The organism is Paenibacillus sp. J22R56 (assembly GCF_056269375.1).
This window is the reverse complement of the sequence record NZ_JBWDNV010000003.1, coordinates 576,714-630,895: the sequence shown is the minus strand read 5'-3', so window position 1 is coordinate 630,895 and position 54,182 is coordinate 576,714. Positions and strand designations below refer to the sequence as shown.

The 54,182-nt window shown below is 47.5% G+C and carries 44 protein-coding genes and 1 rRNA gene (1 of these 45 only partly in view); 2 read left to right on the top strand and 43 right to left on the bottom strand.

Going from position 1 to position 54,182, the window contains the following annotated elements:
* The 7 genes from AC0YNT_RS10725 to AC0YNT_RS10695 form a co-directional block, all read right to left on the bottom strand.
* A 16S ribosomal RNA gene (locus AC0YNT_RS10725) occupies positions 1 to 196 on the bottom strand; the annotation flags it as partial.
* Positions 197 to 534: 338 nt separating this feature from the next.
* Positions 535 to 2,568, bottom strand: a complete 2,034-nt coding sequence (gene ligA / locus AC0YNT_RS10720; protein ID WP_475804539.1) for an NAD-dependent DNA ligase LigA — start codon at positions 2,566 to 2,568, stop codon at positions 535 to 537.
* A gap of 24 nt (positions 2,569 to 2,592) precedes the next feature.
* Positions 2,593 to 4,953, bottom strand: coding sequence for a DNA helicase PcrA (gene pcrA / locus AC0YNT_RS10715; RefSeq protein WP_475804538.1), 2,361 nt, complete (start codon positions 4,951 to 4,953; stop codon positions 2,593 to 2,595).
* A 214-nt stretch (positions 4,954 to 5,167) separates the two neighbouring features.
* A complete protein-coding gene (gene pcrB, locus AC0YNT_RS10710) occupies positions 5,168 to 5,869 on the bottom strand; it encodes a heptaprenylglyceryl phosphate synthase (protein ID WP_475804537.1) in 702 nt (233 codons plus the stop codon).
* Between the two features lie 13 nt (positions 5,870 to 5,882).
* Positions 5,883 to 8,405 (bottom strand): U32 family peptidase, encoded by a 2,523-nt coding sequence (locus tag AC0YNT_RS10705; RefSeq protein ID WP_475804536.1) that lies wholly within the window; start codon positions 8,403 to 8,405, stop codon positions 5,883 to 5,885.
* A 147-nt stretch (positions 8,406 to 8,552) separates the two neighbouring features.
* Positions 8,553 to 10,466 (bottom strand): copper amine oxidase N-terminal domain-containing protein, encoded by a 1,914-nt coding sequence (locus AC0YNT_RS10700; RefSeq protein WP_475804535.1) that lies wholly within the window; start codon positions 10,464 to 10,466, stop codon positions 8,553 to 8,555.
* Positions 10,467 to 10,502: 36 nt separating this feature from the next.
* Positions 10,503 to 11,618, bottom strand: coding sequence for a S1C family serine protease (locus AC0YNT_RS10695; protein WP_475804534.1), 1,116 nt, complete (start codon positions 11,616 to 11,618; stop codon positions 10,503 to 10,505).
* 386 nt (positions 11,619 to 12,004) lie between these two features.
* Between AC0YNT_RS10695 and AC0YNT_RS10690 the strand changes: the two genes are divergently transcribed.
* A complete protein-coding gene (locus AC0YNT_RS10690; protein WP_475804533.1) occupies positions 12,005 to 12,973 on the top strand; it encodes a sugar phosphate isomerase/epimerase family protein in 969 nt (322 codons plus the stop codon).
* A gap of 242 nt (positions 12,974 to 13,215) precedes the next feature.
* Here the strand turns inward: AC0YNT_RS10690 and AC0YNT_RS10685 are convergent, their stop codons facing one another.
* From AC0YNT_RS10685 to ftsE, 9 genes are all read right to left on the bottom strand, one after another.
* Positions 13,216 to 13,821 carry a metalloregulator ArsR/SmtB family transcription factor gene (locus AC0YNT_RS10685; RefSeq protein WP_167280914.1) on the bottom strand — a complete coding sequence of 202 codons (606 nt, stop codon included), beginning with the start codon at positions 13,819 to 13,821 and terminating at the stop codon, positions 13,216 to 13,218.
* Between the two features lie 199 nt (positions 13,822 to 14,020).
* Entirely contained in the window at positions 14,021 to 14,239 is a 219-nt protein-coding gene (locus AC0YNT_RS10680) for a hypothetical protein (RefSeq protein ID WP_167280915.1), read from the bottom strand.
* Between the two features lie 268 nt (positions 14,240 to 14,507).
* Entirely contained in the window at positions 14,508 to 17,396 is a 2,889-nt protein-coding gene (gene uvrA, locus AC0YNT_RS10675) for an excinuclease ABC subunit UvrA (protein WP_475804532.1), read from the bottom strand.
* Between the two features lie 26 nt (positions 17,397 to 17,422).
* Complete coding sequence (gene uvrB / locus AC0YNT_RS10670) at positions 17,423 to 19,426, bottom strand: excinuclease ABC subunit UvrB (RefSeq protein WP_475804531.1); 2,004 nt, start codon at positions 19,424 to 19,426, stop codon at positions 17,423 to 17,425.
* Positions 19,427 to 19,598: 172 nt separating this feature from the next.
* On the bottom strand, positions 19,599 to 20,921 hold the full coding sequence (locus AC0YNT_RS10665) for a PDZ domain-containing protein (RefSeq protein WP_475804530.1): 1,323 nt from the start codon (positions 20,919 to 20,921) through the stop codon (positions 19,599 to 19,601).
* Positions 20,922 to 20,990: 69 nt separating this feature from the next.
* The gene (locus tag AC0YNT_RS10660; protein WP_475804529.1) at positions 20,991 to 22,451 is read right to left on the bottom strand and encodes a S41 family peptidase; all 1,461 of its coding nucleotides are present in this window, start codon (positions 22,449 to 22,451) and stop codon (positions 20,991 to 20,993) included.
* Between the two features lie 148 nt (positions 22,452 to 22,599).
* On the bottom strand, positions 22,600 to 23,772 hold the full coding sequence (locus AC0YNT_RS10655; RefSeq protein ID WP_475804528.1) for a murein hydrolase activator EnvC family protein: 1,173 nt from the start codon (positions 23,770 to 23,772) through the stop codon (positions 22,600 to 22,602).
* A 12-nt stretch (positions 23,773 to 23,784) separates the two neighbouring features.
* On the bottom strand, positions 23,785 to 24,702 hold the full coding sequence (gene ftsX, locus AC0YNT_RS10650; protein ID WP_475804527.1) for a permease-like cell division protein FtsX: 918 nt from the start codon (positions 24,700 to 24,702) through the stop codon (positions 23,785 to 23,787).
* Positions 24,692 to 25,378 (bottom strand): cell division ATP-binding protein FtsE, encoded by a 687-nt coding sequence (gene ftsE, locus AC0YNT_RS10645; RefSeq protein WP_167281184.1) that lies wholly within the window; start codon positions 25,376 to 25,378, stop codon positions 24,692 to 24,694. The genes ftsX and ftsE overlap by 11 nt, the downstream gene beginning before the upstream one ends.
* Positions 25,379 to 25,746: 368 nt before the next feature.
* On the opposite strand from ftsE, the gene AC0YNT_RS10640 reads away from it, so the two are divergent.
* Positions 25,747 to 27,177, top strand: coding sequence for a VanW family protein (locus AC0YNT_RS10640; protein WP_475804526.1), 1,431 nt, complete (start codon positions 25,747 to 25,749; stop codon positions 27,175 to 27,177).
* Between the two features lie 355 nt (positions 27,178 to 27,532).
* On the opposite strand, the gene argH is transcribed toward AC0YNT_RS10640, so the two are convergent.
* The 27 genes from argH to AC0YNT_RS10505 form a co-directional block, all read right to left on the bottom strand.
* Positions 27,533 to 28,948, bottom strand: a complete 1,416-nt coding sequence (gene argH, locus AC0YNT_RS10635; protein ID WP_167280923.1) for an argininosuccinate lyase — start codon at positions 28,946 to 28,948, stop codon at positions 27,533 to 27,535.
* An 83-nt stretch (positions 28,949 to 29,031) separates the two neighbouring features.
* Positions 29,032 to 30,267, bottom strand: coding sequence for an argininosuccinate synthase (locus AC0YNT_RS10630; RefSeq protein ID WP_167280924.1), 1,236 nt, complete (start codon positions 30,265 to 30,267; stop codon positions 29,032 to 29,034).
* 44 nt (positions 30,268 to 30,311) lie between these two features.
* Entirely contained in the window at positions 30,312 to 31,268 is a 957-nt protein-coding gene (gene argF, locus AC0YNT_RS10625; RefSeq protein WP_167280925.1) for an ornithine carbamoyltransferase, read from the bottom strand.
* 46 nt (positions 31,269 to 31,314) lie between these two features.
* Positions 31,315 to 32,514 carry an acetylornithine transaminase gene (locus AC0YNT_RS10620; protein WP_475804525.1) on the bottom strand — a complete coding sequence of 400 codons (1,200 nt, stop codon included), beginning with the start codon at positions 32,512 to 32,514 and terminating at the stop codon, positions 31,315 to 31,317.
* Positions 32,515 to 32,532: 18 nt separating this feature from the next.
* On the bottom strand, positions 32,533 to 33,321 hold the full coding sequence (argB, locus tag AC0YNT_RS10615) for an acetylglutamate kinase (protein ID WP_475804524.1): 789 nt from the start codon (positions 33,319 to 33,321) through the stop codon (positions 32,533 to 32,535).
* 27 nt (positions 33,322 to 33,348) lie between these two features.
* A complete protein-coding gene (gene argJ / locus AC0YNT_RS10610) occupies positions 33,349 to 34,590 on the bottom strand; it encodes a bifunctional ornithine acetyltransferase/N-acetylglutamate synthase (RefSeq protein ID WP_475804523.1) in 1,242 nt (413 codons plus the stop codon).
* 77 nt (positions 34,591 to 34,667) lie between these two features.
* Positions 34,668 to 35,717, bottom strand: a complete 1,050-nt coding sequence (argC, locus tag AC0YNT_RS10605; protein ID WP_475804522.1) for an N-acetyl-gamma-glutamyl-phosphate reductase — start codon at positions 35,715 to 35,717, stop codon at positions 34,668 to 34,670.
* 174 nt (positions 35,718 to 35,891) lie between these two features.
* Complete coding sequence (locus AC0YNT_RS10600) at positions 35,892 to 36,791, bottom strand: YitT family protein (RefSeq protein ID WP_475804521.1); 900 nt, start codon at positions 36,789 to 36,791, stop codon at positions 35,892 to 35,894.
* A gap of 156 nt (positions 36,792 to 36,947) precedes the next feature.
* A protein-coding gene (prfB, locus tag AC0YNT_RS10595; RefSeq protein ID WP_475804520.1) for a peptide chain release factor 2 occupies positions 36,948 to 38,055 on the bottom strand; the annotation gives its coding sequence in 2 pieces (ribosomal slippage) (positions 36,948 to 37,982 and positions 37,984 to 38,055; 1,107 coding nt in all).
* 145 nt (positions 38,056 to 38,200) lie between these two features.
* Positions 38,201 to 40,708: a preprotein translocase subunit SecA gene (secA, locus tag AC0YNT_RS10590; RefSeq protein ID WP_475804519.1), complete on the bottom strand. Its 2,508-nt coding sequence runs from the start codon at positions 40,706 to 40,708 to the stop codon at positions 38,201 to 38,203.
* A 193-nt stretch (positions 40,709 to 40,901) separates the two neighbouring features.
* A complete protein-coding gene (gene hpf, locus AC0YNT_RS10585) occupies positions 40,902 to 41,453 on the bottom strand; it encodes a ribosome hibernation-promoting factor, HPF/YfiA family (protein WP_475804518.1) in 552 nt (183 codons plus the stop codon).
* 271 nt (positions 41,454 to 41,724) lie between these two features.
* Positions 41,725 to 41,922: a cold-shock protein gene (locus tag AC0YNT_RS10580; RefSeq protein ID WP_015847290.1), complete on the bottom strand. Its 198-nt coding sequence runs from the start codon at positions 41,920 to 41,922 to the stop codon at positions 41,725 to 41,727.
* Between the two features lie 141 nt (positions 41,923 to 42,063).
* Positions 42,064 to 42,402 (bottom strand): hypothetical protein, encoded by a 339-nt coding sequence (locus tag AC0YNT_RS10575; protein WP_475804517.1) that lies wholly within the window; start codon positions 42,400 to 42,402, stop codon positions 42,064 to 42,066.
* Positions 42,362 to 42,787, bottom strand: coding sequence for a flagellar export chaperone FliS (fliS, locus tag AC0YNT_RS10570; RefSeq protein ID WP_475804516.1), 426 nt, complete (start codon positions 42,785 to 42,787; stop codon positions 42,362 to 42,364). The genes AC0YNT_RS10575 and fliS overlap by 41 nt, the downstream gene beginning before the upstream one ends.
* A 4-nt stretch (positions 42,788 to 42,791) precedes the next feature.
* Positions 42,792 to 44,588, bottom strand: a complete 1,797-nt coding sequence (gene fliD, locus AC0YNT_RS10565) for a flagellar filament capping protein FliD (RefSeq protein WP_475804515.1) — start codon at positions 44,586 to 44,588, stop codon at positions 42,792 to 42,794.
* A 21-nt stretch (positions 44,589 to 44,609) separates the two neighbouring features.
* Positions 44,610 to 45,035 (bottom strand): flagellar protein FlaG, encoded by a 426-nt coding sequence (locus AC0YNT_RS10560; protein WP_475804514.1) that lies wholly within the window; start codon positions 45,033 to 45,035, stop codon positions 44,610 to 44,612.
* A 137-nt stretch (positions 45,036 to 45,172) separates the two neighbouring features.
* Positions 45,173 to 46,417 carry a flagellin N-terminal helical domain-containing protein gene (locus AC0YNT_RS10555; RefSeq protein WP_475804513.1) on the bottom strand — a complete coding sequence of 415 codons (1,245 nt, stop codon included), beginning with the start codon at positions 46,415 to 46,417 and terminating at the stop codon, positions 45,173 to 45,175.
* A gap of 144 nt (positions 46,418 to 46,561) precedes the next feature.
* Positions 46,562 to 46,801 (bottom strand): carbon storage regulator CsrA, encoded by a 240-nt coding sequence (gene csrA, locus AC0YNT_RS10550; RefSeq protein WP_475804512.1) that lies wholly within the window; start codon positions 46,799 to 46,801, stop codon positions 46,562 to 46,564.
* A gap of 11 nt (positions 46,802 to 46,812) precedes the next feature.
* Entirely contained in the window at positions 46,813 to 47,193 is a 381-nt protein-coding gene (gene fliW, locus AC0YNT_RS10545; protein ID WP_475804511.1) for a flagellar assembly protein FliW, read from the bottom strand.
* Positions 47,194 to 47,309: 116 nt separating this feature from the next.
* A complete protein-coding gene (locus tag AC0YNT_RS10540) occupies positions 47,310 to 47,879 on the bottom strand; it encodes a DUF6470 family protein (protein ID WP_475804510.1) in 570 nt (189 codons plus the stop codon).
* A 10-nt stretch (positions 47,880 to 47,889) separates the two neighbouring features.
* Complete coding sequence (gene flgL / locus AC0YNT_RS10535) at positions 47,890 to 48,849, bottom strand: flagellar hook-associated protein FlgL (protein ID WP_475804509.1); 960 nt, start codon at positions 48,847 to 48,849, stop codon at positions 47,890 to 47,892.
* A 30-nt stretch (positions 48,850 to 48,879) separates the two neighbouring features.
* The gene (gene flgK / locus AC0YNT_RS10530) at positions 48,880 to 50,442 is read right to left on the bottom strand and encodes a flagellar hook-associated protein FlgK (RefSeq protein ID WP_475804508.1); all 1,563 of its coding nucleotides are present in this window, start codon (positions 50,440 to 50,442) and stop codon (positions 48,880 to 48,882) included.
* Positions 50,443 to 50,463: 21 nt separating this feature from the next.
* Entirely contained in the window at positions 50,464 to 50,967 is a 504-nt protein-coding gene (locus AC0YNT_RS10525) for a flagellar protein FlgN (protein ID WP_475804507.1), read from the bottom strand.
* Positions 50,968 to 50,974: 7 nt separating this feature from the next.
* Positions 50,975 to 51,241 (bottom strand): flagellar biosynthesis anti-sigma factor FlgM, encoded by a 267-nt coding sequence (gene flgM, locus AC0YNT_RS10520; protein ID WP_475804506.1) that lies wholly within the window; start codon positions 51,239 to 51,241, stop codon positions 50,975 to 50,977.
* Between the two features lie 113 nt (positions 51,242 to 51,354).
* Entirely contained in the window at positions 51,355 to 51,765 is a 411-nt protein-coding gene (locus AC0YNT_RS10515; protein ID WP_475804562.1) for a TIGR03826 family flagellar region protein, read from the bottom strand.
* Between the two features lie 95 nt (positions 51,766 to 51,860).
* A complete protein-coding gene (locus tag AC0YNT_RS10510) occupies positions 51,861 to 52,775 on the bottom strand; it encodes a ComF family protein (protein WP_475804505.1) in 915 nt (304 codons plus the stop codon).
* A 155-nt stretch (positions 52,776 to 52,930) separates the two neighbouring features.
* Positions 52,931 to 54,182: the 3' portion of an ATP-dependent helicase ComFA gene (locus AC0YNT_RS10505; RefSeq protein WP_475804504.1), read on the bottom strand. 752 nt of this gene lie beyond the right edge of the window; the window shows 1,252 of its 2,004 coding nt (coding positions 753-2,004); its start codon lies off the right edge, out of view — the gene reads right to left on this strand; the stop codon is at positions 52,931 to 52,933.

Below are 54,182 nucleotides of genomic sequence, written 5' to 3'. Positions count from 1 at the left end.
TCGGCCATGCGACCAATTCGCGTATCCGGTATTAGCATTCGTTTCCGAATGTTATCCCAGTCTTATGGGCAGGTTACCCACGTGTTACTCACCCGTCCGCCGCTAATCTTTTCCCGAAGGAAAAGATCCGCTCGACTTGCATGTATTAGGCACGCCGCCAGCGTTCGTCCTGAGCCAGGATCAAACTCTCCATGAAATGGTTCTGTTTGACTTGCTCAAACTTGACTAGCTATTTTAAAACTTGTTTGAATCGACGTGATTCATTTGTTCAGTTTTCAAAGAACTTGTTTGTTTGTCACATTTTGTCGGTGACAAGATGTTATATTATCAGCTTCTCAACTCGTTGTCAACAGCTTGTTTCACATTTGTTTTTCAACTCGTGTGTTTCAGTTGTTTGCGCCGTGTCTTCCGAAGCGACAAGAAATAATATACCATGTCCGATTTTGAATTACAACTTGTAATAAATTACATTTATATTTAGTTGCATTAAAAAAGCGCAGCATGCCCTTGCAAGGCATACAGCGCTTATCCATTCTAGTCTTCGCCTAACAGACGAATCAGTTCATCCTCGTCTTCGATAACGGTAATCCCAAGATCCCGTGCTTTAGTCAGCTTACTGCCTGCACTCTCACCAGCAATGACGAAGTCCGTCTTTTTGGAGACGCTGCCGCTTACTTTCGCACCACATGCCTCGAGTTTCTTAGCCGCTTCATCTCTCGACATCTTCGACAATGTACCTGTCAGAACAACGGTCTTTCCGCTGAAGATGCTGTCTTGGCGTACAACGGCAGGCTGATCGGCTTCCGCTTTTACACCAAGCTCTCGCATGCGAGCTATACTTGCCGCAATAATCGGATCGGCAAAATAGTTGACTATGCTGTCTGCTACGATCGCGCCTACATCTTGAAGGCCAACAAGCTCATCTGCTGTTGCTGACATCACACCATCCAGGCTTCCATAATGATCGGCCAGCATTTTAGTCGTAGCCTTACCGGTATTCGGAATGCCAAGTGCGAACAAGAAAGCGGCCAAATCGCGATCTTTGGACTTTTCAAGCGCATCTAGCAGCTTACGTGCTTTTTTATCACCGAAACGATCCAGCTTAATCAAATCATCATATCCAAGGGCATAAAGATCTGCCGGATCATGAACATTACAGTCCGCATACAGCTGTTCCGCTGTCATGATGCTGAAAGCCTCGATATCCATTGCGTCGCGGGATGCAAAATGAGTAATACGTCCAATAATCTGCGGACGGCAGCCGAGTTTATTGTTACAGAATAGATGGGCGCCGCGCTGCTCGAGCTCAGTTCCGCATGAAGGACATTCGGTTGGGAACGCGATCTCTTGCCCTGGCTCGTCATCTACTTTGCCTAGTATTTCTGGAATAACATCATTGGACCTGCGGATAGATACAAGCGTGCCCAAAGCATACTTCAAGTTCTTCCGCTCAATGTCTCCAATATTATTAAGCGTACAGTTCTGAACGGTTACGCCTGCAAGTTCCACGGCTTCAACTCGTGCTACCGGTGTGATCTTACCTGTACGGCCAACCTCCCAAGATACAGACTCGAGCACCGTTGCCGCTTCTTCCGCCTCAAACTTAAAGGCGACAGCCCACCGCGGGAATTTGTCCGTATAGCCAAGCGCTTCCCTCGTACGCATATCTACGAGCTTCACGACGGCACCATCGATTAAAAAGTCGAGACTGGTACGCATTTCAGTGATATGCACTAACTCCGCCTGTACTTCTTCAATCGTATCGAAATAGGAAGCATACGGATTTACTTTAAATAAGTTATCTTTCAGGAATTGCTGCATTTCACGATGATTCGTAAACGAGATTCCTTCCGCGTGTCCAACATTATAGAAGAAAGCATTCAGCTTTCTCTCTGCCGTTACTTTCGGATTCAAGTTGCGGAGTGCACCTGCTGCGGCATTACGTGCATTCTTAAGCGGATCCACTGCCGCCCTATTATAGCTCTCCAAGACTGACAGGTTCATAATGCCCTCACCCTGAACCTCAATGATCCCATCTCGGAAAGGAATAGTTAACGGAACAGAACGGATCGTGCGCACCTGCGCCAATATCCCCTCACCTACGGTGCCATTCCCCCGTGTGGAAGCTTGGATGAGCTGTCCGTTCTCATAAGTCAGGTTAAGGGTAAGACCGTCGAACTTCAGCTCAATAACATAACTCGGCTGTGGAAGTGGCTCTTCCTCCGGATACTTTGCATTATAATCATTAATGCCCTTCAGCACGCGTTGATTCCAAGCGAGCAGATCCTCTGTGTCCTGCGCCTTATCAAGGCTCCATAAACGGGCCCGATGGCGGTGAGGCTCAAAGCCTTTTAGCAGCTCTCCGCCTACCCGCTGTGTCGGAGAGTCCGGCAGCACAACACCAGTTGTTGTCTCAAGTGCTACCAGCTCATCGTACAGTTTATCGTAGTCAGCATCATTAATAGAAGGCCGATCAAGTGTGTAGTATTGATAGTTATGAGCGGAAATTTCCGCTGCAAGCTCTTGCATACGGGTCACTTGCTCAGGCGTAGCCGTCTGATTATCCATGGGAGGGTCCCATCCTTCCATTCATTAAACTTTCGTTATTGGTGCAAAACCAGCCAATAGCCGTTTGACACCTACTGGCGCTGGGAAAGCAATTTGAAGTTCCATGTCATTGCCCGTCCCTTTGACGGAAACAATTACGCCTTCGCCCCATTTGCCATGTGCGACTCTGTCACCAGCTGTAAACTGTCGTTCAGCGCTGCCGCCAACGGCCGCGCCGCCTTGTACCGCTTTCGCTGCTGCATCAAGTGGTGTGCTCACGCGTACTCCCGCTCCCGATGGACCAGAGGCGCGGGTTCCCGCGTTAGATGCACCGCCAAAGGATGGTGTGCGTCCTGCTCCAAAGCCAGCGGTGCTGCTGCTTGAGCCAAAGCTTGGGCGACTGCCTCCGCCAAAGCTGCTTCCAGAACGGCCAATGGTACCGCCCGGTGAAGCCAGTGTCTTGACATGGTCCGGCAATTCCTGCAGGAAACGAGAAGGCATATTGGAACTGGTACGACCGAATAAGGTCCGCATGCGCGCACTGGTCATATAAAGCTGCTTCTCTGCACGAGTAATCCCTACATAAGCAAGGCGTCGCTCTTCCTCCAGCTCCTCGTTATCATTAAGCGCACGACTGTGTGGGAAGATACTTTCCTCCATCCCAATAATGAATACAACCGGGAACTCAAGACCTTTGGCGCTATGCATCGTCATTAGAACGACTGCGTTATTGTCCACAGCTTGGCCTTCCTCGTCTTTATCCATAGAGTCAATATCAGCAATAAGCGCCAGATCAGTCAAGAACGCTACTAACGTTTTGTCATCGTTCCGTTTCTCGAAATCCTGCGTAACGGAGAGGAACTCATCAATGTTCTCGAGACGAGCCGTCGATTCAAGTGTCTTCTCACGCTGCAGCTCAATGCGGTACTGCGACATTTCCAGCACCTTTTCGGTCAACTCGGTCACTGACAAGTAATCAACCATTTGCGTCAAGTTATCGATCATATCTCGGAACTCATGAAGCAGCCCTTGCGCACGTGCATTCAGATCGATCCCCTGCAAATTGCCGAGCACGTTATAGATGGATGTACCTTGGCGTACAGCTTCTTCAGCAAGCTTCGCAACTGTTGTATCGCCAATCCCCCGCTTCGGAACATTGATGATCCGCTGCAAGCTGATATCATCGTCTGGATTCGAGATTAGTCTAAGGTAAGCAAGCAAGTCCTTAATCTCTTTCCGATCATAGAACTTGATACCGCCAACGATCTGATAAGGAATATCGGACTTGATGAGAATTTCCTCTATTACACGAGACTGGGCGTTCGTCCGGTACAAAATCGCATGATCCTCGTATTTACGTCCGTTTTTCACATTCTTACTGATTGTGCCGGTTACGAAATATCCTTCATCATGTTCGGAATCCGCCTGGTATAACGTGATCAGGTCGCCTTCCCCTTGGTCGGTCCACAGCTTCTTGGCCTTGCGTCCTGTGTTCAGCTTAATGACTGCATTCGCCGCATCAAGAATGTTCGAAGTTGAACGATAGTTCTGCTCGAGCATAATCGTCCGGGCTTCCGGATAATCATCTTCAAAGTTCAAAATGTTCGTAATATCCGCCCCACGCCAGCGATAGATCGACTGGTCGCTGTCACCAACAACGCAAATATTATGATGTTTGTCCGCCAGCATTCGGCAGAGCATATACTGTGCACGGTTCGTATCCTGATATTCATCGACGTGGATATAACGGAATTTGTTCTGATAGAATTCCAGCACTTCCGGCATTTCCTTAAATAGTTCAAGTGTCGTCATGATCAGATCATCGAAATCGAGTGAGTTATTGCTTTTCAGCCGTTTCTGGTACATCTTATATACCTTCGCCACAATATCGGTGAAATAGTCGCCTGTTTTCTGCTCGTAACGTTCTGGTGAGAGTAGTTCATTCTTAGCACCACTCATCGCAGCCTGCACCGATTTGGGCTCAATCTTTTTCACATCGATATTAAGTTCCTTCATACAATTGCGGATTACCGACAGTTGATCGGCCGAATCGAGAATCGAGAAATTAGAGGTAAAGCCAATTCGGCTAATGTCTTTCCTGAGGATACGTACGCACATGGAGTGGAAGGTAGACACCCAAATATCTTGGCCGGACGGCCCAATCAGCGCAGCAACCCTCGCCTGCATCTCTCTAGCTGCCTTATTCGTAAAGGTAATGGCTAATATGCTCCAAGGAGCAACCCGCTTCTTCTCAATTAAATAAGCGATACGATGGGTAAGCACACGCGTCTTGCCGCTGCCCGCTCCCGCCATAATAAGTAAAGGTCCATCCGTCGCCTGAACGGCATCTCGCTGCGGAGGGTTCAGCTTCTGTACGGCTTGATCGATATCAATCGGATTAAACATGAATGTACTCCTTAATCTTTGGTATGAATTCATAGAACTGTTCGTATTTGTTCGCTCTTTATTGTTAGTGTAGACAACGGCTTCTAAAGTGTCAATTTACAAATAAAAAGCTATTCCTAAAGCTTTCAAAAACGCTCTCGGAATAGCTCTGTGCTGCTTCATATTGCGTAGTATAACCTTAATCTCAAGCTTACTTCATCAAGCACCCATCTTGTTACCGGGTAAGTGTACGAACAGCCTCGACCGTCGACAATGCTGCCGTCAGATCGGTGTAAATGATATTTCCAACAACAATGGTATCTGCATGTTCGGCAGCAAGACGGGCCGTATCCGCATCATGAATGCCTCCGCCATAAAACAACTGCGTTTCATGAGCAGCTTCCTTCGCTGCACGAACAAATGCCATGTCGCCAAAACGCCCGCTGTACTCGATATAGATGACCGGCAGACGCATGAGTCTTGCTCCCATACGAACATGAGCAACCAGCGCAGCTTCATCCAGTTCTGTTCTAGCACCAGTGACTGCTGCTGCTGTCGCTTCGCTGTTAAGGATAATATACCCCTGTGAAGCCGTCTCTTCCCACGGAACAAAGGAACCATATTCCTTCAGCCCTTCGATTTGACGGCCGATGATCCATTCCGCCTTGTCTGTATTGAGGACAATTGGGACGAAATAGCCGTCAAAACCGGGTACCGCACCGTCAAGTGTCGATACCTCGAGGGCACAGTCTACCTCATAGCGGCGAATGCGCGCCATGAGATCAACCGTATTTTCAAACGTAACGCCGCTGGAGCCGCCCACAATAATAGCATCGGTTCCGGACATACAGATAGCATCCAGTGCATCATCTGAAATTTCCTTCTCCGGATCTAATTTGAACACATGTCTCCAGTTGCTGTACCATGCTCCATTCATGCGATGGTTCTCCTTATTTCACGAGCTGCCCGCGTGTTACACCGAGCTGGTTCGTTGCTTTTAACGTTTTCCATACTTTCGTACCACTAATACGGCCATCTAGTGCATCCCGGTATAATCCAAGCACTTCACGTACTTTGTCCGGCGTTTCTTCCAGGAATTCAACTCGGAAGGATGGTACGCCAAGCTCAAGGAAGTTGCGGATATATTCGGAGCCGGATTGCTCAATTGCATTGTACACCGTATTACGGCAGCCTTCGTCTACACGTACGGGATGCGACATACCAATACGGTCCTGAAGGGATGCGCGATGATCTTCACAAGGACGGCCACAGTTCGTATAGTCCGTTCCTTCGCTCATGAAGGTACAATAAACGCAATGCTCTGTATGGAACATCGGCATGTGCTGCTGGATAACAACTTCCAGACGGGAAGTATCCGATTGCTCCAGCATATCGACCATCTGCTGAATGTTCAGGTCATACGACGGCGTAATCAGATCAAGTCCCGCATCAGCAAATACTTCAACTGCTTTATGATTAGCCACGTTAAGCGAGAAGTCACCGATCAATCTCGGGAACGGCTTATCAGGATTCTCTGCACGCGCACGGAGGTAGTAATACAATGCACCTGTATTGCGGACAAGCACCGCATCCGGTTGAAGCTTCAAAATATTCGCATGGTAGCCATTCTCTCCAGGCATATGAATGCGAGGTGTAGCAAGTGCAATTGGTTTTCCAGCGCGTCTTGCTACTTCAATAGCAGCAGGGAACTGCTTAATGAATTCAAAGTCGGCATAGATCATCTCTACGTTCATTTGAACAGCCGCTTCGACCTGCTCCAAATTACGGCAAAGAGCCGTCAATTGGGGTTCCGCCACCTGTTGTTTGGCTTGTTGTGCTGCTGCCGTGTTAGGAGCATCATCCAAAGGATCAATCAAGTGCTTCACATAGATCGGCGGTTTCGGACGCTCCCCCGTCAGCTTCTCAACAGCTTCACGACGCATCCGGTTCAGCTCACGGACCGGTACGATTAGTTCACCTTCAAGTACAACTTCAATCTGGTCCAGCTGATATAAGGTACCACCAAGACGACCAAGCTGATCTTCAAGCAATGCTGCATCCATCGGACGCTTATTCGCTTGCTCCAGCATAAGCTCAGATTCAACCGCAACCGTAACACCCTTCTGAACATCCGTCCACCAAGTACGAAGCGGCTCGCCTGCTGCACCGGATACCTTCAAATGCAGCGGGAAAACACGGTACGGCTTCTCAGTCTCGAAAGTTGTACGTAGACGTCTATCCAGTGCAGGGTCATTGGTCTTCCAAATCTTATCCCCAACATGCACTTTTCGAAGGTCTACGTCATTACGGCCGGCTACAAGCTCAAGTAGAGTTCCTTCCTGTGCTTCGCCTTCAATCTTCTGACCATGACGGCGAAGATCATAGACACGTCCGCCTTCTTCCTTCTTCGTTGGATCCCCAGCATCAAATACGATACCGTCGCCGCGTTTGAGCGGAGCTTCAAGGCGGATCGTTACTGCATCACGAAGAATACGTTCAACACGGCCAAGATATACGCCGCGGCTTTTCGGGAAGGTACCATCTACCAGTTGTTTATTGTTCGTTCCTGTCAGGAAGCCATGTGTAAATCCGCGGGAGAAGCTTTGCTGAAGCTCACGGATTTCTTCCTTCGAAGGGCCAGTAAGGTCACCAGCAAAATAGCTGTCGATCGCTTTGCGATATTTACTTACTACGTTCGCCACATATTCCGGGCTTTTCAGGCGGCCTTCAATTTTGAAGGAGGTAACGCCTGCTTGAATTAATTCAGGAATCAGATCGATAGCCGCAAGATCCTTAGGAGATAATAAATAAGCGACATCGCCCATCGGCTTATGCTCGCCATCCACCATTAGATCGTACGGTAGTCGGCATGCCTGAGCACATTCACCGCGGTTCGCGGAACGTCCACCCCACATTTCTGATGTTAAACATTGGCCCGAGTAGGATACGCAAAGCGCACCGTGTACGAATACTTCCATTGGAAGCTTCGCTTGCTCACCAATCTTTTGAATTTGCTTCAAGTTATTCTCGCGGCCAAGCACGACACGCTCCATACCAAATGGCTTCGTGAACTCCACTGCTTCTGGCGAAGTAATCGTCATTTGAGTCGAGCCATGAATCGGGAAATCCGGAGATAATTCACGAATCATTTTCACAAGACCTAGATCCTGAACGATAACCGCATCGACACCGGCATTAATACACATCTCAATTAATTGCTTAGCGTCACGAAGTTCATCCTCGAATACGAGAATATTAAAGGTCAGAAAACCTTTTACCCCATACGTATGAAGAAAAGCCATAATCTCAGGCAGTTCCTCGCTTCGGAAATTGTTCGCACGAGCCCGGGCATTAAACTTCTCTACGCCAAAAAAAATGGCATCCGCGCCGTTAGCTACTGCTGCACGCATGCATTCCCAGTCGCCGGCCGGAGCCAGCAGCTCGATATCCTCTCGCTTTATATTAATCGTCATTCGACATTCATTCCTCCAATTGTAAACCTGCTATTGCTAGTTTAACAAACCACGGCACTAGATGCCACCACCCAATACTGGCAGGGCAGAGAAAAGAAGCCGATTCTCTTAGTCGAGAACCGGCTCCTCTGTGAAATGATGTTGCGATTATTGGAACTTGATCGATTTTACAATAGTATCAAAACCGTTAAGAGCCGTAGTTGTTGCATTGGCGTTATTAATAGTAAAGATAAACGCCAGTGTGTTACCGTTGTGTTCAACAAGGTAGAAGATTTCCGTAGTCGGAATTCCGTCTATATCCTCTTGAACTGAGAAACTGCTGACAGACTTATTCCCTACAGAGAAGACATTACCTCTAGTGACTGAAAGACCATCTTCTCGTAAGCCTTGTTGAACAGCATTAGATACACTTGCAACATCAGCATCTTCAATAGTTTGGATAATCAACTGACCGTAATCACTGATATAAGCTACAGCATCTTGTTCAAAATCAGTGTTCACACCCAGCCAATGGGCTGGAAGATCGATAGAGTAGCCATATTTGATACTTCTCTTCGTGTTGACTTTTGTACGGTCAATGTTATCAGTATCATCTTCGATCTGGCCATAATTCTTGTCAATATAAGCCGTATCGATATCTACTGTTGCCAATGTGGATTTAAACAACGTATCGCCTTGGGCACCAAGCTTCGAATCATAGTTGAATTCAAGCGCATAACGATAGTTACCTACGACCAGGAACACTTCATTAGCTGTGTACCATGTTTTTTGATCATAGGAAAACTCATAAGTAAGCACAAGAGCGTTGCCATCCTTCATAACAATAGAAGAGGTTTTTTCATTTTTAATATAATTAGACAGGAAATCCTCATGAAGCTGCTTTTGTACACGAGCGAGCCATTGCTCTGCCGTGTCCTGTGCTTGCAGAGATGAGATGCCGAAGGAGAAAAAGCCGTTCTCGCTTACATACATAGGGTTCGGGCTGTTCTTTACACCGTACCAGCCGGCAGGCAGTTTAAGAGAAAGACCAAACTCTTCATTATTGATCGACATGAGACCATCTTTTACTTTGGTAATGTCCTTAATTGTACTATCCGACTTATCGAAGGAAGGAACAAAGCTGTCTAACAAGGACTGGTAAGGATCAAGAGCTGTTTTTTCTTTCCCAACTACACCTACCATCACGAAATAGAGCGTTTCGCCTTTTTGAGTAGCGCGATATTCGAACAGCATTCCTTGTTCAGATGATCTTGTTACCATTTTCTCAAAGCTTTGGCCGTTAACCGTAATTGTACGTTTATCGATGACTACCTCATCACTTGGCAGCCAATCCACAGAAATCTTATCACGGATCTCAGTGCTGGTCAGAACATCTGTCGCATGTTCAGTCGATACGATTACACTCGATTCGCTGGTTGTGCTGCCCCACTCCGCATAGGTTCCATCATCACTTTGTGCAACCAATAATAGCCCTGGAGGGTAGTTCATCGTCCATCCCAGGTAGCTGTCGCCGAATTTGGTTTTGCCGTAGTCAGGATCCAGGTTCGTCGAGCCGCCGCCTGAGTTACTGCTGCCTGACTGTGCAAGTGCACCTGTAATAACGATTTCATTGGTTTTCTTATCTCTACCGATCTTAGCTCCAAAAGCCTCAACGATTACTCGAACAGGTACCATTGTTGTGCCCTTGATAATAACTGGCGCAACAGCAACGGTTTGATTTTTACCGTTTACCTTCACAGTCTTGCTGCCGATCGTTACAATGACAGTTTTGTCGTTGTAAGTAAGCGTAATAATCTTGTTGTCTTGCAGCTTCAACTTAGCGCCAAATGCTTTCGTAATTACACTAAGCGGTACCATCGTTGTTCCACTTTTCTCAAATGGAGCCGTCAATACAGACGATTGTTTTCCGTTAATCGCAACATTTGTACTGCCTGCCTTCAGGCGGACTTCGACCGCACCACTTGTTGAATCAGCTGCATAAGCCGCTGCTGGTACGATTGTTGCAACCAGAAAAACAGCTAATAGCATAAATACAAACCGCTTCATTCTAAATGCTTTCATTCTCTCTACTCTCCCTATTATAAATAAATAGAATTATTAAGCCGTAGTCAGCGTTAGTTTACGGGTAACCAAATCGCCATCAATCATCATCATAATTTCAATCTGCTGCCCAGGTAGATACGATTTCAAGAGCTCATTCAGCTCTACAATAGATGAAATCTGATGACCTGCAACGGAGTATAGAACATCCCCAATTTGAACTCCTAGTTTCTTGGCAGAATCCGATTTAACAGAAGTCACCGTCAGGCCATCATCAGTCGGCAGACCAACAATAGCTGCATAGCTTTCTTCCAATCCTACTCCCAAGGATGCACGTTTTACATAACCGTACTTGAAGAATTGTCCGGTTACATAGGAAACGGTATCAATCGGAATCGAAAAGCCCATGTTATCGATTCCTTCATCCACAAACTTCATGGAATTGATCCCGATCACTTCGCCCTTCATATTCACGAGTGGACCTCCGCTGTTACCAGGATTAATAGCCGCATCGGTCTGCAGCAGCCTGTAAAACGACGAGACCGAACGGTTCATACCGCTAAGAATACCTGTAGTAGCCGTGTTGCGAAGCGAGAAAGATACTGGTGTTCCGATTGCAATAACCGTCTCTCCAACTTTCGCTTGTAATGGTGAGGCAGCAAACTTAGCAACCGGCAGCTTGGTCGCATTAATTTTGACAAGTGCTAGATCGCTTACCTCATCAACATTGCTTGTCTTCCCGCTGTACTGCTTACCATCTGCTGTAACGACAGTAATATTGGTCATGTCTTTCACGACATGGGCGTTTGTCAAAATCCATCCATCTGATTTCATAATGACGCCTGTCCCATGTGCTAAAGCATAGCGCTGATCGCCTCCATTTACTGGCTTTCCGATGATTCCGACAACCGAAGGCGACACCTTGCTAATAATAGTTGGAATATCAGCAGGCGGTGTGTACGAATAGGTCTTGGATGATGCATCATAAGTCCCTGCACCTCCCAACGTACCCGTGAGAGATGAAGCTTTTACATACACTTCTCCATTAATTTTGGTCGCACTCATTTTCATTGTTCCGGGACTTGCTGCCGTTCCCGCTGCAAACGCAGAACCAGTCACCAATAGTCCTCCCGTTAGGACGATGGCTCCTGCCCGAATCATACTACGCTTCACTCTATCACTCTCCCAGATCCAATAAAAAAGAGAATCCCATATATAGGAAACACTTTCCTAAATGTATCACGCTAAGATAGTGCACAACAAGAAGAATTTGTAATAGATTTGGTAAAAATCGTGAATATAGCCTATTAAAATAATTCCCATTCCTTATTGCGAAAAATTCGACTAGATTCAATAACATCGTTTAAATATTTACTCATGTAGATCTTCCTTCTGACGTTTTTTGACCTTGAATTGATAAAACGTTGAAGCATGGAGACGGCGCTTTCATTTGAATTGCTTTGTTTATATGCGATTTTGGTTTTTCTTTTGTAATTATGAGGTATCCCGTGAAGTAGGATGTTATAATGAGGACAAGCAAACCATAGGAGGGTATTATAATGAAATTAGGCGTATTTGCTGTACTTTTCTCACAAAAACCTTTTGAAGAAGCACTCGATTATATCGCTTCTAAAGGTCTTGAAGCGGTTGAACTTGGAACTGGTGGTTACCCTGGCAATGCACACTGCGATCCAGATGTTCTGCTTGCTGATGCAGGCAAATTGAAAGCGTTTAAACAAGCGGTAGAATCACGTGGCCTGATCATCAGCGCACTTAGCTGCCATGCTAATCCACTTCATCCGCAAAAAGCAATCTCCAGCGCAGATGACGTTATTATCCGTAAAACAATTGAGCTTGCTAACCGTCTGGAAGTTCCAGTGGTAAATACATTCTCCGGCTGCCCTGGCGACCATGAGGATGCAAAATATCCGAACTGGCCGGTTGCTCCTTGGCCAAACGATTTCCAAGATATCTTGAAATGGCAATGGGAAGAAAAAGTTATTCCATATTGGTCTGAAGTTGGCGGAATCGCTGAACAAAGCGGTATCAAAATTGGTCTCGAGCTGCATGGCGGCTTCTCCGTTCATACACCTGCTACTCTACTTCGCCTTCGTGAAGCTGCAGGTAAAGCAATCGGTGCTAACCTTGACCCCTCCCATATGTGGTGGCAAGGAATTGACCCTGTGGAAGCAATCAAGATTCTGGGCCGCGAAAATGCGATCCATCACTTCCATGCTAAAGATACAACAATCGACGTTAACAATGTAAACAAACATGGTCTGACAGATATGCAATCGTACACAATGATGCTTGATCGTGCTTGGCAGTTCCGTTCCGTTGGCTTTGGTCATGATCTGAAAACTTGGGCAGATATTATCAGCACACTGCGCCTTGTTGGTTACGACTATGTTGTCAGCATCGAGCATGAAGACGGCCTGATGTCCGTTGAAGAAGGCTTCTCGAAAGCTGTTCAAAACTTGCAGCAAGTTTTGATTAAAGAGCCTGTTGGCGATATGTGGTGGGTTTAATTCTTTAGTGGTGGGATAGAGCATTCACTGCGCAAGAGCATGTTTCTTCCGATCGCCATTGTCCGTGGATTTCTTCAATTAACCGCCAAGCGGTTGAAATCCACAGACAAAAGCGAACGCTACGCTTCTCCAGAAACATGTTCTCGCTCCGCTCACTCAACCACCACAAGAATTAAAGATGAGAGTAGTAAAACAGCCTGCCTGGCTTTCCGCCGGGCAGGCTCTTTTTATTTTGGAGACACTTATGATAGTGTCTCCCACTTCGCCCACATCTCCTGTGGGTTGAGTTCGTAGATTTCGTTTTCGCGGAACATGAATTGATGCATGATAAATTCTCGGCGGAGTGTTGCGAAATCTTCGTGATAACCTTTTATAAATTCGTTAAGCTCTTTTTCGGTGTATTTACGATCCTTATCGAGCTGTGAGACGATATACTCCAGGACGATGAGCTTTTTCTTGAGCTGCGCAGGAATCGACTTCAGCTTGCCGGCAGCTGTAAAGAAGTTTTTGATCACGGACTGCTTCATACGATCTAAATCTTCGTTCATTTGCTCTGCCTCTCCTTTCCGATTTGTTTGTCTGTAGATCAAGTTTGCCGTTGCATTCGAACCGTTCTTAATGAAGTAATCATTCAGGGAGAAATATATCGTGTTCTTATCTCTGCGCTCATTAATTAAACTCGCTTCACGCAGCTTTGCTGCATGATGAGTTACGGTTGCTGGTGTTACTCCCAGCTTCTCCGCCAGCACTTGTCCGTTAAGCTCTCCTTCTGCAAGCAGAATCAATAGCCGAATTCGCGTTGGGTCAGCCAGCGCTTTATGATAATTGACGACTTTATCTAATTGCACAGGTTTTCACTCCTCGTTAATTAGTATATTTAGCATTCATCAAATTAGATACTTATTAAAACAGATGATAATGGATTACATCATAAAAGTCAATTCTCACAAAATAAAAACGCCAGCCCATTATGACCCTTTCGGATCATCAGACCAGCGCTCTCTATAAAATAATAAAGCCTGCCGTCAAATCGGCAGGCCTTCCTATTTAAGCCATCCAAACTTTAAAGATCATGATGTAATCAATGTAAGCAAACAAGGCAAGCGATACGAATGTAAATCCGATCGCGAATACATTTTTCTTAGAACCAGCTCTCAATAAACGTACAAAACCAATCAAGATCAAAATGGTAAATGCAAGCATGAACCAGTCGAATGTGTTGATATTGCTAGTCGATTGTGCTGCCTCTTCTGCTGCCAAAAACATCGAGTGGACCCCCTTTTATTCGCACGTAGCCTATATTACCTCTATGTTATCTTCAAGTGGCAAATGATGCAAGTCCGATTCAGCTTTCGTAACAAGTTTGTCACCTTTTCCCACATTTTGAACCATTATATCGGACCGAACTTCTCCATTCTGCCCTGCAAATATAAAATGTCCATCTCTTCCAACATTTATAACTACATTCTTGTTGAAAATAACGTAAAGGGGACTCTCCTTTATCGTGCATAAAGGAGAGTCCCCTAGTTCTGACTTATTCCACTACTCCAGCAGCTACACTTTCTTCTGCGGCACGGTACTTCTTAACGGTCCGTTCGCGGTCCCGCTCCATAATCGGCTTCAAGTACTTGCCTGTATAGGAACCTGTGACCTTCACAACATCCTCTGGTGCTCCTGTTGCAACAATTGTTCCGCCGCCGTTACCGCCTTCTGGCCCGAGATCAATCAAATAATCCGCTGTCTTAATGACATCCAGATTATGCTCAATAACGAGCACCGATTCACCTGAATCGACCAAGCGATGCAGAACCGTCAGCAGACGGTCAATATCATCAACATGAAGCCCTGTCGTTGGCTCATCTAGGATGTAGAGCGTCTTGCCCGTGCTGCGGCGATATAACTCAGAAGCCAGCTTCACACGCTGTGCTTCACCACCCGACAAAGTTGTAGCCGGCTGGCCTAAAGTCATGTACCCAAGACCAACATCCAGCAGCGTCTGCAGCTTCCGATGAATACGAGGTATGTTCTCGAAGAACTTTGTGCCATCTTCAATGGTCATTTCCAGCACTTCTGCGATATTTTTACCTTTGTATTTCACTTCAAGCGTCTCGCGGTTATAACGTTTCCCTTTGCATATCTCACAAGGTACATACACATCCGGCAGGAAGTGCATCTCGATCTTGATGATGCCGTCGCCTCTGCAGGCCTCGCATCGTCCACCCTTCACGTTAAAGCTGAAGCGGCCTTTCTTATAACCACGTACTTTCGCTTCATTCGTTGTCGAATAAAGGTCGCGCACATCATCAAATACGCCGGTATACGTAGCTGGGTTGGAACGAGGTGTACGGCCGATTGGCGATTGATCAATATCGATAACCTTCTCCAAGTGCTCGATACCACGTAATTCCTTGTAGTCGCCAGGACGAACCTTCGCTTTGTTCAAGTCGCGTGCCAGCGTCTTATATAAGATCTCATTCACGAGTGTAGACTTACCAGAACCAGATACGCCGGTTACCGCTGTAAAGATACCAAGTGGAATCTTCACGTTGACACCACGCAAGTTATTTTCCTTGGCCCCACGAATCTCCAGCCACTTGTCGCCGGTACTGCGGCGCTCCAGCGGAACATCGATAAATTTCTTCCCGCTCAAATATTGGCCAGTAAGTGAATTATCGTCATTCATAATTTCTTCCGGCGTCCCTTCAGCCATTACCATTCCGCCGTGAATTCCTGCGCCTGGACCAATATCGATGATATAGTCCGCTGCCAGCATTGTATCTTCGTCATGTTCAACAACGATAAGCGTATTGCCAAGGTTGCGCATATGTTCAAGCGTCTCAATTAAACGGTCATTATCACGCTGATGGAGACCTATGCTTGGCTCGTCCAAAATATATAAGACTCCCATTAGACTGGAGCCAATCTGCGTGGCCAGACGAATACGCTGCGCTTCGCCGCCAGACAAGGTTCCCGCTGCACGACTCATCGACAAGTATTCTAAACCAACGTTTACGAGGAAACCGAGACGGCTGTTGATTTCTTTCATAATCAGATGTCCAATCTTCTTCTCTTTCTCGCTCAGTTCAAGCGAATCGAAGAAACGCTGCGCTTCACCAATTGATAAGGAAGTGACAAACGAGATATTCTTCGCGTTAATCGTAACGGCCAAGCTTTCTTTCTTCAAACGATGACCTTTACAGGTACCGCATGGTTTCGCGCTCATATAAGCTTGGATATATTCCCGAATACCCTCTGACGCCGTCTCACGATAACGACGCTCCAGATTATTCACTATGCCTTCGAACGGAACGTAAGCTTCCTTCCGATGACCAAAGTCATTCTCATAAAGGAACTTTACCCGCTCCCCGCCTGTACCGTACATAAGCTTTTTCATTTGCTCCGCTGTCAGACTCGATACTGGAACATCCTGCGGAATATCGTAATGCTCGCAAACCGCGCTAAGGAATTGCGGGTAATAGTTGGACGTACTTCCCGCCCATGCTTCGAATGCCCCTTCATTAATCGCTTTGCTTGTATCCGGTACAAGCAGCTCAGGGTCAACGATCATCTTCACACCTAGTCCATCACATTCCGGACAAGCACCGTATGGGCTATTGAATGAGAACATACGTGGTGCAAGCTCCTCGACACTAAAGCCGCATTCTGGGCATGCCAGATTGGAGCTGAACAGCAGTTCTTCCTGATCTATAATATCAACAATAACGCGGCCATCAGCCAATTTGAGAGCCGTCTCGAGAGAATCCGCCAAGCGGCCTTGAATATCCGGCTTCACAACGATCCGGTCGATGACAACCTCAATGTTATGCTTCTTGTTCTTTTCCAGTTCAATCTTCTCACTAAGCTCACGAAGCTCGCCATTTACCCGAACCCGTACATAGCCTTGCTTCTGAGTATCAGCAAGCAGCTTCGTATGCTCGCCTTTACGTCCAGAAATAAGTGGAGCCAGAATTTGCAGTTTGGTCCGCTCCGGATACTCCATAATCCGATCGACCATTTGTTCTACCGTCTGCGATGTAATCTCAATGCCGTGTTCAGGACAATGAGGTTTGCCAATACGGGCATACAGCAAACGCAAATAATCGTAAATCTCCGTTACCGTACCAACCGTGGAACGTGGGTTGCGGCTTGTCGTCTTCTGGTCGATGGAGATAGCAGGAGAGAGTCCTTCAATGGAATCGACATCCGGCTTCTCCATTTGACCTAGAAACTGTCTTGCATAAGCTGATAAAGACTCGACATATCTACGCTGACCTTCCGCATAAATGGTATCGAAAGCAAGCGAGGATTTCCCCGATCCGCTTAGTCCTGTCAGTACGACAAATTTATCACGGGGAATCGTAACGTCGATATTTTTCAAGTTATGGGCTCTTGCCCCTTTGATTACAATCTTGTCACTAGCCACTTCTTCGTTCCTCCCATTCCTTATCTCTACCCAAGCTCCGCACGAAGCTCAAGCACCGCGTCACGCAGCTCTGCTGCTCTCTCGAACTGCAGGTTCTTCGCTGCATCCTTCATCTCTGCTTCCAGCCTTTGCAGCAAAGCTTGGCGATCCTTCTTCGACATCTTCGCTGAGCCTACGCCTGTCAAATATTCCGACTTCTCCTCAGCTACTTTCGTTGCCTTAATATCATCATGAACCTTCTTACGAATCGTCTGTGGCGTTATGCCATGCTTCTCGTTATATGCAATCTGGATCGTCCGGCGGCGCTCCGTCTCCTTAAGTGCCTTATCCATGGAATCCGTAATCTTATCTCCGTACATGATCACTCGGCCTTCACTGTTACGCGCAGCACGCCCAATCGTCTGAATCAGCGAGCGTTCAGAACGAAGGAAACCTTCTTTATCAGCATCCAGGATCGAGACAAGCGATACTTCTGGTAAATCCAGACCTTCCCTCAGCAAGTTAATACCCACAAGAACATGGAACGTACCAAGACGCAAATCACGCAGAATCGCAATCCGCTCTAAGGTCTTAATATCCGAGTGTAAATAACGCACTTTAATGCCGATCTCTTTAAAATAATCCGTCAGATCTTCCGCCATCTTCTTCGTCAGCGTTGTCACAAGGACACGCTCATCCTTAGCAATCCGGTCACGAATCTCAACTAACAGATCATCAATCTGTCCTTTCGTCGGACGCACCTCAATAATCGGATCAAGCAAACCTGTTGGACGTATAATCTGTTCAATCATCGTTGGGCATTGCTCCAGCTCGTAAGGCCCTGGTGTAGCCGATACATAAATTTGCTGACCAGCCTTCTCCTCGAATTCTTCGAAGCGCAGCGGCCGGTTATCAAGCGCCGATGGCAGACGGAAGCCGTGGTTCACAAGCATTTCCTTCCGCGCACGGTCACCGTTGTACATCGCCCTAATCTGTGGCAGGGTTACGTGGGATTCGTCAATAACGATCAGCATATCTTCTGGAAAATAATCCATCAGCGTATACGGCGTAGCTCCACGTTCCCGGAATGTCAGAGGTCCAGAATAGTTCTCGATGCCGGAACAGAAGCCCATCTCCGCCATCATCTCAAGATCATAACGTGTTCGCTGCTCCAAACGCTGCGCTTCGAGCAATTTCCCATTCTCCCGCAACTCGGCAAGACGTTCCTCCAGCTCACGCTCGATATTGCCAAGCGCAACCTTCATTGTCTCTTCATGGGTAACGAAGTGAGACGCCGGGAATATGGCTACATGATCGCGTTCGCTTACGATCTCGCCAGTTAGTACGTCGATCTCCGTAATCCGTTCAATCTCATCGCCAAACAGCTCGACCCGGATCGCCCGTTCATTATTGGCAACCGGGAAAATCTCTACTATATCACCACGTACGCGGAACGTACCGCGGATAAAGTTAATATCATTGCGTTGGTACTGAATATCAACCAGCTTATGAAGAATCGTATCCCTAGGCTTCTCCATGCCTACTCGCAGCGACAGAACTAAACTGCCGTATTCGGAAGGCGAACCGAGACCATAAATACAGGATACACTCGCTACAATAATGACGTCCCTGCGTTCGAACAAAGAGCTGGTTGCGGAGTGGCGCAGCTTATCGATCTCATCATTAATGCTGGAATCCTTCTCGATATAGGTATCTGTAGACGGGATATAAGCCTCAGGCTGAAAATAATCATAATAGCTGACAAAGTAACTTACTGCATTGTCCGGGAAAAACTGTTTAAACTCGCTGCACAGCTGTGCCGCGAGCGTCTTGTTGTGCGCAATGACCAGCGTCGGCCGGTTAAGCTCCGCAATCATATTCGCAATCGTGTAGGTCTTACCCGTACCTGTCGCACCAAGCAAGGTCTGCTTGACCTCACCGTTCTGTACACCTTCAACAAGTTTTCTGATCGCTCCCGGTTGATCACCCTGCGGCGTGTAGTCGGACTTTAATTGAAATAATTGCTCTGAAATCTCACTCACTTGCAACATCCACCCCGTTTCCCTTACTCATCAATCATTATAGTCAAAATTCTTATATATAAGAATATAGCGTATCCGAATGTGTGTTCCCCTCTATTATAGACATCTATAACAGCCGTTGCAAACATAAAATCGAAGGGCTTTCCCTAAGCACTCGCTTAGGAAAAGCCCTTATCTTCATTTAAACATCCAGAGTACCGGAATGATTCTCATCCTTCGCATAAGTTCTGCCTCGGCGGTTCGCCGTCCGTGCCCGGCGCAGCAGATCAAACAGTGTAGCAGGTTCCGCCGATGCATAATAGGTCGCTTTCTCATCAGGCGACAGAATAACGCCAAGCTGATGATGTTCGCCCTCATAACGTGCCCGCTGGGCGAATTTGATCTCGCCATCAGCATTTAACACTTCAAGCTTATACATCGCAGAGCTGTTCTGCAGCGATTCATGCAGATCCTCTTTCGAGTAGACGCGAGTACCATTCACCTTCGCAATAATCTCGCCCACATTCAGCTTCATCTCATCCGCTGGTGTTCCTGGCACGATGCCAAGAATACGCAAGCCGCGCTGATCATTTACAAATAACGGGCTTTGTGCAGCTTCTACGAATCGACTGCGCCAAATAATCGCTTCATGCATCAGTAGTGCGCATAAGGCGGCAATCGGCAGAAGCGCCGGCTGCCAGCATGCAAGCAGCGCAGCCCCCGTCAACAGCACGCTGTACCACATCAATCCTTTCGAGGCATGGCGTGCCTTGGCACGTGGCAGCATTGTACGTGTCATTTCGCTGAAGCCGATAATCATCGGAAGTGCCACCACACTCCAGCCCTGCGTCCAGTCTCCGCCAAATAAAGGCGTCCATGGCAGGTCAACGACCGATGTTCCACCTGTTGCCGGCACAAGCAGCAGCATTGGAACCGGCCAGAAGCCCTGTAGAATATAGCCGCCAACAAGCTTGCCGCGTTTCCCTTCGAGGAACAACGGAGTAGCAAGTTGATCGCCATGTCTGCGAACAAGGAACGCTTCGACCAAATGCAGAAGAGCTACAAGCACGAGGATACCGGGCATGTCCAAACTTCCCAAGGAACGCGCAATATCGCCAATCCACCCACCATTATCCTCCAATGGAGTAAAGCCGATAATCCACTGCAGAAGAGCCATTACACCAGCTGCATAAGCAAAGCATAAATAACGAATCCGGAACAGAAGCAGTACGACCGCTGTTCCCCACAGCCACAAAACAGCATCTCCAGTTAAGCTAACGCCGATAAAGGCTGCCGCAATCGAGGCAAGTACGCCGGCAACAAGCCCGGCCAGCATGGCTTTTGCTAATAAGCGGGGCCAGATATGTAAACGTACAGCGAACATCCGCCGTTCAAGACTCACTTGCCGAGTGTATTGTAGGATTATAAATAATACCGCGATATAGTAAAAAGGCTGTGCCAGCAAATGTACAAACGCTTGGCCAAACTGATCTAGTAATGCATTGGCTTCATCCAATCGCCACACTCCCATTCGACTAAAATAAAAGGCTGACTCTGTTTAGAGTCAACCTTATAATGATTCGACAGTTCCTCTTTATTTCCTGCTCACAGCTTGGATTGCTTCCAGAAGCTGTTTATCATTATTCTCGTCTTTGATCCACTTCACAACAGCTTGCTCCAAGCTGCTTGCTGTCTTGGTATCAATTTGTCCTGTAGTCGGCAAACCAGCACTTTGCTGGAAGTTCTTCACGGCAAGCTCCGTTGAAGCATTGAAGTAACCGTCCTCCCGCTGAGTGGAATAACCGAGGCCTGACAGCATGACCTGCGCATTGCGTATCTGCTCACCAATCATGTCCTTCTTCAGCGTTTCCGTCAATGTAATTCTAGCTACGGTATACAGCTTCGGCGGCAGTACCTCAATCGTTGGCTTAATGCCCTTCTGATGAATCCAATTACCATCTGGCGTGAGCCATTTTGCAATCGTCATTTTCACCAGACTGCCGTCACCCAGCGTCTTGTTATAGCTGACCTGCACCGTACCTTTACCATAAGAAGTCTCGCCGACCAGAATTGCTCCTGCCCTCTCCTTCAGCGCACCTGCCAAAATCTCGGACGCGCTCGCACTTCCTTTATTCATCAGAACCGCAATCGGATAATCCTTTCCTCCGCCTAGCGAAGCGGTCTTATCCCGATCACCTTCACGATCTTCGACTTGGACGATTGTCTCGCCCTTCTTGATAAACTGCTGCGCAATCTCGACAACGACCGGCAAAATGCCGCCCGGGTCATTACGCACGTCAATGACAAGCCCTTTCATCCCCTGTTTCTCGAGGCGAGCAAGCTCCTCCTTGAAGCGATCTGCCGTATTCAAAGAGAACTGACGAATCTCGATGACGCCAGTACCATCATTACGAAGATTGGCAAAAACAGTCTCGACATCAATATCGTCTCTCACGAGAATGAGGTCGATAGGCTGTGTATTACCCGAACGCTCGATTTGGAGCTTCGCTTTTGTACCTTTAGGACCACGAATTTTGCCAACTGCATCATTCAAGGTAAGACCATCTAATTTCTCGCCGTTTACCGACAACACGATGTCTTTAGCCAAAAGGCCGGCTTTTTCTGCTGGAGAACCTTTAATGGGCGCAACAACAACGACTTTACCTTTCTCAAGCGTTACCTCTGCACCAATGCCGGAGAAAGAGCCTTCAATGGATTGGGAGAACTGTTTGGCCACATCCTTTTCCATATAAACGGAGTAAGGATCGTCGAGTGATTCCATCATCCCTCTGACCGCACCGTCCACTAGCTCGTCCCGATCAATATCTTTGAAATACTTGGTTTCAATTAACCCTAGAACCGCATTGATTTTCGACTCTTCCTTCGCACTCAGCCCGTTGCGATCACTTGAGGCAGCCGCAGATACCGAAGCTTGCTTCCCATTTGCCGGCCAAAAAATCTGATCACCTATGGTCAACGTTACGAGCACTGAAGCAACCATCGTCATCAGCAGAAGGACAAATACGGTTCTTCCTTTAAAATACACGTTCGACACCACCTTGACCCATCCGATTTTGCGTTAACCTCACTAGTATATGATAAGTTGTCCATATTTATTTGCAACTTCTTCCTAATGCAGGAGAAGGCACACGCGTGAAATAACGGAAAAGATCCCGCATCCCTCGGTATGCCTTCAATTGAATTTATTTCAAATAGCTCGATGGATTAACCGCCGTTTGATTTTTCCGAACCTCGAAGTGAAGATGCGGCCCAGTAGAATCGCCGGTACTGCCTACTTCCGCGATCTTCTGGCCTTTCTTCACCGACTGGCCCTCTTTCACCTTAATACCGCCGTTTCGAATATGACCGTACAAGGTCCATAGTCCGTTACCATGATCAATGATGACCGTATTGCCATAGCCGCTCGTCACTCTTGCTACGAGAACAACACCAGACTCAGCTGCGAAAATATCCGTCCCCTGCTTCGCTGCAAAGTCGATGCCGGCATGAAGCTTCTTGACACCTGTTATCGGATGAATCCGATAGCCAAAGTTTGAGCTGATTCGATATGTACCGCGGATTGGCATGCCTAGCTTGCCGCCAGTGTACGGATTTCTGATCGAATTTTTCTTCTTGTTCAGATCCGCCACTTTCTTGGCGAGCGCTATCAGCTGCTTCTCCTGCTCATCGCTAATGTCCTCAAGTTCTTGCATCTCTTTGGTGTAGTTTGCAATTAATACTTCTTTCTCTTCTTCCTTCTGGTCGAGCTCCGACTTATACTGTTGAAGCTTCGTATACATCGTCTTCACTTCACCCAAGGCAGATGCGACATTCGCCTTTTTCTCGGCGACCAACACTTTATCTTTTTTATGCTGCTCTAGGATACTGCGATCCTGGGTTAAGATAGAATGCAGCGAATCAAACCTGTCAATGAAATCAGAGAAGCTTGTTGCACTGAACAGAACTTCCAGATAAGATACCGCGCCGTTCTCATACATCAGCTTCATACGGGATTGAAGCAGCTCGTCCCGTTCCTTTACCTGCTCTTCTGCCTTATCCAATTCTTTGCCGGCCTTCTGGAGTTCTGCTTCCTTCGTATCCACCTGGTCTTGTACATAGTTCAGGTTATCGACAACGTTATCAAGCTGAGCATTTAGTTTCAGAATCGCTTGCTGAGCATCTTCCTTTTTGACGGAAATGTCATTCTTTTTTGCTTCTGCATTTTTAGCGTTTTGCTGAGCCTGCTCGATTTGTTTCTTGGCCGAAGCAAGATCTTTATTAATTTTATCTAAGGATGATGCGGCATTTCCGCCAACAGGCTGCAACATAAATACAGTCAACATCGTTATGACGATAAATAGTTTTTTCACTTTCACCTGCGCGGTCACCTACACTTTCAAATATTTACGTACCGAGATAACACTTCCCCACACCCCAAGCAAGGTGCCAAGGCCAATAAGCAATGCTGCGATTTTCCAACCACAATCTGCAACAGGAATCAGCTTAATCATGAGCAGTCCTAGTTCTGCTTCATTCAGATGCACAACCTCCGAATACGCGAACAGTACCACTGCCGTTGTAATGCCTGAAGCTACGATACCGATTAAGGCACCTTCAACAAAAAACGGCCAGCGAATGAATGAGTTCGTAGCCCCTACCAGCTTCATAATGCCAATCTCGCGGCGTCTAGCCAGGATCGTCATCTTAATAGTCGTAGAGATCAGGAACATCGCCGTTACACCGAGGCCAATGACGACAATAAGGCCGATGTTGCGAATCGCATTCGTAATTTTAAACATTTTCTCGACTGTGCCTTGTCCGTATTTCACGCTCGTAATCGGCTTTGTCTCATCACCATTGTTCAATGCCTTAATCTGATTAGCGGTTACATCAATGTTCTGCGGATCAAATACTTCAACCGTGAAGGAATCCGGCAGCGGATTGCTTTCCTGGTCGTAACCATCTAGCAGCGCATCGCCGTCTTGGCCGAGATTTTTGCGGAGCAGCTCAAGCCCTTCTTCCTTCGACACAAACTCAACTTTGCTGACATCTGCCAGCTTACGGATTTTGTTCTCCATCTGATTTGCCTTCTGCTGATCAATATCCGTTTGGAGGTAGACGCGGATCTGGACCTGGCTTTCGATATTGGAAGCCATGCTGTTGATGTTCAGGGCCAGAAGCACGAATACACCAAGCAGGAACAGCGAGAAAAAGATCGAGCTGATCGAGGCGAAGGACATCCATCCATTCCGGATGATGTTCTTGAAGCCCTCGCGGAAATGACGGAGCAGCGTACTAAGCTTCATACCCGTACTCCCCTCTTGCTTCATCGCGGGCAATGTTGCCGTTCTCGATAGCAATAACGCGTTTGCGCATCGTGTTCACGATCTCTTTGTTGTGAGTAGCCATAACGATTGTTGCACCGCGGAAGTTGATCTCCTCGAGAAGATTCATAATGCCCCAGGAGGTCTCGGGATCAAGGTTGCCGGTTGGTTCATCCGCTACGATAACGGTAGGGTTATTTACAATCGCTCGCGCAATGGCGACACGCTGCTGTTCACCGCCGGACAGCTGGGCTGGCAGGCTGTTATGTTTATGTTTAAGACCAACAAGATCGAGCACTTCCATCGTTCTTTTTTTAATCAGGCGACGAGGCGCTTCGATTACTTCCATCGCGAAAGCTACATTTTCGTACACGGTAAGCTTCGGAAGCAGTCTGAAATCTTGGAAAATAACGCCGATATTACGTCTAACGTATGGGATCTTACGTGGCTTTAATTTACCTATATTGAAGCCGTTGACGGAGATTTGGCCTTTCGTTGGAACTTCCTCACGGTAGATCAGTTTCATGAAGGTAGATTTACCAGCGCCGGATGGGCCGACGAGGTATACAAATTCGTTGCGATCTATGCGGACGGAAACGCCACGCAGTGCGTGAGTACCATCGGTGTACGTCTTCCAAATGTCTTGCATCTCAATCAACATTATCACATCCTGTTTTTTATCAAACTCTAAGCATTTATAAGTTGTTGTCTTATAAATAGAGCTTAGAATTCTCCGAAATGAAATGCCATCCGCTACCAAAGGACTGTGGAAGCCATTTCACCTCAGCCTTACGTATTCGACAGGGATATACGAAATCCTTCACATTGGGTCTTATTTCCTCATTTTTCACAATTCTCATTATCGTTATAAAGGTTGATTTACCGCGATTTCCGGTCTTTTATTCGACAAATGGTGCTTGTCGTCTAATGACGAAAGACCTGTCTGCAAAGCAAATGACAAGTAGGTTTAATCCCTTGCATATACATGAAACACTGTCATTTTCAACGGAAAGGGTGGTCTTGAATATGTGGAAGAAACTGCACTTATGGATCATTATTATTTTTGCGCTGCTGTTGGTCGCATCTGTCGGCTATGGCGCCCTGTCCTATTACTCCGGGCAGGACACCGTTCCTGAGCAGGTTACAGCCAGTGGTGTAGATATTAGCGGGCTGCCGATTAATGACGCGCTGAAAAAGCTGGATCAATATGAACAAATGCTGGAGAGTCGAACGATTACCGTCGATGGCAACGCAGCAGCGGACGCGGAGGGCAGCAAGCAATGGACCGCTGCCGAGATCGGCTATAAGGCGGAATTTATCGGGGTTCGTGAGGAGCTCAAAAAGCTCCGGTCGGGGAACGTCTGGACGCGCTCGAAGTTCCGCTATCATTTTCCGAGCACCTTTGAGCTGAAGCAAAGCTATGATCCTGCCGTCTTCGATAAGCTTGTTCATGCGGAGTGGGACTGGATCGACTCAAATGAGCCTGTAAATGCGACTCGTACGATCGCTAGTAATGATAAAGTCGTCTACACCCCTCACACCGATGCTTATCGGATAGACGTTGAACCTTTGAAAGACAAGGTTGCCTCATGGATTGTTGTGCCTGATAGTCAGCTTGGTGGACAGCCAGAACAGACGCTTACGGCCAAGCTTGAAGTGAAGACCGTCCATCCTGAAATCACATTAGAGAAACTGAAGGATGAAGGCATTGATCGTAAAATCATCGAGTTCACAACAAGCTTCGCCACCAGCGCTGAAGGTCGTGCTTTTAACGTAACGTCAACGGCTAAAGTGTTAAATGATTGGGTGCTTGAACCCGGTGACGTGTTCTCCTATGGCGATGTAGTGGCCAAGACCGAAAAGGAATTCGGCTATAAAGAAGCGCCAGTTATTTCGAATGGAAAGCTGGTTCCCGGCATTGGGGGCGGGATCTGTCAGGTATCGAGCACCCTGTACAATGCCATTCTCCGTATCTCAGGAATTGATATCGTAGAACGGCGTAATCACTCCTTGCCGGTTGCTTATTTGCCTAAAGGGCAGGATGCCACCTTTGCTTCAGGCGCCATCGACTTCCGCTTCCGCAATTCAACCGGCAAAAAGCTGATCATCCGAACCGTTGTTGAAGACCGTAAGCTGACCGTGAAGCTGTTTGGCACGATGCCTGAAAATATCCGCTACGACATCGAGTCCAATATCGTGAAAACCGTACAGCCTGCCGTGCAAAAGGTCACCGACAAGTCGCTGTCCGCTGGCAAGCAGGTCGTTGTACAAAACGGCTCTATCGGCTATGTCGTAGACACGTTCCGCACCTTAGTGAAAGATGGCAAAACCGTCTCCCGCGAGAAAGTATCGCATGATACGTACCGTGCACAGCCAACGATCATTCATGTTGCACCAGGCTCCGGCGGCTCGTCAGGAACACAAAACTCGGGTGGTGTAGTTGAGGACGGGATTTAATGATCCGGAATTAAATCCTGATGACCCACCTGCCCTGCTTCCCATCGCAGACTGGATTTCGTACAACTTAATGACGATCCCTAACACGGTAACCTTTCCTATGTTGGATAACGTACAGTCAAATTAGCTCTTACCGTCAATTGTGACTCATAGTGCTGAAATAGATTGGAGAAACTCCAACGCAGCTATGGCAGACAGCTTTCTGGCCCAATTCTGTTGGAGGAAATCCAACTTGGCAGCTTAATAGTTGATAGCAAAGTACCTCATATGATATGAATTGACGAAAATAACAAAAGACCATCAACACCGCCAGTAATGTGGGGTTGATGGTCTTTTGTTTAGTCATATATACGAATTAACGGCTTTTCTCAGCGAATTCGGTTACCCAAGCGGCTGTTTGCTCGAGCACTTGCTCGGCACGGGCAATAGCTGCTTCTACTTGTACTTTTGCCGTACCGCCATACACGTTGCGGGCGTTTACGACTTGCTCCGGCTGGAGCACGTTGTAGATGCGGTCGTCGAACAGCTGCGAGAACTGCTTGAACTCTTCCAGTGTCAGATCAAGCAGATATTTGTTCTGCTCGATGCAGTACAATACCGTCTTACCGATGACTTCATGCGCTTGACGGAACGGCAGGCCTTTGCCAACGAGGAAGTCAGCGATGTCCGTTGCATTCGAGAAGTCTTGGTTAACAGCTTGACGCATCTGCTCTTTGTTCACCTTCATCGTTGCGATCATTGGTGCGAACAGTTGAAGCGCGCCTTGCATCGTTTTCACAGTATCAAACATACCTTCTTTGTCTTCCTGCATGTCCTTGTTGTAAGCAAGCGGCAGTGATTTCAGCACCGTCAAGAGGCCAACAAGGTTACCGTAGACACGACCTGTTTTACCACGTACAAGCTCCGGCACATCTGGGTTCTTCTTCTGCGGCATAATGCTGCTGCCTGTGCAGAAAGCATCATCCAGCTCAACAAAACGGAACTCCGTGCTCGACCACAAGATGAGCTCTTCACTGAGGCGCGACAAGTGCATCATGATGATCGACGCATGGGACAGGAACTCCAGAATAAAGTCGCGGTCACTTACCGCATCCAGACTGTTCTCATACACACGGTCAAACTTCAGCTGGCTAGCGACAAAATGACGATCGATCGGGAACGTTGTTCCTGCCAAAGCGCCTGCGCCAAGCGGCAGCATGTTGATACGCTTATAGCTGTCTTGCAGACGCTCCAAGTCACGGCCAAACATCGAAACGTAAGCCATCAGATGATGAGCGAAAAGGATCGGTTGTGCACGCTGCAAATGCGTATAGCCCGGCACGATCGTATCGATGTTCGCTTTCGCTTGCTCGATCAGAGACGACTGCAGCTTATGCAGCATGTCCACGAATTCAACAACACGTTTGCGTAGGTACAAGTGCATGTCCGTTGCGACTTGGTCATTACGGCTGCGGCCAGTATGAAGCTTACCGCCAACTGGACCAACATCGTCGATCAGTGTTTTTTCGATATTCATATGAATGTCTTCATCCGAAATGGAGAATTCGATATCATTGCGTTTGATGCGCTGCAGTACACGATGCAAACCGTCTTTGATTGCCTCTACATCATCTGCAGGCAGAATGCCTTGCTTGCCAAGCATCGTTACATGTGCCAAGCTGCCTTGGATATCCTCTTCGGCAAGCTCTTTATCGAACATAATCGATGCTGTATATTCCTCTACTAATTGGTCGGTTTTCTTCGTGAACCGGCCGCCCCACAATTTGCTCACTCGTTACACTCCCTCCCGAATGGTCATAAGGCCGCTAGATGTGATAGGAACATTTAACGGCCTAAATGATTATTCGGTTTATATTATTTCTTGCTTTGTTCTACGCCGGAAGATACTTTCAGACGAAGGGCGTTCAGGCGAATGAAGCCAGTTGCATCGCCTTGATCATATGCTTGCGAAGGATCTGCTTCCATCGTTGCAATATCCGGGTTGTACAAGCTCACTGGGCTCTTCACGCCAGCGCCAATCACATTACCTTTATATAGTTTCAGGCGGACAACACCTGTTACGTTCTTTTGCGACTCAGTCACAAGGGTTTGCAGTGCAAGACGCTCAGGTGCGAACCAGAAACCGTTGTATACGAGTTGTGCATATTTCGAAATCAGGGAATCACGAAGGTTCATGACTTCGCGGTCCATCGTGAGCGATTCCATTTTACGGTGTGCAGTGAACAGGATTGTACCACCTGGTGTCTCGTACACGCCGCGGCTCTTCATGCCAACAAAGCGGTTCTCTACCATGTCTACACGGCCGATACCATGCTTGCCGCCCAGCTCATTCAATTTATCCATAACGCCAAGCGGGCTCAGCTTATCGCCGTTAATTGCGATACAGTCGCCAGCTTCAAACGTCAGCTCAACGTATTCTGCTTGATCCGGAGCATTCTCCGGGGACACGCTCAGGACATACATTTCTTCGTTCGACTCTGCACTTGGATCAAACCAAGGATCCTCAAGCATGCCGGACTCGAAGCTGATGTGCAGCAGGTTACGGTCTGTCGAGTAAGGCTTGGAAGCCGAAGCCGTAACCGGAATACCATGCTTCTCAGCGAAAGCGATCATCTCAGCGCGGCCTGGGAACTCTTCCCGGAAGCGCTCTTCACGCCAAGGCGCGATCACTTTAATGTCTGGAGCCAGAGCAGCTACGCCAAGCTCGAAACGAACTTGGTCATTACCTTTGCCCGTTGCACCATGTGCAATCATCGTAGCGCCTTCAGCGCGAGCGATCTCAACCATACGTTTTGCAATCAGAGGACGTGCGATCGATGTGCCAAGCAGGTATTGGCCTTCATACAGCGCAGCCGCTTGGAACATTGGGAAGATGAAATCACTTGCGAACTCAGCGCGCAGGTCATCGATGTATACTTTTGATGCGCCAGTTGCCAGAGCTTTCGCCTCGAGGCCGTCAAGCTCTTCTTTTTGACCGATATCGGCTGTGAATGCGATGATTTCTGCGTCGTAAGTTTCTTTCAACCATTTCAAGATGATGGACGTATCCAGTCCGCCGGAATAGGCCAGTACAATTTTTTCCTTCGCCATAATTTCTCCTAGCACCCCTTTGATTTATTTAAGCATATTAAATGCTACATGATTGCTGCCATAATCGCTTTTTGCGCGTGCAGACGGTTTTCCGCCTGGTCGAAAATAATCGAGTTCGGGCCGTCGATAACCCCTTCGCTTACTTCCTCACCGCGGTGAGCAGGCAGGCAGTGCATGAACAGGTAATCCTTCTTCGCATATTTCGCCAAAGCTTCGTTCACTTGATAGCCTGCAAAAGCAAGCTCACGTTCCTTCTGCTCCGCTTCTTGCCCCATGCTCGCCCATACGTCGGAGTAAATAACATCAGCATTATCGACTGCTTCCTTCGGATCATGGCACAGATGAATACGTGCGCCAGTTTCCTTGGCATGATCGATGGATTGCTGAACCAGATCTGGATCCGGCTCATAGCCTTCCGGCGTCGCGATGGAGATATCTACACCAAGCTTCGCAGCGCCCATCATAAGCGAGTGCACCACGTTGTTGCCATCACCGATGTAAGCGAGCTTCAGCCCTTGCAGACGTCCTTTGTGCTCGAGGATCGTTTGGTAGTCCGCCAGCGCTTGGCATGGGTGGGACAGATCTGTAAGGCCGTTAATAACCGGAATCGTTGCTCCGCGTGCCAGCTCCACAACCGTACGGTGAGCGAAAGTACGGATCATGATTCCGTCGAGGTAACGGGACAAGACTTGTGCCGTATCAAGAATTGGTTCGCCGCGTCCGATTTGCAGATCGTTCCCGCTCAGGAACAGCCCTTGGCCGCCCAATTGGTAGATACCAACTTCGAACGATACGCGGGTACGTGTGGAAGACTTTTCGAAGATCATCCCCAGTGTCTTGCCTTTCAACGGCTGATAAACTTCACCGGCCTTTTGCTTCTTCTTCAAATCAATCGCAAGGTCGATCAAATACCGTATTTCTTCCGGTGTGTAATCAACCAGCATGAGAAAGTCCCGGCCTTTCAAGCTAGCCGCCAAATCTTCCTTAACTGTCTCTTGCATGTTTCTACCTCCTAAAAAGAATGATCACACAAACTATTTCAAGCCGTTAAGCTTTAACCGCATTAGCTAACAATGATCTCAAAATCGCTACTGCCTGGTCTATCTCTTCTTTTGTCACCAGAAGATTAGGCAAGAGGCGTACAACATTAGGTCCAGCCGAAATGACGAGCAGGCCTTGTTCCTGTGCTGCCGTCAGGACGGAACCAATCGGCTCCACGCACTCGATGCCAACGATAAGACCTTGGCCGCGTACTTCCTTCACGAACGAGTTACCAGCCAGACTCTCTCTCAACTGATCCATCAAGTAAGCGCCCATCTCAGCCGCACGCTCTGGCAACTTGTCGCCAACGATCGTCTCGACCGTTGCTTTCACAGCTGCAGTTGCAATTGGCGTACCACCAAAGGTTGAACCATGGCTGCCTGGTCCAAATGCTTCGCGAAGCTTATCCTTCGCAACCGCCGCGCCAACCGGGAACCCGCTTCCAAGACCTTTTGCCAGGGTGAAAATATCCGGTTCAATACCGTAATGCTCATAGGCGAACAGCTTGCCTGTACGGCCCATACCCGTCTGAATCTCATCAACGATAACCAGAATGCCGTTCTCTTCACAAAGCTTCACCATGGCATGCACAAACGCCGGGTCAGCTGGGAAAATGCCGCCTTCAGCTTGGATCATCTCGAGCATGACAGCTGCTGTTTTATCCGAGATCGCAGCCTTCAGCGCTTCGATATCGTTATAAGGAATATATTTAAATCCTTCCGGCAAAGGAGCAAAGCCTTCCTTCACCTTCTCTTGTCCTGTCGCTGTCAAGGTTGCCAGCGTTCGGCCGTGGAAGGATTGTTCAAACGTAATAATCTCATAACGTCCATTGTTCAGCACCTTCTGCTGGTAACTGCGCGCCATCTTGATTGCCGCTTCATTGGCCTCTGCACCAGAGTTACAGAAGAAGACGGCATCTCCGCTGCTGTTCGAGGTGATCAGGTGAGCTGCCTCTTCCTGATTCGGAATCCGGAACAAGTTCGAGACATGCCACAGCTCATCAAGCTGCTTGATGAGCGCTTCTTTCACTTGCTTCGGTGCATGACCGAGGTTCGTAACGGCAATGCCGCTCATGAAATCAAGATATTTATTGCCTTTGTCATCCCAAAGCCAGCTTCCTTCGCCCTTCACAAGTGCGATCGGATATCTTGCATACGTTGGCAGCAAGGATTGCTCAGGTGCTGCCGTTACTTTCGTGTCGCTCATCGTGCAAACCGCCCTTCTCTACTCTTGTACGATCCGTGTTCCGACGCCGCCTTCGCGCACCGCTTTACTCAGTACACCTGGCACTTCGCCGCTAACAATAACAACCTCGCGTACGCGTCCTTGAATGCATTGTACCGCTGCGCGTACTTTCGGAATCATGCCGCCGTAAATTTCACCGCTTGCAATCATCTCTTCAATCTCTGCTACAGTTACTGATGGAAGAACTCGTTTCTCGCCATCAACCGTACGCATAATGCCTGGTACATCGGTTACTACGATCATCTGCTCAACGCCAAGGTGGGAAGCAACTGCACCAGCAGCCGTATCGGCGTTAATGTTGTAACGCTGTCCGCTGGCGTCAATGCCGATAGGAGCGATAACCGGCATATAACCCATCGCCATAACGCCTTCGATCACTTCTGCATTCACGTCTGTTACATCACCAACAAAACCGATTTCCGCACTGTTTGCTACCGGCTTCGCTTGAATCAGCAAGCCGTCCACACCAGACAAGCCGAGTGCCTTCGCACCGTTTGTCTGGATTTTACGAACAATTTCTTTATTAATTCGGCCCGCAAGCACCATCTCAACCACGTCGAGTACATCTTCATTCGTCTTGCGCAAACCGTTTACGAATGCTGTCTCAATCCCAAGCTTCGTCAGCGTCTCAGAGATCGCCGGACCACCGCCATGGACGATAACCGGATGAACGCCTGACTGCTGAAGCTCGCGCAGCTCGCCGAAGAAAGAATCGGGAAGCGCCGCCAGCGTGCTGCCGCCGCATTTCATTACAAAACGTTGTGCCATGTGAATCTGCTCTCCTCTGCCCTAGCGTTACGTACGATATGCCGCGTTAATGCGGACATAATCATACGTGAGGTCACAGCCCCATGCCGTTGCCGTGCCGTTATCCATATGCAGGTCGACGCGGATCACAACCGTATCGCCCTTCAAATATTCAAGCGCTGCATCTTCATCGAACGCGACCGGACGGGACTCTTCAAGCGTCACGATATCACCGATTCGCACGTCTACTGTATCCGGGTTAACAGGCTGACCTGCACGGCCAACAGCTGCAATAATCCGGCCCCAGTTCGCATCTGCGCCAAATACCGCGGATTTCACAAGGGAAGAACCAATAACTGTCTTCGCAATGGCATTAGCTGCTTCATCATTGACTGCACCATGCACTTGTACTTCAACGAGCTTCGTTGCACCTTCGCCGTCGCGGGCAATTGCTTTCGCCAGTACTTCGCAAACATGACGAAGACCTGCTGAGAAAGCTGCCCAGCCTTCATGTGCCGGTGTCAGCTCATTGTTGCCTGCAAGCCCACTTGCCATAGCAACCAGCATATCATTTGTGCTTGTATCGCCATCAACTGTAATCATATTAAATGTATAGTTTGTCGCTTCACGGAGCAAAGTCTGCAGCGATACGCTGCCGATTGCCGCATCCGTCGTAACAAAACCAAGCATAGTCGCCATATTCGGATGAATCATACCGGAGCCTTTTGCCGCACCAGCAATATGTACCGTCTGGCCATCGATTTCAACCGCTACACATACCATCTTTTGTACAAGGTCAGTTGTGAGGATCGCTTGGCAGAAGCCGTCCGCTGCATGACGGTCAGCTTGCAGCTGCGCTGGCAGGGCATCAATACCGGCACGCACCTTATCCATCTTAAGGTTCTCACCGATAACTCCAGTCGAAGCTACCGCTACTTGGTCGGCAGACACACCAATAGACTCAGCAAAGCGTGAACGCATTTCAAAAGCATCCGCTTCCCCTTGCTTGCCGGTAACGGCATTCGCATTACCGCTGTTTACGATAACCGCACGCAGATAACCATCGGATTCAATGCTGTCGCGTGTTACTTTGATTGGTGCCGCTTGGAACACATTTGTTGTGTATACGCCTGCGGCTGCCGCAGGAACTTCACATACAATTGCGCCAAGGTCATGGCGTGTTGTCTTTTTCAGGCCGCAGTGGAGTCCACCGGCTTTAAATCCTTTAGGAGTTGTAATCGACCCGTCCGAGACGACCGAATACAGCGTAGCAGCTTGCACCTGTCCCATTTCTCCTCGTATCTCCTTCACCTGTACGAATAATTGCTCTTGTCAAAAATGAATAAGTATAATGACAAATTAAACTTTTATGGATATACCGGTACGAGCTGCAGTCCAAGCCCTTCATCCCAGCCCATCATCAGGTTGAGGTTCTGGATCGCTTGTCCCGACGCGCCTTTAACCAGGTTGTCGATAACCGAAACAATTGTAATACGACCTGTTCTAGCGTCATAGTTGAAGCCAAGATCGCAGTAGTTCGATCCCCAAACTTCCTTCGTCATCGGCAGAACGCCTTCCTTACGGACACGGACGAATTGGCGGCCTTCGTAGAATTGCTTATATAGTTCAATAAAATCAGCGGTGTTATGCTCGCCCTTCACCTTTGCATACATCGTCGACATAATGCCTCTTGTCATCGGTACCAGATGTGGTGTGAACGTCGTCACAACCTCATGGCCTGCTGCTTCCGAGAGCACCATCTCAATTTCAGGAACATGCTGGTGCTGGTTCACTTTATATGCTTTGAAGTTCTCATTCAGCTCGGAGTAGTGTGTGCCAAGGCTTGCACCACGTCCTGCGCCAGATACACCTGATTTCGAATCAATAATAATCGTCTCCGGATCAATCCAGCCCGCCTTCACGGCAGGAACAAGACCAAGCAGCGCGGAGGTTACAAAACAGCCCGGATTCGAGATAAACGAAGCGTCACGCGCTTTAACACCGTTAATCTCAGGGAGAGCGTATAGAGCTTGCTTCAGGTATTGCTCATCCGCAGGTGTTTTTTTATACCATTTCTCGTATAAAGCAGTATCCTGCAGACGGAAGTCACCAGACAAATCAATTACTTTCAGACCAGCGTCGATAAGCTGTGGAGCAAGCTTAGCCGCAACCCCAGCTGGAGTCGCCGTAAAGACGAGATCAGCCTTTGCTTTGATAGCTTCTGGGTTAACATCGTCGAGCAATGCCGTCTGAATGTTCGTCAAATGCGGGAACCATTCTGCAATCGGCATACCTGCGCTGGACGAGGAAATAACCGATGTAATCTCCACCAATGGGTGGGTAGCCAACAAACGAATAAGCTCAATACCGCCATAGCCGGTAGAGCCGATTATCGCAACCTTCAGTTTCTCACTCATATCCGTTCTCTCCCTTGGATAAGTTGAACCAATAAGTCAGTCAACTTATGTAGATCATCTAAATCTATATTTTACATGAATCAAGTTCACATGGAAATATTACGTCGTTTCGTATTATTATACAGTCGTATTCATATTAATACAACGCTAAAATCATGTCTTTTTCCGTACAAATTATTCCGATTTGAACCCCTGCCCAACAACCTCCGCCGTATTGCTGATGATGACAAAAGCTCCCGGATCCACTGCCCTTACCAGCTGCTTCAGCTTAGCCGCCTCCATCTGTCCAACCACAACCATCAGCACCTGACGCTTCTCATTCGTATATCCGCCATGCGCATCCAGTCTTGTAACCCCTCTATCCAGGTCATACAAAATAGCTTCCACGAGCAGGTCTGCATGATCACTTATGATAAAAGCAACCTTCGACAGCGGAATGCCGCTTTGAATAATATCAATCGTCTTGCTCGTAGCAAACAAACCAATAAGCGCATACAAAGCCGCTTCCGGTGAAATCAAAATGCCCGAGGCTGCTATCACGCAGCCGTCAAAGCACGCTACCGCTAGCCCTAGCGGAATACCCGTGTAACGATGCAAAATCTGCGCTGCCAGATCAAGCCCGCCCGTTGAGCCACGCCCCCGGAACACGATGCCAAGTCCGATACCAACACCAATGCCGCCATAGATCGCCGCAAGCAGCATGTTATCGGTTGGGGGCTTCCAATCTGCGGTTAGCAGTACGAACAAAGGAAGCACAACCGTGCCGAGTAATGTTTTCAACGCGAACCGTTTGCCAAGCAGGAACAACCCCGCGAAGAACAGCGGAATATTTAGTGCCCATTGGGTATAAGCAGGCGTAATGCCAAGTGATTTGTGTACAAGTATAGAAATACCGGATACTCCGCCGGAAGCGATTCCATTCGGAGCTAGAAATAGATTAAAGCTTAACGCTACAACAAACGAACCAATGATGATCTGCAAAAAGCTCCATACAACCGCAACTGGCGTTGCCTTTCTTCCTAACGGGCGCCTGTTGCGCTTTGTACTTTTCTTGTTGTTATTCATGCTGTTCATGGATCTCCATGCCGCCTCTCTTCCGTATGTCTGCCTAAAAGAATATATTCATGCCATGCATGACCTTCCATCTTATGTAACCCCTAAAACAAACAAAAGAAGAGCTCCAACCTTTATAAGTGTTGGAGCTCTTCCCCAAAGCTATGCATATGAACTTTAGTCGTGTCGAATCTGGTTACGCAGATAGCCATCGATAAAGGCATCCAGGTCGCCGTCCATCACTGCGCCAGTGTTCCCTGTCTCCACTGATGTCCGGTGATCCTTCACCATGCTGTACGGATGGAAAACATACGAACGGATCTGGCTGCCCCATGCAATATCCGACTGCTCGCCGCGAATTTCCGCCAGATGCTTTTGCTGCTCTTCAATCTTGCGCTCATAGAGCTTCGAACGAAGCATATTCATCGCACGCTCACGGTTCTGAATCTGTGAACGCTCCTGTTGGCACGCGACGACAATTCCTGACGGAATATGCGTAATCCGGATCGCCGATTCCGTCTTATTGACGTGCTGGCCGCCGGCGCCGCTTGCGCGGTACGTATCGACCTTCAGATCCTCACTACGGATCTCCACTTCAATATCTTCGGTAATCTCCGGCACAACATCACAGGATACGAACGACGTATGTCTGCGGCCGGACGAATCAAACGGCGAGATACGGACAAGACGGTGAACGCCTTTCTCCGCTTTCAGATAGCCGTAAGCATTATAGCCTTTAACCGCAATCGTTACGCTCTTAATACCCGCTTCATCGCCATCCAGATAGTCAAGCACTTCAACCTTGAAGCCCCGCTTCTCCGCCCACCGCGTATACATCCGGTACAGCATTTGTGCCCAGTCCTGCGACTCGGTGCCGCCTGCACCAGGATGCAGCTCGAGAATGGCGTTCAGCTTATCATATGGCTGGTTGAGCAGGAGCTGCAGCTCGAAGCCGTTAACCTTCTCCACTAGTGCAGCAATTCCTTGAATCAGCTCGGCTTCAAGCGATTCATCGCTTTCTTCCTCTGCCAGCTCCAACATCGTCTGCAGATCTTCCGAGTCCGCATACAGTCGATCATACTGCTCAACGACCGACTTAATCGCATTCAGCTCCGCGATCACGCCCTGCGCCTTCGTATTATCGTCCCAGAAATCAGGTGCAGTCATTTTCTCCTCAAAGTTCGCGATATGCTCCAGCTTCAGATCTAAGTCAAAGAGACCCCCTGAGTTCTTGGAGCCGCTTAGCTACTTCACGCAAATCTTGCTTCACATTTGGTTCTAACATAGCTTTAGCTTCACCTCAAAATTAAGTATGTGCGGCCATGCCGCAGTAAATCCGCTTAGACCGCATAAAACGCGCCGTCCTGCCGTATAGGGCAGTCCGGCGCGTTCAACCGTTATGTTACATTATGCGAATCGCAGGGCTGATGTCACTTACCCATGCCATGGCACATTTTATACTTTTTACCGCTGCCGCATGGGCACAGATCGTTACGTCCTGTACGTTCTTCACGCTTCGTAGGGCGTTTCTCTGCTTCAGCAGGACTGTTCGTCGTCGTTTGGCCCTGTGCGACCTCTTGACGCTCCAGGTTGCTCTCCACGCGTGCCTTCATGATGTATCTCGCTACTTCTTCTTGGATGCTGTAGATCATTTCCTTGAACATCTCGAAGCCCTCGAATTGATACTCACGAAGTGGATCCGTACCGCCGTATGCACGAAGGTGAATACCTTGGCGAAGCTGATCCATCGCATCGATGTGATCCATCCATTTGCTGTCTACCGCACGCAGTACAACAACCTTCTCGAATTCACGCATCGTTTCGGCGCCAAGCTCGGCTTCGCGCTCATCATAATAAGCGACAACCTTACCCTTAATGAGCTCGATAATGTCTTCCTTCTCTTTGCCCCACAGATCGTCTTTCGTGAAGGTATCTTCCTGCACGAGATTCGAGTTGGCATAGTCAGCGATTTCTTGCAGTTCCCATTCTTCCGGAATATCGCCTTCCGTATGCGCGGCAACCACATGCTCGATTACCGGAACAATCATCTCCATGACAATCTCACGGATATTTTCCGAGTACAATACATCACGGCGCTGCTTGTAAATAACTTCACGCTGCTGGTTCATTACATCGTCATATTGCAGGACGACTTTACGAGTATCAAAGTTGCTGCCCTCTACGCGTTTCTGAGCGGATTCTACCGCACGTGTAATAAGGCGGCTCTCGATCGGTTGATCCTCTTCCAGACCAAGACGATCCATCATGCCCATAATATTCTCCGCACCAAAGCGGCGCATCAGCTCATCCTCCAAGGAGAGGTAGAACTGCGAGGAGCCCGGGTCACCTTGACGACCGGCACGACCACGAAGCTGGTTGTCGATACGACGGCTCTCATGGCGCTCTGTACCGATAATGTGCAGACCACCCAGATCTGCTACACCTTCGCCGAGCAAGATATCCGTACCACGTCCCGCCATATTCGTAGCGATCGTAACTCCACCCGCTTGACCTGCGTGAGAGATGATTTCTGCTTCTTCCGCATGGAATTTCGCATTCAATACTTTATGCGCTACGCCGCGTTTTTTCAGCATATCGGCCAATCTCTCCGAATTCTCGATCGAGATCGTACCTACAAGCACCGGCTGATTGTTACGATGACGTTCTACAATTTCTTCGACAACAGCTTTGAACTTGCCGTTCTCCGATTTGTAGACAACGTCCTGCAAGTCTTTACGAATAAGCGAACGGTTCGTCGGGATTTGAATAACTTCAAGACCGTAGATCCGTTTGAACTCTTCTTCCTCTGTCTTCGCTGTACCAGTCATACCGGACAGCTTGCGGTACATACGGAAGTAGTTCTGGAATGTAATCGTTGCAAGCGTCATGCTCTCGTTCTGAACCTTCAGCTGCTCTTTCGCTTCAATCGCTTGGTGCAGACCGTCGCTGTAACGGCGGCCAGCCATAAGACGGCCTGTGAATTCGTCAACGATAACGACTTCTTCCTCATTAACAACGTAATCAACGTCACGTTTCATGATCACATGAGCTTTCAGCGCTTGTTGCACGTGGTGGTTAAGCGTTACGTTGGCATGATCAAATAAGTTCTCGATGCTGAACGCTTTCTCTGCTTTATCCACGCCTGCTTCCGTCAGTGTTACGTTACGAAGCTTAATGTCGACTGTATAGTCTTCTTCTTGCTTCAAGCGGCTAACGAAACGATCAGCTGCGAAATACAGCTCCGTCGACTTTTGTGCTTGTCCGGAAATAATAAGCGGTGTACGCGCTTCGTCGACCAAGATGGAGTCCACTTCGTCTATAATGGCATAATAAAGCGGACGTTGAACCATTTGCTCTTTGTAGAGCACCATGTTGTCACGCAAATAGTCAAAGCCAAACTCATTATTGGTACCGTAAGTAATGTCGCAGGCATACGCTTCCTGCTTCTCCTCATGCGTCAAGCCGTGCAGGTTACAACCGACTGTCAGCCCGAGGAAGCTGTACAGTTCAGCCATGATCTGGCTGTCACGTGAAGCAAGGTAATCATTGACCGTAATAACGTGTACGCCTTTGCCTTGCAAAGCGTTCAAGTAAGTTGGAAGGGTAGCAACGAGTGTTTTACCTTCACCCGTTCTCATTTCAGCAATCTTGCCTTCATGCAGAACCATACCGCCCATCAGCTGTACGTCAAAATGACGCATGCCAAGTGTACGCTTCGATGCTTCACGTACAACCGCGAAAGCCTCTGGCAAAATCTCATCAATGCTTTCGCCTTTTTCTAGACGTGCCTTGAATTCTTCCGTTTTGTTACGCAACTCTTCGTCCGACAGCGGAGTGATCGTGGACTCGAGTCCGTTAATTTCTTCTACCGTTCGCGTGAGACGCTTGACCTCGCGCTCGTTCGCATCACCAAATATTTTTTTCACTAGTCCGAGCATGGTCTTCCCCTTTCGTAAATACGCCTGTTTGCCTTAAATTGTAACAGTTTGTAGTGACCGCCGCAACGCATCACGTTCATTTCCAGCAATAAGCATGTATACATTCATATAAAAGGCCTCTTCCCCATTCGGAGAAAAGGCCGTGATTGGCATTATTGTAAGTATTAATGAAGGAATAATTGCTGGCTTCAGATTATTCTTGCTCGATTAGGCCATATTTTCCGTCGCTGCGTTTATAAACAACGTTCACTTCCTTGTTATCAACATTGGAAAATACGAAGAAAGTATGTCCAATCATATTCATTTGCAAGATCGCTTCCTCTACGTCCATTGGCTTCAGCATGAAGCTCTTCGTACGAACAAGCTCAAGATCATCTTCCTCATCCAATACGGACACGGCCGTTCCGCCTGCACCTTCCTTAAACAGCGACTTAACGCCGCCTTCATATCGGAACTTGCGATTGATCTTCGTCTTATGTTTGCGAATTTGACGTTCAAGTTTGTCCACCACGACATCAATGGAGGAATACATATCCTCACTCTTGTCTTCCGCCCTCAGCATAACGCCAACCAGCGGGATGGTTACCTCAACTGCATGTTTACCTTTGGTTACGGAAAGCGTAACCGTTGTTTCGGAGGCAGGTGCTTCTTCAAAATACTTTTCCAGTCGACTGATCTTCTTCTCAGCATACTCTCGTAAGGCTTCTGTCACTTGAAAACGATGACCTCGAATGATGTATTTCATGGGGCATTCCTCCTTTACGTACTCTTATTATAACATATGCAATCGCCTATTTCAAAATAGTTTTTAGTTTATTATGAATTTTCAGATAATATTTTCGAAGGAAGGCCATTAACAAGTTACTTCATTAATATGTGGATAAGCTGTATAACATGACTCAAAGATAACACAAATAATAGCCGTAAAAAAATGAAAAGCCCCGGTTTCCCGGAGCTTAAGAATAGGCACTTGTCAATCGAACCATATAATGTGGCTGATGAACCAGCCTGGATGATTACAGTTTGACTACGTTTGCAGCTTGTGGACCGCGAGCGCCTTCTACGATGTCGAATTCGACCGCTTGGCCTTCTTCGAGCGTTTTGAAGCCTTCAGCTTGGATTGCGGAGAAATGAACGAATACGTCGCCGCCTTGTTCAGTCTCGATAAATCCATAGCCCTTCTCTGCGTTAAACCATTTAACTTTACCTTGCATACATAAACAGTCCCTTCATCTTCAAATACTGTGAGGCGTCTAAGTTATGTTATGGCCCACAAGTCGAATATACCATCATTGACACACTATTGTCAATATTTCCATGTAAGCGAATTCATAATTTTTTGACGCCCTCAAAATCTATCTTTTTGCATCAAAAAAGAGGCTGTCTCCACCACCGTAAGCAGAGTCATATTTCGCCTGAGAACGGCGTCCCTGCTGGATTTTATCCCATTGTTGCCTTGCTTCATCACGCAGGGTTACCATTCTAGCAATGATGACGGACTCACTGGAAATAATCTTGTCCGCCTCCAGGCGGAGAACGGCCAATTTCTCCACAGGGGCTTCCATTTGTTCCAGTTCCTTGAACAGTTCTTCTCGCTGCCGCATGTATTCGTCGAACTGTTCAAGATCGGCATTGTCCAACCGCTCAACCAAATTAGACGACAGTTGAATGAGTCGCTGTAAAAGAGCTTCCATTAGCTTGTCCCACCATCTGATTGACTTGTTTGGCCGCCTGCATCCATGTTTCTTTTAAATCGATTAGGTGGCCAAGCACCTCCTCGGCTGGTTCAACAATCTTCTGCATATTCGCTTCGACTAACCGTTGTTTGAAATAATCGTAAAGCAGCAGCAGGCTTTCCGATACCGGGTTCGAGCGATCCAGCGTAATAATGAACTCATCAATAATATCCTGCGTCTTCATCAGACTCGTATGGGCATCCGCATTCCGCTGCTCTCTAATCGCCTCAATGCCTTGACGGCAGAAGCGAATCGCTCCGTCATAGAGCATAATAAGCAGCGAAGCAGGACTAGCCGTTTGAACCGATGTCTGCATGTATGGGTTGCGCGGTTGGTATTGCATAGATTTAGCCTCCTGTATTGAACATTGATGCTAAGCTGGAGCTTCGGGAATTCATTTGACTAATGTAGGTTTCCATTTGAGTGAACCGTGCATAATAGCGATCTTCCATGTCATCAAGGCGAGTTTGCAATCTCGAGATTTGATCATCTAAATCAAGAGACGCTTTACCTAATATGTAGGTACTCTTGACTGAAGTGCTGGCACCTGCCTTATCAACGATTTGGCTAAACGCCTTACTTGCCTGCGTGTACAAGCGAGTAGCGATACCATCACCAGCTGATGAATTAGCATCTTTATCGTCTGCAGTGAATAGAGCCATTACTTCATCAGGTTTTTCAGAAATCATCTGCTTCAATTTCGTTTCATCAATGTACAGTTTACCATTATCCAAATAACTGCCGCTCACAGTGGAACCACTGACGAGTGCACTTGAAATACCAATATCCGATAAAAATTTCATTTGTCCTGTCGCTAACCCTCCCACTGAGGATGACAAGGACTGTCTCATCGAATACAAGCTGCTCGACAGAAGAGAATCATTCGCTAGCAAGCCGCTCTTCGCTTTGCTTTCCCATTGTTCGATCTGAGTATCACTCATGTCCTTTTTTTGTGCATCAGTAAGCGGAGTATAATCACGGTAACGTTCTTCTGATAGTTCTGAGTTAATCGAGCCGATGAGATCATTATACTTATCAATAAAAGATTTGATTTTATTAAATACCGTATCAACGTCCTGCGTGATTGAGATTTTAGATACCGCGCTTCCCTCTTGCTTAGCCGTAATGCTTAGCCCGGCAATAGTGAACGAGTTGGAATCGTATTCTCCTTCAACACCGTTAAATAATACTTTGGCATTTTTACCAGCATTAAAAACAGTAGGCTTTGTATCCGTGTGTACAGCCCCCGATAAGCCCAAATCATTCACAACAGTACCCGTATTTCCGGTAAACGTTATGGCCTTCGATTTGTCCGTGTTATTAAAAGAAAAATCCCCTGCTGTATCCAATGAAGCTGTAATACCGGAACCCTGTAGATCCTTATTTATGTTAGTAATCAGATCTCCAACTGTCATAGATGAAGTGATACTATAAGTGTGATCGACACCGCCAACATTAAGTTTAAATGATGTGTCACTAGTCAAAGTACTTACTTTCATATCTGAGGTAAGTGCCTTATTCCCCGTTACCGTCTCTGATGTTTTTACATCTGCAGCGTTAAATAGCTTACCTACATCTGATCCTCGCAGATCAATTTTCGCACCTGAACCTGTCTTTGTCGAAGAGAAAAACATAGTATTAAGCGTTGAATCATAGGCGACCTTAACACCCGTTGTTACAGATTGAGCATTAATTTTATTAGCAAAATCGTCAAAACCAGCGTTTGGGTCAATTGTTATATCGACTCCGTTCACCGTTATGGAGTTTGATGTAAAACCCATAGCCTGCGGTGTTGTGCCAGTCAATTTCCCACTTGTAAGAGTCGCAGTGCTAGCTAATTGCTTTACTTGCAGGCTATATTGTCCTTCAACCGCATTTGCTCCTCCTGTTACTTTTGCAACAGTTTCATCAGAGGAGGTGGCTGTTTTCGTCATATACGCAGACTGCAGTTTCATATCAAATGCTGCGTTTTTAAAGTCTAAAATTTTGTTATTTATTGTCCGATAATCATCCTGCACCCACTGGTTAACCTGTTTCTTCTGATTGAGCTTGTCCAGAGGCACACGTTGAGCATCCATTAACTTAGTAATCATGCTCTCATAGTCAATACCAGATGCCAATCCGGTGATCCTTAAAGTACTCATCTGTTATATCCCTCCTGCTAGTTACCTTTTCTCATCTACAATCAATCCAGCCATCTCCCATAACTTCGCTATAAAGTCCAGGGATTTCTCTGGTGGTATTTCTCTTAATACTTCACCTGTATTTTTATCTTTCACCTTTACTGCAACAAGATGTGTTTGTTTATGAACGTCAAATTGCAGCTCGGTCTCTCTTCCGCGCATAGCCTTAACAGCTTGTTCAATATTTTTATATAGTTGCTGTTCTCCTATACTAACCTTTTCTCCACGCACTTCTGCACTCTTAAAGTCTTCATAACTTGCATAAGTACGTGTAACTTGCGCACTTACTTCCATCTGCGACGAGGTTTCTGCATACGCTTCTTTACTTGGAGTGTTCTTAGATGATTCCGATGCGGATATTCGTTCTGATGGAAAATTCGATCCAGATATCGATATATTTGAACTCATTCGAATTTTCCTCCTGCAAGATTGATGTACCTACTATATCGGCATAATAAAATGGAATTATTATAGATATAGAACCGGAAGTTGATATAAAAAAAGAGACCTTAGATGGTCTAAGGTCTCTTTTAGTTCGTTAAAAATTAACGGAGAAGTTGCAGAACGCCTTGCGGCTGTTGGTTTGCTTGAGCAAGCATAGCTTGAGCAGCTTGAGCAAGGATCGAGTTCTTTGTTTGCTCCATCATTTCTTTCGCCATGTCAACGTCACGTACACGGGACTCAGCAGCTGTCAGGTTCTCGGAAGATGTGTTCAAGTTGTTGATAGTGTGCTCCAAACGGTTTTGGATAGCACCCAATTTCGAACGTTCAGCCGAAACTTTTTGTGTTGCAGCATCGATAACTTTGATTGCAACGTTTGCTTGACCTTGGTTACCGATTTTGATGTCTTTAATCCCCAGTGCAGATGAACCCATGTCTTTAACAGATACTTGGATGTTTTGGTTGCTGTTAGCACCGATTTGGAAAGTAGCTTGTCCGTCAGCATGAGCCACAGCTGCTGATGTAGTCTCAGAGAAGCTCGATAGAGCGTTAGAAGCGCCTGATTTAACTGCACCATTGCTATCTTTAACAGTTAGAGTTAAACCGTTAATAGCACCAGTGTAACCATTGCCAGTTGCTGTGAAATCCAGACCACCTGTACCAGTAAGACTAATAGCACCATCTGTAGCGCCTGCGAACAAGGCAGTAATGTCTGTAGTACCAGCGGTTACTGTAACAGTTGAAGTTTTAGTTTGTCCATTAAGTACGTAGGACACATCAATCTTATCACCTGTAACGATACCAAGGCTGTTACCATTAGCATCAGTCAAAGTGTCTAATTTTTCAGTCAGGGCAGCGACAGCAGCGCCGCCTGCACCTTTAATTGCCACGTTCGAGTTAACATTTTTCGTAGCAACAGTTGTTTTGTCCAACGATCCATCAAGCAGGTTCTTTGTATTGAATTGAGTCGTATCACGGATACGATCTACTTCTTTACCAAGTTGGTCCATTTCGTCTTGAAGGTTCGTACGGTCAGTGCTAGTGTTTGTATCGTTACCCGATTGAACAGCCAGTTCACGCATACGTTGCAGAATCGAGTGAGTCTCGTTAAGAGCACCCTCAGCTGTTTGAATCAAGGAAATACCGTCTTGCGAGTTACGGCTAGCTTGGTCCAAACCACGGATTTGACCACGCATTTTTTCGGAAATTGCCAGACCAGCTGCATCGTCACCTGCACGGTTGATACGAAGACCGGAAGACAGTTTCTCCATGGATTTGCTTTGAGCGCTGGAAGCGTTGTTCAGCGAGCTCAGAGTGTTAAGTGCTGCAATGTTGTGATTAATACGCATTGTTATTTCCTCCCTGAATGTCTGTTAGTTCCGCATCCTTGCGGAAGCTTACGGTGAAAGGGTCGGCCGCCCCTCCCCCGCGCTTATTATATATATCGACAGCATTCGAGAGATTTTATAGAGGAAAAACAAAAATTTCTATTTTTATTTATCGATTTGGTTTTGTTTGAGCAATTGAACAACCTCATTTAAGGATTGTAGGCTGCTCACTGCTTCCCGATTGGACGCCTGGATGCTGACATACAGTTCTTTACGGAAAATCTCAACTTCCTTAGGAGCACGAATACCCAGCTTCACATGGTCACCCTCAACACCAAGCACAACGACTTCAATATTGCCGCCGATCATAATCGATTCATCTGTTTTCCGAGATAATACAAGCATGCCGCTCCTCCTTAGGGTTGATATAAAGGTGTTCTTGAACTAAAGGTATGGTCATGTATGATATGCTGCTTGCCTCGATTCGTAGCCGTATTCAGGAGAATCGGCGCCAGCAGATTAATGGTTGATTTCGCAGGATCTGTATTTAAGGTAATAACCGACCATATCTCTAAATCCTTCTCTTCCGTAAGCTCCAATTCTTGTATGACCGATTCTGGCAAATCCCATTCATAATTCTTATAAAAGAAAAAGGGGCTTGCGATAACAAATGTAATATTCTCATCTTCTGCAGATTGCATCAGCCTAATCGGCAATTCACCTTCTACTTCTGACAACACAAATTGACGCAAGTGCTCAAAGCCTGGTATCCCGTTATCGAATTGAAATGTAATCAATCTAATCCCCTCTTCTGCTCGAAAATGAAAAAAAGAAAACTACAGGCCACGTACGACTTATACGTATACGGCCTATAGTTATTAAACCTAATTCTATGAAGCTTGTAAAATATCTACTACAAAACCGTATCGATACTTGGCGGTGTAATCTGTACGGATGCATATTGCCGCATATAGATCTCAGCTTTGCCAGGTGTGTATTCATGAATAGCGCGGTTAGGTGTCACCCTCAAATCAACGCCGCCTTCTTCCACAGAGATCTGCACCTTGCCTGGTGTAAAACTTACATCGACGTTAGCTATGGAAGCCGGTCCTGCAGCAGGCAGTACCGGACCCTCTTTCCGCCAGCCCTTCGCTATATCCGGTGTCGGATTGCTCTTCACATGGGCAAGATCAGCAAGTTGCCGTCCTTCCTCCATACGCCTGGCAATACCTTGCAAGGCGATTTCTTTAGCCTGGGAGTAGATCCTGCTCGAAACCTCCAGATTGTTAGCTAATCCCAGCCCATCCCATGCCCTGTCTTGATTAATTTCAAGAACACCCATAGGCTGCTCGATGGATAACTTCGCGGGTATCTGGTGCATATCAATCGTAGCTTGGGGCTGTTCGATACGCTGTTCTGCAGGCCTGGTCTCAATGCCAATTAATGCAGGCTGCTGAATAATTTGAATCTGTCCAATCGGCATAGAACCCTTCCTATCTCAAGAAGTCTACAAGGCTAGGTTGAATAATTTTAGAGCCAGCGGACAGAGAAGCTTGATAGACATTTTCTAGAGTTGTCATATTCGTAATCGCTTCCGCCATATCTACGTCTTCTACGTTTCTTTGCATCTTCTGGAGATTCGTATCTACATCCGTCAGACGGCCTTGTACAATTTCTACACGGTTCACTCTAGCACCAATCTGTGCACGCGCAGTGAGCATTGTATCCATACGAGAATCAATCTTATCAAGCAGGCCGCTAAGACCTGTCTGATCACCCGTTCCAAGCATATCGTAAGCACGCTGCATAATTTGGAAAAGGTTATCGCTTGAAGTATCCGCAGCACTGGTTGCTGGATCACCAAATACTTCAGTACCCGTAATATTCACTTCCATAGTCATCCCTGGTGACAGTTCATAATTGATGCTTCCTGTATCAGTTACATTGCTAGAAGCTTTAGTCTGAGGTGGAACCGCGAGTGGATCGATGGCTTGATCCAAACCTATGGTCGAATATGGTTTTGTTCCGGTCTGCTGACCATTAAACATTTGCTTACCATTGAATTGACTGTTTCCAATCTCGACCAATTGGTTATACATCTGCGCGATTTCCGTCTTAATGGCCGTTCGACTAGTATCTTCTAAAGTACCATTGGCGCCGGTAACGATCAGCTCTCTAAATCGCTGCACGATATCCGTAGCCTGACCAATCGTAGTATCCATGTATTCGAGTGAAGACAGTGCCGCATCAGCATTATCGGTATATTGATCATTAGCTGCTAACTCTCCCCTGTAACGGAGAGCGAATGTAATTCCTACTGGATCGTCAGAAGGCTTGTTAATTGCTTTACCTGTCGAGATCTGGTCTTGCAGCTTGTTCATATTATTCATGTTGTAATTAATATTACTAAGCATCTGGGAAGACATCATTGTCTGCGTTACGCGCAATGCCATATGGCTGCACCTCCGGCTTTATCTAGTAGATTATAGGCCGACGCGGCCCATGCTGTTAATAATGCGATCAAGCGTCTCGTCGATAACGGTCATCACACGTGCCGATGCGTTATAGGCATGCTGGAACTTCACGAGATCGGACATCTCTTCGTCCAGCGATACCCCGCTTACGGACATCCGTCGAGTATCCACCTGTTCAACGATGGTTTTCTGATTGGACTGCAGGCGCTGCATTTCCTGGGATTGAACACCTAGTTGACCAACAATCGAGCGGAAGAAGCCGCTGATTGAGTTGCTGTCTGTGCCATCAAAAGCAAATTTCGTATCACGTGCTTGAGACATAAGAACAGCCATCGAGTTATTGCCTGCTACAACTGATTCCGTACCATCGGAGTTAAAAGTCACTTTCATAGAAGTTGCTAGCAGAGTAGGGTCTGCCACAATCTTTGGATTAAGCTGAATATTAGCCGCTGTCAGATTATCTGTATTACCATCCGCATCTGTGAACAAAGGCTCACCTTGCTCACCATTCATCGTATAGCCTAACTGATGCAGACCGTTCAGACCTTGTACGGTTACTTTTAAATCTTCCGTTATTTCACGGTTGCCATTGGCAGTGCTGTATGTAATGCCATTCAGTACAGTTCCTTCTGGCAGTACGGAGCCTTTAGGAATCGTGACTTCAATATCTCCGTTGGCAATGGTATTCGCCATTTGGTTGAGTTGATCCACATAGCCTTGGACATATTTATCACGGGATTGAATAGTGCCATAGATGGCTCCGTTATCCAAGTCACCGCTGGTAATTGCAGCGGTCATATCATCCAAGGTTAATCCCTGTGACGCTTCGGCGGATTTGCCTGCAACTAGGGTCATACTGCCCATGGTGATCGTGTAGCCGTCAGATAAGTCCGACACCTTAATATTTGCAAGGCCGGATAATTCATCAACTAGCGCATCACGTTGGTCGCGCAAGTCATTGGCATCATCACCAATTCCTTCGATTCGCTGGATTTGTCCATTCAAGTTAGCAATTGTGCTAGAAATCGACTTGAGGTTATCCAGGTTGATTTGCGCATTTTCCGTCAAATCCGTCTTCAAATCGCTGAGCTGCTTAGATGTATAGTTAAAGGCATCCATCATCGCCTTCGTCTGTTCCACTAATACTGCGCGGCCATCTGAGCTTTCTGGCGTTTTACTTAAGTCCGACCAGCTGTTCCAGAAGTTCGAGATAACGGTCTGCAAGCCGGTGTCACTTGGCTCGTTCACGATCGTCTCTAGCTTTTCCAGCGTGTCCGTCTGAACCGTGTAATTGCCCAGCCATTTGTACTCACTGTAGTACTGGCTGTCCAGAAATTTATCTCTCACCCGTGTGATCGAAGTTGCTTCTACGCCGGTACCAAGCTGGCCCGCTGCTGTAGAGTGTGAATAGCCGTAAGCTTCGATCGGACGGGCTGCAGAAAAGTTAACCCGTTGACGGGAGTAGCCGACCGTGTTGGCATTGGAGATATTATGGCCGGTTGTATTCAGCGCCGTCTGTGTCGTGAATATGCTTCGCTTCGCGGTCTCCAGACCATGGAATGTAGATGTCATCGTATCTTGTCCTCTCTCTGCTTAAGTCTTGAGATTGTAGCGACTAGCACGCTGCACATTCATTCCTTGTACGGCGCGATGATAGGTAACCTCGTCCTCCGGGGCACCAAGAAGCAGGTCCTGTGTGAACTGCAAATAGTCCAGATTCATCCGAACGAGCTGCTGATTAAACGTGTTAACGTCTTGAAGTGTCTTGATGGCTGCGGACAGCTCCCGCCACATATGCTGAAGCTCCAGCTTCTGCTCGGCATGGTAAACCATCTGGATGAGCTTCTCCATCTTCAAGGAGCGCATATTGCGCAGCCCTTGCTCCACGGTGTACCGCCCAACCTGGAGAAGACGCGTTTGTTCAAGCTCCACAATGCGCTGCACGCATTTTTTCTCCCGGCCCGTAATGAACGATACCATCTCTACATTCTCTGTGCGGATAGCCTGTGTCTTCTCATTAGCGTGCTGAATGAGCTCTTGGTGAGCATTAAGCAATTCCTGCAGGGTGAGCAAAATCTGCCGTACATGTTCGTTCATTTACTCATCATCCCTTCAGGTATGGAAGCAGCTTGTCAGCGATTTTGCCGGCATCAACCTTGTATGTGCCTGCAGATACGGATTGTTTGAGTTCTTCGATACGTTTTTGCCGTTCTGGACTATTCGTTTGGCTGGTGGAGAGCATTTCCTTCGCCTCCGCGGAGATCTCTACTATATCCTTCTGTTTCCTCTTATTCGCGCTATCAACCCGTTGATCCATTTGCTTCTGGTAGTTGTTATATGCGCCGATCCGATTCGTCTCATTTATCTTCATGGATAATCACCTCTTTAGTTAAACAATAGAAAAAAACCGATAACCTTTAACAGTATTATCGGTTTAGCAAGTTTGAAAATGAATAGGCCAACTTATGGGCTAAAAGATTAATTTTACCGGTTTTTATACTGGTCAATCCCTTTATAATAGACCTTCTCCGCTGCACTCTTGGATGCTTCCCTGGCTTCGTCCTCATGCATTTTCTGAGTATCCTTGATGAGGCGGGAACGGCAGGGGGTGCAAATATTATTCTCACGAATCAGGGTACCACATACTTCGCAAGGATACATGAGATTCGGGGCGTTATACAGCGATATCCGGCCCTCTTTAATAAATTTCGTAATCTGTTTGATCGAGACGCCTGTTGCATCGGACAACTCCGTTATAATGGCACCCTTTTCTTTACGCAAAAAAGTAGAGCACAGCTCGTATTCTTTATCGATATCCCGGATACAAGCAGGACAGACATCACGAAAATTTTTGGCAAACAGCTTGCCACACCGAGGACAATTATCCAGATTCATCATCGATCCCCCATTCTAGCATTCAAAGTAGATAGGGTTATTCTAACGGATTAAGGGATTTTTTTCACTAGTAATCTTGTAAAAGAGGATTAAGGCTAGGATCTGGCCCAGGTTAGGGCATAGATATCTAGTGGAATCTGCGTTTGCTGATGCAGTGCTGTTGCGCAGGCCTGAATGGTACTGCCCGTCGTGTAGATGTCGTCGATGAGGAGAAGACGGATGGATCGTGCTGGTTGTGGAAGGGCATGCGGCTTACTAGACTCGTAGGTTGAAGTCCAAGCGGTGCTCAAACTAGCGATCACATCGGATTTTGCCTGAAATAAGTGCCGGGTATCCTTCATACGCTCTGAGCGGGTCTTAAAGCTTTGCTTCTCGGTATGCCTTTCGCGGATCAGCATATCGTGGAGGGGAATGTGATATTGACCGGCTAAAATCGATGCAAACCGCTCAGCCTGATTGAACCCCCGCTCCTCTGCCCGCTCCATGCTTACCGGAACGAAGGTTATAGCATCCCATCCAATAGATTGATTGGTAGCTTGAGAGCCTCCGCTTCGTGCTAGGGCTTCTTTTGTCAGTGCGGCATATGCAGGGAACATCATTTCGGCTAGCAGCTGCTCCAGCCTCTCATTTCCGCGGTACTTGTATTGTGCCAGCCACTCTCGCATTTCACTGCTGTATTCTACAGCACTGCGATTGGCAATAAACTTGGCATCTGAACGGCGAATACAGTCCGTGCACGTGATTCCTCGGCCGCATATCCGGCATTTGATCGGAGTAAGCCATGGTATGGCCCCTTGGCAGGAGGAACAGATTGATTTTGCGAAAGAGGACGGCAGATAGGACAAGTAGGTTTGAAGCTGACTATAATTCGCTGATCTTTTCGAAAGAGTCGCTGCCCCTGCTTCTTTCCCGCAGAAAGGGCATGAGGAGGCGCTGCTGCTGAGCAGGCGAATGGTTTTATGAAGATCATTGGAAGTTCGCTGAAAAAGATGCTTGAAGAACTGTCGCATGGGATGCCTCCTTCTGTAATGAATGGTGAAGATGACTGCTGTTGAGTTAGAGTCAGACCGTTGAGTGACTATGTGTGAATATGAAAGCTGGTTGTGTTATTGAGTAGGGTAGAAGAGCTATATAATTAATAATGCAGTGATATTGTGGGGTGTATTCATCCCTTTTTGACGATTGGGTTTCGCTGCTTGAGCCATCTACCCAACCATGTTCGGGAATTCTCGGTGTGAATCATATACCCTCGTTTGCCTGCGATACGGTTCATTCCACGAATATGGCGGACAGCTGCTATTTGGGATCGGGTACGTTCCCTGCCGCAAAAGAAGACATGACCATTAGGGTCATCCCCAGATCTCCCCGCTCTGCCTGCCATCTGGACAAGGGAAGCCTCGTCGAACAAACGACCGTCTGCATCCAGGATATATACATCACTGCGTGGTATCGTTACCCCTCGCTCCAGGATGGTCGTTGTTACGAGCACTTGAATCTCACTTGTGCGGAACCGGCTTACCTTATCTGCTCGATGAGGATCTTGTGACGAAGTTCCTTCAATAGCAGCGATCTTCAATACTGCACGCAGCAGCTTGGCCATTGGTTCAACCTGTACGATGCGCTGGACAAAAATAAACAGTTGGGCACCACGTTCCAGAGAGTGGTGTAGAGCTGTAAGCAGTGTTCTTGGCAAAGACTTAGTCTGTAGAAGTTTGGCGACAGATGGCGTCCGAAGCAGCCTTGGCACCGGCAGTGGATGACGATGATAACGAACAGGCACCCTCGCATGAGGCAGTTCGCCTCTTCTCGCTCTGCGTTGAAGCTCCACTGGCGGCGTGGCAGAGAGCAGCAGCTTTGGTCCGTGAGGGGCACAGCTTTTATCTGCTGCATAATGCAACATCGGATCACCGTGGTAAGGAAAGGCATCCAGCTCATCTATAATGACCAAGTCAAAAGATTGATAGAATCGCATCAGTTGATGGGTCGTCGCCAGCGTAATCTCTCCCGCTTCCCAGCGCTGCTCGCTGCCGCCATATAAGGTGACAACCCTAGCTTTGGGAAAGGCTCGTTTTATACGCGGGTCAAGCTCGATTACGACATCCCGGCGCGGAGTTGCAATTAAAGCTTTGCCGCCGCGTACGAGAACGGATTCAACAAGTGGAAAAATCATTTCGGTCTTGCCAGCTCCGGTGACCGCCCATAGGAGAAATTCCCTTTGGTGCTGCTGCTGTTGTGGCGCTTCGATAAAACGAAGCGCTGACTCAGTGGCCGCAGCTTGCGCTGGGCTGAGCTGCCATTTGGGCAGGTCGGCCGGGATGGAGCTGGCCGGCAGCTGTGGGGCTGGCATGCCCAGCACGAGCAGCTCGCATTCGCGGCTGCGCCCCATCGTGAGGCATGCCGAGCAGTAGGCGCACATG

Coding starts and splice junctions, on each gene's coding strand:
- fliS (WP_475804516.1), bottom strand. CDS start 42,787: ATGCAATACCAACCGCGCAACCCATACATGCAGACATCGGTTCAAACG.
- secA (WP_475804519.1), bottom strand. CDS start 40,708: ATGCTCGGACTAGTGAAAAAAATATTTGGTGATGCGAACGAGCGCGAG.
- argF (WP_167280925.1), bottom strand. CDS start 31,268: ATGCAAGAGACAGTTAAGGAAGATTTGGCGGCTAGCTTGAAAGGCCGG.
- argJ (WP_475804523.1), bottom strand. CDS start 34,590: ATGGGACAGGTGCAAGCTGCTACGCTGTATTCGGTCGTCTCGGACGGG.
- AC0YNT_RS10620 (WP_475804525.1), bottom strand. CDS start 32,514: ATGAGCGACACGAAAGTAACGGCAGCACCTGAGCAATCCTTGCTGCCA.
- AC0YNT_RS10680 (WP_167280915.1), bottom strand. CDS start 14,239: ATGTTTTTGGCAGCAGAAGAGGCAGCACAATCGACTAGCAATATCAAC.
- AC0YNT_RS10575 (WP_475804517.1), bottom strand. CDS start 42,402: ATGGAAGCTCTTTTACAGCGACTCATTCAACTGTCGTCTAATTTGGTT.
- csrA (WP_475804512.1), bottom strand. CDS start 46,801: ATGCTTGTATTATCTCGGAAAACAGATGAATCGATTATGATCGGCGGC.
- AC0YNT_RS10630 (WP_167280924.1), bottom strand. CDS start 30,267: ATGGCGAAGGAAAAAATTGTACTGGCCTATTCCGGCGGACTGGATACG.
- AC0YNT_RS10700 (WP_475804535.1), bottom strand. CDS start 10,466: ATGAAAGCATTTAGAATGAAGCGGTTTGTATTTATGCTATTAGCTGTT.
- pcrA (WP_475804538.1), bottom strand. CDS start 4,953: ATGTTTAATCCGATTGATATCGATCAAGCCGTACAGAAGCTGAACCCT.
- uvrB (WP_475804531.1), bottom strand. CDS start 19,426: ATGTTGCAAGTGAGTGAGATTTCAGAGCAATTATTTCAATTAAAGTCC.
- hpf (WP_475804518.1), bottom strand. CDS start 41,453: ATGAAATACATCATTCGAGGTCATCGTTTTCAAGTGACAGAAGCCTTA.
- fliD (WP_475804515.1), bottom strand. CDS start 44,588: ATGAGTACTTTAAGGATCACCGGATTGGCATCTGGTATTGACTATGAG.
- AC0YNT_RS10580 (WP_015847290.1), bottom strand. CDS start 41,922: ATGCAAGGTAAAGTTAAATGGTTTAACGCAGAGAAGGGCTATGGATTT.
- ftsX (WP_475804527.1), bottom strand. CDS start 24,702: ATGAAGCTTAGTACGCTGCTCCGTCATTTCCGCGAGGGCTTCAAGAAC.
- flgK (WP_475804508.1), bottom strand. CDS start 50,442: ATGACATCTACATTCCATGGTCTGGAGACCGCGAAGCGAAGCATATTC.
- AC0YNT_RS10690 (WP_475804533.1), top strand. CDS start 12,005: ATGAAATTAGGCGTATTTGCTGTACTTTTCTCACAAAAACCTTTTGAA.
- AC0YNT_RS10525 (WP_475804507.1), bottom strand. CDS start 50,967: ATGAACGAACATGTACGGCAGATTTTGCTCACCCTGCAGGAATTGCTT.
- AC0YNT_RS10705 (WP_475804536.1), bottom strand. CDS start 8,405: ATGACGATTAATATAAAGCGAGAGGATATCGAGCTGCTGGCTCCGGCC.
- flgM (WP_475804506.1), bottom strand. CDS start 51,241: ATGAAGATAAATGAGACGAATCGGATCGGCGCATATAACAACTACCAG.
- AC0YNT_RS10540 (WP_475804510.1), bottom strand. CDS start 47,879: ATGCCGATTGGACAGATTCAAATTATTCAGCAGCCTGCATTAATTGGC.
- AC0YNT_RS10515 (WP_475804562.1), bottom strand. CDS start 51,765: ATGAATCTGGATAATTGTCCTCGGTGTGGCAAGCTGTTTGCCAAAAAT.
- pcrB (WP_475804537.1), bottom strand. CDS start 5,869: ATGAATGGAGCATGGTACAGCAACTGGAGACATGTGTTCAAATTAGAT.
- AC0YNT_RS10510 (WP_475804505.1), bottom strand. CDS start 52,775: ATGCGACAGTTCTTCAAGCATCTTTTTCAGCGAACTTCCAATGATCTT.
- ligA (WP_475804539.1), bottom strand. CDS start 2,568: ATGGATAATCAGACGGCTACGCCTGAGCAAGTGACCCGTATGCAAGAG.
- AC0YNT_RS10555 (WP_475804513.1), bottom strand. CDS start 46,417: ATGCGTATTAATCACAACATTGCAGCACTTAACACTCTGAGCTCGCTG.
- AC0YNT_RS10600 (WP_475804521.1), bottom strand. CDS start 36,791: ATGAACAGCATGAATAACAACAAGAAAAGTACAAAGCGCAACAGGCGC.
- argB (WP_475804524.1), bottom strand. CDS start 33,321: ATGGCACAACGTTTTGTAATGAAATGCGGCGGCAGCACGCTGGCGGCG.
- AC0YNT_RS10560 (WP_475804514.1), bottom strand. CDS start 45,035: ATGAGTTCAAATATATCGATATCTGGATCGAATTTTCCATCAGAACGA.
- flgL (WP_475804509.1), bottom strand. CDS start 48,849: ATGGCATTGCGCGTAACGCAGACAATGATGTCTTCCCAGATGCTTAGT.
- argC (WP_475804522.1), bottom strand. CDS start 35,717: ATGAGTGAGAAACTGAAGGTTGCGATAATCGGCTCTACCGGCTATGGC.
- AC0YNT_RS10640 (WP_475804526.1), top strand. CDS start 25,747: ATGTGGAAGAAACTGCACTTATGGATCATTATTATTTTTGCGCTGCTG.